50 protein-coding genes and 1 tRNA gene (1 of these 51 running past the window's edge) are annotated in these 57,461 nt (G+C 66.4%); 31 read left to right on the top strand and 20 right to left on the bottom strand.

Annotated elements, in window-relative coordinates; genetic code table 11:
• Positions 1-691, bottom strand: the 5' portion of a protein-coding gene (locus DY468_RS10155) for an NAD(P)/FAD-dependent oxidoreductase (RefSeq protein ID WP_164604695.1). It extends 704 nt beyond the left edge of the window; 691 of the gene's 1,395 nt are visible here — the first part of the coding sequence; the start codon lies at positions 689-691; its stop codon lies beyond the left edge, outside the window.
• Positions 688-1,095 carry a nuclear transport factor 2 family protein gene (locus tag DY468_RS10150; protein ID WP_164604694.1) on the bottom strand — a complete coding sequence of 136 codons (408 nt, stop codon included), beginning with the start codon at positions 1,093-1,095 and terminating at the stop codon, positions 688-690. Before DY468_RS10150 ends, DY468_RS10155 begins: the two co-directional genes overlap by 4 nt.
• Before the next feature lie 209 nt (positions 1,096-1,304).
• On the opposite strand from DY468_RS10150, the gene DY468_RS10145 reads away from it, so the two are divergent.
• Both DY468_RS10145 and DY468_RS10140 read left to right on the top strand, forming a co-directional pair.
• Complete coding sequence (locus DY468_RS10145; protein WP_164604693.1) at positions 1,305-2,816, top strand: aldehyde dehydrogenase family protein; 1,512 nt, start codon at positions 1,305-1,307, stop codon at positions 2,814-2,816.
• Between the two features lie 8 nt (positions 2,817-2,824).
• On the top strand, positions 2,825-3,613 hold the full coding sequence (locus DY468_RS10140) for a sulfite exporter TauE/SafE family protein (RefSeq protein WP_164604708.1): 789 nt from the start codon (positions 2,825-2,827) through the stop codon (positions 3,611-3,613).
• Between the two features lie 120 nt (positions 3,614-3,733).
• Here the strand turns inward: DY468_RS10140 and pdxR are convergent, their stop codons facing one another.
• A complete protein-coding gene (gene pdxR, locus DY468_RS10135; protein WP_164604692.1) occupies positions 3,734-5,275 on the bottom strand; it encodes a MocR-like pyridoxine biosynthesis transcription factor PdxR in 1,542 nt (513 codons plus the stop codon).
• A gap of 239 nt (positions 5,276-5,514) precedes the next feature.
• Between pdxR and DY468_RS10130 the strand changes: the two genes are divergently transcribed.
• From DY468_RS10130 to DY468_RS10100, 7 genes are all read left to right on the top strand, one after another.
• Positions 5,515-7,158 carry an amidohydrolase gene (locus DY468_RS10130; RefSeq protein WP_164604691.1) on the top strand — a complete coding sequence of 548 codons (1,644 nt, stop codon included), beginning with the start codon at positions 5,515-5,517 and terminating at the stop codon, positions 7,156-7,158.
• Positions 7,155-8,111, top strand: a complete 957-nt coding sequence (locus DY468_RS10125; RefSeq protein ID WP_164604690.1) for a CobW family GTP-binding protein — start codon at positions 7,155-7,157, stop codon at positions 8,109-8,111. The genes DY468_RS10130 and DY468_RS10125 overlap by 4 nt, the downstream gene beginning before the upstream one ends.
• A gap of 91 nt (positions 8,112-8,202) precedes the next feature.
• On the top strand, positions 8,203-9,810 hold the full coding sequence (locus DY468_RS10120) for an ABC transporter substrate-binding protein (protein WP_164604689.1): 1,608 nt from the start codon (positions 8,203-8,205) through the stop codon (positions 9,808-9,810).
• A 28-nt stretch (positions 9,811-9,838) separates the two neighbouring features.
• Positions 9,839-10,819, top strand: a complete 981-nt coding sequence (locus DY468_RS10115; protein WP_164604688.1) for an ABC transporter permease — start codon at positions 9,839-9,841, stop codon at positions 10,817-10,819.
• Positions 10,816-11,724 carry an ABC transporter permease gene (locus tag DY468_RS10110; RefSeq protein ID WP_164604687.1) on the top strand — a complete coding sequence of 303 codons (909 nt, stop codon included), beginning with the start codon at positions 10,816-10,818 and terminating at the stop codon, positions 11,722-11,724. Before DY468_RS10115 ends, DY468_RS10110 begins: the two co-directional genes overlap by 4 nt.
• A 2-nt stretch (positions 11,725-11,726) precedes the next feature.
• Positions 11,727-12,725, top strand: coding sequence for an ABC transporter ATP-binding protein (locus tag DY468_RS10105; RefSeq protein WP_164604686.1), 999 nt, complete (start codon positions 11,727-11,729; stop codon positions 12,723-12,725).
• Positions 12,722-13,780 carry an ABC transporter ATP-binding protein gene (locus DY468_RS10100; RefSeq protein WP_164604685.1) on the top strand — a complete coding sequence of 353 codons (1,059 nt, stop codon included), beginning with the start codon at positions 12,722-12,724 and terminating at the stop codon, positions 13,778-13,780. The genes DY468_RS10105 and DY468_RS10100 overlap by 4 nt, the downstream gene beginning before the upstream one ends.
• Positions 13,781-13,816: 36 nt before the next feature.
• Here the strand turns inward: DY468_RS10100 and DY468_RS10095 are convergent, their stop codons facing one another.
• The gene (locus tag DY468_RS10095) at positions 13,817-14,227 is read right to left on the bottom strand and encodes a flagellar basal body rod protein FlgC (RefSeq protein ID WP_164604684.1); all 411 of its coding nucleotides are present in this window, start codon (positions 14,225-14,227) and stop codon (positions 13,817-13,819) included.
• Positions 14,228-14,348: 121 nt separating this feature from the next.
• Complete coding sequence (locus DY468_RS10090; RefSeq protein WP_164604683.1) at positions 14,349-15,245, bottom strand: PepSY domain-containing protein; 897 nt, start codon at positions 15,243-15,245, stop codon at positions 14,349-14,351.
• 733 nt (positions 15,246-15,978) lie between these two features.
• Here DY468_RS10090 and DY468_RS10085 point away from each other — a divergent pair.
• The 4 genes from DY468_RS10085 (at position 15,979) to DY468_RS10070 (ending at position 17,737) form a co-directional block, all read left to right on the top strand.
• A complete protein-coding gene (locus DY468_RS10085) occupies positions 15,979-16,320 on the top strand; it encodes a hypothetical protein (RefSeq protein ID WP_164604682.1) in 342 nt (113 codons plus the stop codon).
• Positions 16,321-16,398: 78 nt separating this feature from the next.
• Positions 16,399-16,803 (top strand): hypothetical protein, encoded by a 405-nt coding sequence (locus DY468_RS10080; protein WP_164604681.1) that lies wholly within the window; start codon positions 16,399-16,401, stop codon positions 16,801-16,803.
• Positions 16,804-17,040: 237 nt separating this feature from the next.
• A complete protein-coding gene (locus tag DY468_RS10075; protein ID WP_164604680.1) occupies positions 17,041-17,382 on the top strand; it encodes a phasin family protein in 342 nt (113 codons plus the stop codon).
• A 133-nt stretch (positions 17,383-17,515) separates the two neighbouring features.
• Entirely contained in the window at positions 17,516-17,737 is a 222-nt protein-coding gene (locus DY468_RS10070) for a hypothetical protein (RefSeq protein WP_164604679.1), read from the top strand.
• 62 nt (positions 17,738-17,799) lie between these two features.
• On the opposite strand, the gene DY468_RS10065 is transcribed toward DY468_RS10070, so the two are convergent.
• Complete coding sequence (locus DY468_RS10065) at positions 17,800-19,488, bottom strand: MFS transporter (RefSeq protein ID WP_164604678.1); 1,689 nt, start codon at positions 19,486-19,488, stop codon at positions 17,800-17,802.
• Between the two features lie 123 nt (positions 19,489-19,611).
• Complete coding sequence (locus tag DY468_RS10060) at positions 19,612-20,412, bottom strand: HesA/MoeB/ThiF family protein (RefSeq protein ID WP_164604677.1); 801 nt, start codon at positions 20,410-20,412, stop codon at positions 19,612-19,614.
• A 204-nt stretch (positions 20,413-20,616) separates the two neighbouring features.
• Between DY468_RS10060 and DY468_RS10055 the strand changes: the two genes are divergently transcribed.
• Complete coding sequence (locus tag DY468_RS10055) at positions 20,617-21,957, top strand: peptidoglycan-binding protein (protein ID WP_164604676.1); 1,341 nt, start codon at positions 20,617-20,619, stop codon at positions 21,955-21,957.
• A gap of 101 nt (positions 21,958-22,058) precedes the next feature.
• A complete protein-coding gene (locus tag DY468_RS10050) occupies positions 22,059-22,583 on the top strand; it encodes a YjaZ family protein (RefSeq protein WP_164604675.1) in 525 nt (174 codons plus the stop codon).
• Between the two features lie 261 nt (positions 22,584-22,844).
• On the opposite strand, the gene mutM is transcribed toward DY468_RS10050, so the two are convergent.
• A complete protein-coding gene (mutM, locus tag DY468_RS10045) occupies positions 22,845-23,720 on the bottom strand; it encodes a bifunctional DNA-formamidopyrimidine glycosylase/DNA-(apurinic or apyrimidinic site) lyase (protein ID WP_164604674.1) in 876 nt (291 codons plus the stop codon).
• A gap of 182 nt (positions 23,721-23,902) precedes the next feature.
• On the opposite strand from mutM, the gene ubiE reads away from it, so the two are divergent.
• The 11 genes from ubiE (at position 23,903) to trxA (ending at position 40,868) form a co-directional block, all read left to right on the top strand.
• Entirely contained in the window at positions 23,903-24,664 is a 762-nt protein-coding gene (gene ubiE, locus DY468_RS10040) for a bifunctional demethylmenaquinone methyltransferase/2-methoxy-6-polyprenyl-1,4-benzoquinol methylase UbiE (RefSeq protein ID WP_164604673.1), read from the top strand.
• Positions 24,661-26,238, top strand: a complete 1,578-nt coding sequence (gene ubiB, locus DY468_RS10035; protein ID WP_164604672.1) for a 2-polyprenylphenol 6-hydroxylase — start codon at positions 24,661-24,663, stop codon at positions 26,236-26,238. The genes ubiE and ubiB overlap by 4 nt, the downstream gene beginning before the upstream one ends.
• A 53-nt stretch (positions 26,239-26,291) precedes the next feature.
• Complete coding sequence (gene coaBC / locus DY468_RS10030; protein ID WP_164604671.1) at positions 26,292-27,737, top strand: bifunctional phosphopantothenoylcysteine decarboxylase/phosphopantothenate--cysteine ligase CoaBC; 1,446 nt, start codon at positions 26,292-26,294, stop codon at positions 27,735-27,737.
• Complete coding sequence (dut, locus tag DY468_RS10025; protein WP_164604670.1) at positions 27,734-28,192, top strand: dUTP diphosphatase; 459 nt, start codon at positions 27,734-27,736, stop codon at positions 28,190-28,192. Before coaBC ends, dut begins: the two co-directional genes overlap by 4 nt.
• A 219-nt stretch (positions 28,193-28,411) precedes the next feature.
• Positions 28,412-30,925, top strand: a complete 2,514-nt coding sequence (locus DY468_RS10020; protein ID WP_164604669.1) for a sensor histidine kinase — start codon at positions 28,412-28,414, stop codon at positions 30,923-30,925.
• A complete protein-coding gene (tsaE, locus tag DY468_RS10015; RefSeq protein ID WP_164604668.1) occupies positions 30,922-32,442 on the top strand; it encodes a tRNA (adenosine(37)-N6)-threonylcarbamoyltransferase complex ATPase subunit type 1 TsaE in 1,521 nt (506 codons plus the stop codon). Before DY468_RS10020 ends, tsaE begins: the two co-directional genes overlap by 4 nt.
• 108 nt (positions 32,443-32,550) lie before the next feature.
• The gene (locus tag DY468_RS10010; protein WP_164604667.1) at positions 32,551-32,862 is read left to right on the top strand and encodes a PilZ domain-containing protein; all 312 of its coding nucleotides are present in this window, start codon (positions 32,551-32,553) and stop codon (positions 32,860-32,862) included.
• A gap of 159 nt (positions 32,863-33,021) precedes the next feature.
• Positions 33,022-33,744, top strand: coding sequence for a nucleotidyltransferase family protein (locus DY468_RS10005; protein ID WP_164604666.1), 723 nt, complete (start codon positions 33,022-33,024; stop codon positions 33,742-33,744).
• A 75-nt stretch (positions 33,745-33,819) separates the two neighbouring features.
• Positions 33,820-36,969 carry a double-strand break repair protein AddB gene (gene addB, locus DY468_RS10000; RefSeq protein WP_164604665.1) on the top strand — a complete coding sequence of 1,050 codons (3,150 nt, stop codon included), beginning with the start codon at positions 33,820-33,822 and terminating at the stop codon, positions 36,967-36,969.
• Positions 36,966-40,451: a double-strand break repair helicase AddA gene (addA, locus tag DY468_RS09995; protein ID WP_164604664.1), complete on the top strand. Its 3,486-nt coding sequence runs from the start codon at positions 36,966-36,968 to the stop codon at positions 40,449-40,451. The genes addB and addA overlap by 4 nt, the downstream gene beginning before the upstream one ends.
• A gap of 96 nt (positions 40,452-40,547) precedes the next feature.
• Positions 40,548-40,868 (top strand): thioredoxin, encoded by a 321-nt coding sequence (gene trxA, locus DY468_RS09990; protein ID WP_011155644.1) that lies wholly within the window; start codon positions 40,548-40,550, stop codon positions 40,866-40,868.
• A gap of 66 nt (positions 40,869-40,934) precedes the next feature.
• Here trxA and DY468_RS09985 read toward each other — a convergent pair whose 3' ends face one another.
• From DY468_RS09985 to cmk, 11 genes are all read right to left on the bottom strand, one after another.
• The gene (locus tag DY468_RS09985) at positions 40,935-41,681 is read right to left on the bottom strand and encodes a metallophosphoesterase family protein (RefSeq protein WP_164604663.1); all 747 of its coding nucleotides are present in this window, start codon (positions 41,679-41,681) and stop codon (positions 40,935-40,937) included.
• Between the two features lie 16 nt (positions 41,682-41,697).
• Positions 41,698-43,032, bottom strand: coding sequence for a bifunctional folylpolyglutamate synthase/dihydrofolate synthase (locus DY468_RS09980; RefSeq protein WP_164604662.1), 1,335 nt, complete (start codon positions 43,030-43,032; stop codon positions 41,698-41,700).
• Complete coding sequence (accD, locus tag DY468_RS09975; RefSeq protein WP_164604661.1) at positions 43,029-44,009, bottom strand: acetyl-CoA carboxylase, carboxyltransferase subunit beta; 981 nt, start codon at positions 44,007-44,009, stop codon at positions 43,029-43,031. Before accD ends, DY468_RS09980 begins: the two co-directional genes overlap by 4 nt.
• Before the next feature lie 109 nt (positions 44,010-44,118).
• Positions 44,119-44,955 carry a tryptophan synthase subunit alpha gene (trpA, locus tag DY468_RS09970; RefSeq protein ID WP_164604660.1) on the bottom strand — a complete coding sequence of 279 codons (837 nt, stop codon included), beginning with the start codon at positions 44,953-44,955 and terminating at the stop codon, positions 44,119-44,121.
• On the bottom strand, positions 44,955-46,169 hold the full coding sequence (trpB, locus tag DY468_RS09965; RefSeq protein ID WP_164604659.1) for a tryptophan synthase subunit beta: 1,215 nt from the start codon (positions 46,167-46,169) through the stop codon (positions 44,955-44,957). The genes trpA and trpB overlap by 1 nt, the downstream gene beginning before the upstream one ends.
• 13 nt (positions 46,170-46,182) lie before the next feature.
• The gene (locus DY468_RS09960; RefSeq protein WP_164604658.1) at positions 46,183-46,824 is read right to left on the bottom strand and encodes a phosphoribosylanthranilate isomerase; all 642 of its coding nucleotides are present in this window, start codon (positions 46,822-46,824) and stop codon (positions 46,183-46,185) included.
• A gap of 58 nt (positions 46,825-46,882) precedes the next feature.
• Positions 46,883-47,269, bottom strand: coding sequence for a lipopolysaccharide assembly protein LapA domain-containing protein (locus tag DY468_RS09955; RefSeq protein ID WP_164604657.1), 387 nt, complete (start codon positions 47,267-47,269; stop codon positions 46,883-46,885).
• A 37-nt stretch (positions 47,270-47,306) separates the two neighbouring features.
• Complete coding sequence (locus tag DY468_RS09950) at positions 47,307-47,621, bottom strand: integration host factor subunit beta (protein ID WP_164604656.1); 315 nt, start codon at positions 47,619-47,621, stop codon at positions 47,307-47,309.
• Positions 47,622-47,790: 169 nt separating this feature from the next.
• The gene (sppA, locus tag DY468_RS09945; protein WP_164604655.1) at positions 47,791-48,771 is read right to left on the bottom strand and encodes a signal peptide peptidase SppA; all 981 of its coding nucleotides are present in this window, start codon (positions 48,769-48,771) and stop codon (positions 47,791-47,793) included.
• A gap of 259 nt (positions 48,772-49,030) precedes the next feature.
• Positions 49,031-50,728, bottom strand: coding sequence for a 30S ribosomal protein S1 (rpsA, locus tag DY468_RS09940; protein ID WP_164604654.1), 1,698 nt, complete (start codon positions 50,726-50,728; stop codon positions 49,031-49,033).
• A gap of 299 nt (positions 50,729-51,027) precedes the next feature.
• Positions 51,028-51,666: a (d)CMP kinase gene (gene cmk / locus DY468_RS09935; RefSeq protein WP_164604653.1), complete on the bottom strand. Its 639-nt coding sequence runs from the start codon at positions 51,664-51,666 to the stop codon at positions 51,028-51,030.
• Between the two features lie 165 nt (positions 51,667-51,831).
• Here cmk and DY468_RS09930 point away from each other — a divergent pair, with 165 nt between their 5' ends.
• A complete protein-coding gene (locus DY468_RS09930) occupies positions 51,832-52,506 on the top strand; it encodes a lysophospholipid acyltransferase family protein (RefSeq protein WP_164604652.1) in 675 nt (224 codons plus the stop codon).
• 3 nt (positions 52,507-52,509) lie between these two features.
• On the opposite strand, the gene aroA is transcribed toward DY468_RS09930, so the two are convergent.
• Positions 52,510-53,847: a 3-phosphoshikimate 1-carboxyvinyltransferase gene (gene aroA, locus DY468_RS09925; RefSeq protein WP_164604651.1), complete on the bottom strand. Its 1,338-nt coding sequence runs from the start codon at positions 53,845-53,847 to the stop codon at positions 52,510-52,512.
• A gap of 142 nt (positions 53,848-53,989) precedes the next feature.
• On the opposite strand from aroA, the gene DY468_RS09920 reads away from it, so the two are divergent.
• From DY468_RS09920 to ugpB, 4 genes are all read left to right on the top strand, one after another.
• Complete coding sequence (locus DY468_RS09920) at positions 53,990-54,394, top strand: TIGR02300 family protein (RefSeq protein ID WP_164604650.1); 405 nt, start codon at positions 53,990-53,992, stop codon at positions 54,392-54,394.
• A 70-nt stretch (positions 54,395-54,464) separates the two neighbouring features.
• Positions 54,465-54,540 (top strand) — tRNA-Ala (locus DY468_RS09915).
• A gap of 177 nt (positions 54,541-54,717) precedes the next feature.
• Positions 54,718-55,923 carry a CaiB/BaiF CoA transferase family protein gene (locus tag DY468_RS09910; protein ID WP_164604649.1) on the top strand — a complete coding sequence of 402 codons (1,206 nt, stop codon included), beginning with the start codon at positions 54,718-54,720 and terminating at the stop codon, positions 55,921-55,923.
• Positions 55,924-56,119: 196 nt separating this feature from the next.
• Entirely contained in the window at positions 56,120-57,448 is a 1,329-nt protein-coding gene (gene ugpB, locus DY468_RS09905; protein ID WP_164604648.1) for a sn-glycerol-3-phosphate ABC transporter substrate-binding protein UgpB, read from the top strand.
• Positions 57,449-57,461 lie beyond the last annotated feature (13 nt).

Raw genomic sequence — 57,461 nt, 5'->3', positions numbered from 1 at the left:
CACCGAGGTCGCGCGCCATCTGCTGATAGCCGAAGGCGAGCTTGGCGGGATGCACGCCGGTGCCGCGCGGCTCCAGCGTGGCGCCGACCGCCTCGGCCTCGTTGAGATAATCACTTCGGAGCTGATCGGCCGAGATCACCTTGGTGGGCTCGCCGAACACCTCGCTCAGTACCTTGGCCTCGGCGGAGATCTTCTCGAAATTGCGCTGCCGATGCGCGATGTAGAGATGACCGCCGCGCTGCGGTTCGCAGTCGATCGGGCTTTGCCGGATCAGTTCCTCGAAGGTCTCGAAGCCGTCGCTGATTTCGGCGTGCAGCTTCAGCGCGACATCGCGGCCCCAGCGCGCGATCCATTGCGAGCGCGTCAACCGGCCGGCGGCGTTCTGGCCCTGGCCGCCATTGCGTGTGCTGCAGCCCCACGCGACACGGTTGGCTTCGAGCACCGCAGCCTTGATGCCGTGCTCGCGGGCCAGGAACACCGCAGACGCGAGCCCCGTGAAACCGGAGCCGACGATCGCGACATCGACGTCGGTGTCACGGCTGATCGGACCGTCGTCTTCGGGGAACGGACCGCAATTCGCGGTCCAGTAGGTCGGCGCGTAGTCGCGGTTGCGGCCGGGACCATCGCTGACGAGAGGGTCGTAGTGCGGATCGTAGGCGGCGAGCGGCGGGGTCTTGATGGGCTTGTTCATGCCGATGCCCCCGTCGCCGGCAGCACCGGGCGATCCTTGCGGAACGCGCTCTTGGTGCAGATCTTATCGCCGCGGAAGCCGAACAGATCGACGCCTTCGGCCTCGATCCTGCCGCCGTCCTTGGTGGTGGCGCGGAAGATCCATTCGGAGATGCCGCGGTCGCCGAACACGGCGTGGCGGGTACACTCCCAGCTCACATCCGGGAACGTGGCGAACGTTGTCTCGAACGCAGCGCGGACGTCGGCCGTGCCGGCGATGCGGCGACCGCAAGCCTCGGGGCCGGCCGCGGCATCGAACACGATGTCGTCGGTCATCGCGGCCATCACCGCAGCGCCGTCGTGGCGGTTGAACGCATCGAAGAGCTGATGCAGCGTCTGCAATCGCTGAGTATCGAGATCGGACATGTCGATTCCATCATGGTGGGCCCGCGAGCGTGTCCGCGATTGACGGGAACGCCGGCAGCTTCATGCGAAGCGTGTCACGAGCTGCCGCCGGTGCCTTAGAACCAGATGGCGCGGTCTCGGCGGACCAGACGCGAAGCACTAGCGTCTGGCCCAATGGCTTGGGCCGCGCTGGACCTTCGCGTTGGAAGCCGGATCGCCAAGGTGGCGTGATGATCAACATCGCCACCCGCATCGATCCCGCCATCGCCCCCGCCGTGTCGGAGGTGATCTCGCAACTTCAGGCCCGTCACCTGATCGGCAACGCCTTGGTGCCGTCCGTCGCCGGCGCCACGCTTGACGTCGTCGACCCCGCGACCGGGCAAGTGATCGGCAAGGCGCCGGCCGCGACCGGCGACGATGTCGCCCGTGCGGTTGCGGCTGCGTCGGCCGCGTTCCCCGGCTGGGCCGCGATGCCGGCGCGGCAGCGCGGCAAGCTGATCGCGGCTGCGGCACGCGCCATCGCCGAGCAGAGCGACGTCATCGCCACCGTGCTGGCGCTCGAAACCGGCAAGGCGATCCGGACCGAATGCCGCGGCGAAGTTGCGACCGCGGTCGATATCACCACGATGTATGCCGGCCTCGCTTCGGAGCTGAAGGGCGAGACGCTGCCGTTCGATCCGCAGATTCTCACCTACACCAGCCGTGAGCCGCTCGGCGTCGTCGCCGCGATCCTGCCGTGGAACGTGCCGCTGGTGCTGATGATGCTGAAGATCGCCCCGGCGCTGGTGGCGGGCAACACGGTGGTAGTGAAAGCCTCCGAAGAGGCGCCGTATGCGACCATCGAAATGGCGCGGCTGATGGCGAGGCTTCTGCCGGACGGCGTGCTCAACGTGATCTGCGGCACCGGCCGCGACTGCGGCGCAGCGCTGGTCGAGCATCCCGCGGTCGCCAAGGTGACGTTCACCGGCTCGCAGGCGGTCGGCGAGCTGATCTATCAGATGGCGGCCAAGAAGATCATTCCGGTCAGCCTCGAGCTCGGCGGCAAGAGCCCGATGATCGTCTATCCCGACGCCGATCTGCCGCGCACCGTAGCCGGCGCGATCGCCGGCATGCGGTTCACTCGTCAGGGCCAGAGCTGCACCGCGGCGAGCCGGATCTACGTTCACACCAAGCTTATCGACGCTTTCGTGGCGGCGCTGCGCGAAGCGGTGAGCAAGCTGAAGATCGGCGATCCGCTGGACGAGGCGACCGATATCGGCACGGTGATCTCGCAGCGGCAGAAGGCCAAGGTCGAATCCTACATCGATCTCGGCGCGCGCACCGCCGGCGCCAAAGTGGATCGCTGCGGCGAACTGCCGGCCGCGAGCCATCTCAAGGACGGTCTGTTCCTGCAGCCCACCATCATCACCGGCGTGCCGGAGGATTCGCCGCTGATGCGCGAAGAGATTTTCGGCCCGGTGGTCTGCGTGCAGCCGTGGGACGACGAGGACGACGTCATCGCGCGCGCCAACGAGAGCGACTTCGGCCTGGCCGCGACGGTGTGGACCAACGATCTGCGCAGCGCGCTGCGCACCGTGCAGCGGCTCGACGCCGGCTACGTCCAGGTCAATCAGAACCTCACCATCCAGCCGAATCTGAGCTATGGCGGCTTCCGCAAGTCGGGCCTCGGTAAGGAAGCGTCGCTGGAGGCGATGCTCGAGCACTTCACCAAGAAGAAGACCGTCGTCATCGATATGCGGTGACGACGGCGATGCACGAGCTGATCGCCGAAGCGTCTGCGAGTTTCCTGTCGACGCTGCCGTCGCCGATGGCGATCGTGGGCGTGCTGAGCGCGGTCCTGGCGGCAGCGCTGCTGCGCGGTTTCACCGGGTTCGGCTTCGCGCTCGCCGCCGTGCCGCTGATGGGGATATTCATGCCGCCCGCGAAGGCGGTGCCGGTTGCCGTACTGCTGCAACTGCTCGGCGGGCTCAATGATCTCCGCCGCAATCATCGCGACTGTCACTGGGCGTCGCTGCGCTGGCTGATCGTCGGCGCGGTGATCGGCTCGCCGATCGGGGCGTTGGCGCTCAGCGTTGCGCCGGCGCCGGTGGCGCGGATCGTTATCGCGACCATCACGGCGGCGGCGGTGGTGGTACTCGGTCGTGGCTTTGCGATCGAGAAGATTCCGTCGCCGCCCGTGACCACCGGCGTCGGGATGCTGTGCGGTCTGTTCAACGGCCTCGCCGCGATGCCGAGCCCCCCGGCGATCGTTTACTACATGTCGGGGCCGTTCCGCGCGGTCGCGGTGCGCGCCTCGCTGCTGGTGTTCTTCCTTGCGACCTCGATCGCCGGTTTCACCAGCATTGCGCTGGTCGGCCTCGCTACCGTGAACGTGCTGTGGCTGGCCGCGATGGCGCTGCCGGTGATGGTGTTCGGCACCTGGATCGGCGAGCAAGGCTTTCGCCGCGGCAGCGAGCGGCTGCATCGCCGGGTCTCGATCGCCAGCCTCGGCGCCGTCGCACTGCTCAGTGCCGCGAAGGGACTGTCCGAGCTGATGTGAGGCAGACGCCTCTCCCCGTCATTGCGAGCGAAGCGAAGCAATCCAATGCCGAGCATGGAGCTTCTGGATTGCTTCGTCGCTACGCTCCTCGCAATGACGCGGAGAGGCTGCGACGTCTGATTAGCCCTCGAGTTGCGTCGCCAGAACCTTGCCCAGCCGTTCGATGCCGACCTCGATGCGGTCGGTGCGGATCGAGGAGAAGCCGAGCCGGAAGCAGTGCCGGCTCGCGGTTTCGTCCATCGAGAATACCGCTCCGGGCTCGATAACGACGCCCTGTTCGAGCGCGGCTTCGGCCAGCGCGGTGGCATCGATCGAGGTCGGGCAGGTCACCCAGAAGTTGGTCGAGCCCGGCCCTCGTGAGAAACTGCAGCCGGGCAGGTACTTCGGCAGCAGATGGTCGAGCAGCTTGGCGCGTTCGAGCAGGACCCGTCCGACCTGGGCGAGATGCGCCCGATAATGCCCGAGGCCGATGAAAAGCGCCGCGACGCGCTGATTGTTGAGCGGCGGATGCCGCAGCATCAGCCGGCGCAGCGCGCGGAGCTCGCGGATCACCGGAGCGGGCGCGACCACGTAGCCGAGCCGCAGACCGGGGGCGAGCGCCTTCGACAGGCTGCCGACATAGAGCACGTTGCTGGCGCGATCGAGGCTCTTCAGCGGCGGCAGTGTCGCCGTCTCCGGCATCAGCTCGCCCTCGTAATCGTCCTCGACCACCACGACGTCGCCGGCCGCGGCGGCTTTCAACAACTCGACGCGGCGCGGCAGCGGCATGGTCACGGCGGTCGGGCACTGATGACTGGCGGTGACGTAGGCCAGCGCACAGCTCTGGAACGTGGCGTCCGGCACCAGCCCTTCGGCGTCGACGGAAAGCGGCACCACGTTGGGCGTGAGCATCCGGAAGATGTTGCGAGCGTCCGGATAGCCAGGCTCTTCGATACCGACCTTGGTCTGGCCGTTGATGAACAACGTCGCGATCAGATACAGCGCGTGCTGGGCGCCGATCGTCATCATGATCTCGTCGGCGCGGGCGTGGATGCCGCGGCGCGGCAGCACCTGTAGCTGCAACTGCTCGATCAGCGCCGGATCGTCGCCGTCGATCAGGTCGCGCGCCCAATTGTTGATTTCGGGAACACTGAGCGCGGCGCGCGCGCTTTCGCGCCAATCGTTGGTGGGAAACAGGCTCGGATCGAACTGGCCGAAGATGAACGGATACGGATGGGTCTGCCAGTCGAGCGGCTTGACGATGTTGCGATGCGCCGACGGCTTGACCGCAAACCGCTCGGTCCAGTGGTCGTCGCCGCGGCTCGTGACCTCGGTGAGACCGGGCGAATTGGTGGCGAATTTCTTCGGAAGGCCGGCGACGAAATAACCGCTGCGTTGCCGCGAGACCAGAAAGTTCTGATCGACGAGTTGCTCATAAGCGATCACCACGGTGTTCCGTGACACCTTGAGGACGGTCGCAAGGTCGCGGCTGGACGGCATCTTCATGCCGAGCGGCAACCGTCCGTCTTCGATCGCAGTGACGATGATCTGGCGAATCTGCAATTGCAGAAAGGAGCCGCCGCGATTGAGGCCACGGAACAGTGCGCCCCAGAATAGTTCGTCTTTGCCTAATGCGGCGGCATCCGAGGAGGCAATTGCATCGCCGTTAGGCGCGCGTGTCACAGTCGACTCCCGGTATGTGAGCTGTGCTAGCTTTCCCAAGACGCGATACCCTTACTGACGCGACGACGCGAAGCCGCTGCAATTCCGAAGCATGAAGCCTTTACAAGGTGGTTGCAAGAACCGAGCCATCGGGGGTGGCGGCTGGTGCATGGCCCTGGCTCCATTCGTGCTCGGCATCTGGCGCTAGTGCCGGCGGGTCGATCGCTTCACGCTCGCAATCGCAAGCTTGGAGACTAAGCGTGACGCCTGAAACCGTCGTTTATTCCGCCCGCAAGATTATCACCATGAACCCGTCGCGGCCGCGCGCGACGCATGTTGCGGTGCGAGACGGGCGGATCGTTGCCACCGGTAGCGCCGACGAACTGATGGTGAGCGGTGCCCGGCTCGATACACGCTTTGCCGACAAGGTGCTGATGCCGGGCTTCGTCGAGGGCCATAGCCACATCATGGAAGGACTGATGTGGAAGCAGCCCTATGTCGGCGCGTTCGATCGGCGGTCGCCCGAGGGTAAGGTGGTGTCCGGGGTGCCGGACATCGAAGCGATCGTCGCGCGGCTGCAGCAGGCCGAGGCCGAAATGCCGGACGACGGCTCGCCGCTTTATGCTTGGGGCTTCGATCCGCTGCATATCGGCGGCAAAATGCTCACCCGGCAGGATCTCGACAAGGTATCGACTAAGCGTCCGGTGCTGGTGGTCCACGCCTCGTTCCACATCAACAACGTCAACACGCTGACGCTCGAGCGTGCCGAGCTGCTCCACGCCACCAACATCTCCGGCGTGGTCGCGGGAGCAGACGGACTGGCCAGCGGCGAGCTGCAGGGCATTCCGGCTCGGATGCGGCTGTTCCGCGCGCTCGGCCACAACCCGCTCGCCGGCACCATCACCGAGGCCGACGTCCGGCGCTACGCGGCGTCGTCCTGCGTGCAGGGCGTCACCACCATCACCGATCTGCACAACGACCTCGCCGATCCGACCATCGAGGTGTATCGCAGCGCGACCCGCGCCGCCGACTTCGGCGTTCGGCTGGTGCCGGCGCTGGCCGCGGTGTCGCATACGCCGGAGCAGGCCATCGCCAAGCTCGAGACCTTGCGCAGCCATGCCGGCGACAAGCTGCATTACGGCATCGTCAAGCTGGTGGTCGATGGTTCGATCCAGGGCTTCACCGCGCGGCTGCGCTGGCCCGGTTATCACAACGGCGCTCCCAACGGGTTGTGGTACATCGCGCCCGAAGAGCTGCCGCGGCTGGTCGAGGCGTATCACCGTGCCGGTGTCCAGCTTCACATTCACACTAATGGTGACGAAGCGACCGAGGTTGCGCTCGATGCGATCGAAGCGGCGCAGATCGCTGCGCCGCGTCCCGATCATCGTCACACCCTGCAGCACTGCCAGATGGCCAGCGCCGCGCAGTTCCGGCGGATGAAGAGCCTCGGCGTCTGCGCCAATCTGTTCGCCAATCATCTGTACTATTGGGGCGACGCTCACTACGAGCTGACGATGGGGCCGGAGCGGGCGGCGCGGCTCGATGCCACCGGCACCGCGCAGCGGATCGGAGTGCCGTTTGCGATTCACTCCGACGCGCCGGTCACGCCGCTGGCGCCGCTGTTCACCGCATGGTGTGCGGTCAATCGCGTCTCGTCGAGCGGGCGTGTGCTGGGCCGGGATACCGAAGCGCTGACCGTCGAGCAGGCGCTTGCTGCAATCACGATCGGCGCGGCCTATACTTTGAAGATGGATCATCTGGTCGGCAGCATCGAAACCGGCAAGTTCGCCGACTTCGTCGTGCTCGAGGACGATCCGCTCGCCGTGCCGGCCGAGCAGCTGAAGGATGTCGCGGTTTGGGGCACGGTGGTCGGCGGCCTGATCCAGGAGGCGCCCCGCGCATGACGGCAGCATCCGCGACCATTTCAGTCACGGTGATCGGCGGCTTTCTCGGTGCGGGCAAAACCACCTTCGTCAATCATCTGCTGCGCAGCGGCGGCCCGCGGACCGCGGTGCTGGTCAATGATTTCGGCGAGATCAATATCGACGCGACGCTGATCGCGAGCCACGACGGCACCACGATGACGCTGACCAATGGCTGTATCTGTTGCAGCATCGGGACGAGTTTCATCGATACGATGTGCAAGGTGCTCGACGCCGCCGTGCCGTTCGAGCGGATCGTGATCGAAGCTTCCGGTGTCGGCGATCCGTGGAAGATCGCCGAGATCGCGCTGATCGAACCGTCGCTGCGGCTCGATCAGGTGATCGTGCTCGCAGATGCCGGCCGGATTGCGCAACTGATCGATGACGCGCGGGTCGGTGATACCGTGCGCGGCCAGTTCGAACGCTGCGACGTGGTGCTGCTCAACAAGACTGATCTGGTGGACGCCGAGGCTCTGACGGTTGCGCGCGCCGCAGTGCGGAGCCTGCGCCCCGACGTTCGGATCGTCGACACCGCGCAAGGTGCGATGCCGACGCTGGCAGCGCTGCAAACGTCCGCGGCGGAAAACGGGTTTCGGGCCGAGGCCGTCGGGGAGCCAGTGGTCGATCACGGCGCCACTTTCAAGAGCTGGGCCTATCGCCGTCCCGGTCGGTTCGACCGCAACCGGCTGGCCTGCGCGGTCGACAAGCTGCCGCCGCAACTGTTGCGGCTGAAGGGCTCCTGCCGCCTCGCCGGAGAGGACGACGCCAAGGTGTTTCAGATGGTCGAGAGCGTCTGGACTCTGTCGCCCGTTGATGCCGAGCCCGCCGAGCCCGGAATCGTTTTGGTAGGCGTCGGCACCGCCGACCTGCCGCCGCCGGCCGAACTCGATGCGATTCTCGATCGCGCGCTCGCACCTGCCGGGGTGACGTCGTGATGGCGGCAGCCTTGTCCTTCGCATCTGACCGCGGCCGCTTTGCCCCGGTTTCCAAGCACCTTTCATGCCTCTCGACAGCGGAGTCCCGACCATGAAGTTGACCAAGCGATCCTTCCTCGCCGGAGCCATCGGCGGTGCCGCCCTGATCGGTCTGCCATTCGAATTCACCGCGCGGGCTGCGGAAGGCGGCGCCGGCGGCACGCTGGTGATCGGCTCGACCCAGGTGCCGCGGCATTTCAACGGCGCGGTCCAGTCCGGCATCGCCACCGCGCTGCCGAGCACCCAGATCTTCGCGAGCCCGCTGCGCTACGACGACAATTGGAATCCGCAGCCGTATCTGGCCGAGTCGTGGGATGTGTCGAAAGACGGCCTCACGGTGACGCTGAAGCTGGTCAAGAATGCCACCTTCCACGACGGCAAGCCGGTGACCTCCGAGGACGTCGCGTTCTCGATCATGACCATCAAGGCGAACCATCCGTTCAAGACGATGTTGGCCGCGGTCGAGAGCGTCGATACGCCGGACCCGCACACCGCGGTGATCAAGCTGGCGCATCCGCATCCGGCGCTGCTGCTGGCGATGTCGCCGGCCTTGATGCCGATTCTGCCGAAGCACATCTACGGCGACGGCCAGGACGTCAAATCGCACCCCGCGAACCTGAAGCCGATCGGCTCCGGCCCCTACAGGCTCACCGAATACAAGCAGGGCGACTACTACACGTTGGAGAAGTTCGACAAGTTCTTCATCCCGGGCCGGCCGAAGCTCGACAAGATCGTGGTGCGGCTGATTTCGGATCCGAACGCCCTGATGGTGTCGGCCGAGCGCGGCGACGTTCATATGGTGCCCTACTTCACCGGCGTGCGTGACATCGAGCGGCTCGAGAAGGCGCCGAACGTCGTCGTCACCGACAAGGGATTTGCCGGCATCGGCGCGCTGAACTGGCTCGCCTTCAACACCAAGAAGAAGCCGCTCGACGACGCCCGCGTCCGTCAGGCGATCGGCTATGCGGCCAACCGCGACTTCATCGTCAAGAAGCTGATGGGCGGAAAGGCGATGCCGGCGACCGGACCGATCGCGCCGGGCTCGCCGCTGGAAGAGAAGAATGTCGAGCAGTACAAATTCGACATCGCCAAGGCCAACAAGCTGCTCGACGAGGCCGGGCTGAAGCCGGACGGCAACGGCGTCCGCACCTCGCTGACGATCGACTACATCCCCGGCAATGACGAGCAGCAGCGCAACGTCGCCGAATATCTGCGTTCGGCGCTGAAGCGGGTCGGGATCAATCTCGAAGTCCGCGCCGCGCCGGACTTCCCGACCTGGGCCCAGCGTGTCGCCAGTTTCGACTTCGATATGACGATGGACACGGTTTTCAACTGGGGCGATCCGGTGATCGGCGTCGACCGGACCTATCTCAGCTCCAACATTCGCAAGGGCATCATCTGGTCGAACACCCAGCAGTACGCCAATCCGAAGGTCGACGAGATCCTCGGCAAGGCCGCCCAGGAGAGCTCGCCGGACAAGCGCAAGGCGCTGTATTCGGAGTTCCAGAAGATCGTCGTCGAAGACGCGCCGATCTTCTACATCAACGCCACGCCGTACCACACCTCGTTCGCCAAGGGGCTCGGCAACCTGCCGACCACGGTGTGGGGTGTCGCCTCGCCGCTCGATGAGCTGTACTGGGTGACTCCGCCGAAGAACTGATCCGCCACTCTCGAGCGACGAAGCATCAATGGCCCTCCTCACCCATCTGTTCGGAAAATTCGCCAACGCCGTCGTGCTGCTGCTGGCGGTGCTGGTGATGAATTTCTGCCTGATCCATCTCGCACCGGGCGATCCGGTGCAGGTGATCGCCGGCGAGATGGGTGGGGCGTCGCCCGAGGTAATCGCGGCGCTGCGGGCCAAGTACGGCCTCGACCATAGTCTGCTCGAGCAGTTGTTCACCTATCTCGGCAAGGTGGTGCACGGCGACTTCGGCTATTCCTACTACTTCAACCAGCCGGTGCTCGGCCTGATCCTGCAGCGTCTGCCCGCCACGCTGTATCTGGCGGCGGCGTCGCTGGTGATCGCCGTGCTGATCGGCACGGTGCTGGGCGTGATCAGCGCGCGGCGGCCGAACGGCCTGCTCAGCCACGGCGTCACCGTGCTGGCGCTCGCCGGCCACGCGGCGCCGATCTTCTGGACCGGCCTGCTGCTGCTGCTTCTGTTCGGTTCGGTGTGGCCGATCCTGCCGGTCAGCGGCATGACCGACGTGGTCGATCCGAAAACCGGCCTGGCCTATGCGGCCGATGTCGCCAAGCATCTGGTGCTGCCGTCGATCACGCTCGGGCTGGTGTTCGTCGCCCAATATTCGCGGCTCGCCCGCGTCAACATGATCGACGTGCTGTCGGCCGATTACATCCGCACCGCCCACGCCAAGGGCCTCCCGGAGCGGGTCGTTCTGGTCAAGCACGCGCTGCGCAACACGCTGATCCCGATCGTCACCGTGGTCGGTCTGCAGTTCGGCAATCTGTTCGCCGGCGCGGTGCTGGTGGAGACGGTGTATTCCTGGCCGGGCATGGGCCGGCTGGTGTTCGACTCGATCCTGCGCCGCGACTACCCGACGTTGATGGGCGTGCTGTTCTTCTCCGCCGTGATGGTGATCGCGGCCAACATTCTCACCGACCTGGTCTACCGTTTGATCGATCCCCGTATTCGCGCAGGTGCCCGATGAGCACGATGGAGTCCAGGCTCGCCATGGCACAGAAGCCGGTTCCTGCCGTCACCAAGGTCCCGAAGGCGGTGTCGCCGGCACGGGCTGCGCTGCGGCAGTTCATGAAAAGCCCGTCCGGCGTCGCCGGCGCGGTTCTGCTGCTGGTGCTGATCGCCGGCACCATCTTCGGACCGTGGCTGCATCCGGTCGATCCGCTCGACATCGTCGGAATGCCGTTCGCGCCGCCGGACGCCGATGCGCTGTTCGGGACCGATTATCTCGGCCGCGACGTGCTGGCCGGCCTGATCTATGGCGGCCGGGCGACGCTGACGGTGGGCGCGGTGGCGGCGCTGATCACCATCGTGATCGGTGTCACCGTCGGGGCGCTCGCCGGCTTCTTCGGCGGCTGGGTCGATGCCCTCCTGGTCAAGATCTCCGAGTTCTTCCAGGTGCTGCCGCCGCTGCTGTTCGCGATGGTGCTGGTGACGCTGTTCGGCCCGAAACTGTCGACCATCACGGTGGCGATCGGCGCGGTGAGCTGGACCTCGGCGGCGCGGCTGACGCGCGCCGAATTCATGCGGCTGCGCGACCTCGACTTCATCAAGGCCTCGCGCGCCGCCGGCGCCGGCAATCTGCATTTGATCCTGCGCGTGGTGCTGCCCAATGCGCTGCCCCCGATTATTGTGTCGGCGACCCTGGCGATCGGCACCGCGATCCTGTTCGAGGGCGGCCTCAGCTTCCTCGGCCTCGGCGATCCCAACACCATGAGCTGGGGCCTGATGATCGGCCAGAACCGCAACTACGTGCTCGACGCCTGGTGGGCCGTGACGTTCCCGGGCGCCGCCATCTTCCTGGCGGTGCTCGCGGTCAGTCTGGTGGGCGACGGCGTCAACGATGCGGTCAATCCGCGGCTGCGACGGAGGTAACGATGACGCCGGTACTTTCTGTCGAAAATCTCAGCGTCAGCATGACCAATCGCGACGGCGATCTGGTGCCGGTGCTGGAGAATCTGTCATTCAACATCGACAAGGGTCGCACCATCGCGCTGGTCGGCGAATCCGGCTGCGGCAAGAGCATGACCGCGCTGGCGATCATGCGGCTGCTGCCGGAAGGTTTCGTGATCACCGGCGGCCGCATCGTGCTCGACGGCGAGGATCTGCTCGCCGCGCGGCCGAAGCGGATGCGGGCGCTGCGGGGCGATGCGATGTCGATGGTGTTCCAGGAGCCGATGACGGCGCTGAACCCGCTCTACACTGTCGGCGATCAGATCGCCGAAGTGCTGTATTATCACCGCCGGCTCAGCCGCAAGGACGCCGCCGAGCAGGCGGTGCAGTTTCTCAAGGCGGTGCAGATCCCGGCCGCCGAGCAGCGCGCCAAGGCGTATCCGCATCAGATGTCCGGCGGCATGCGGCAGCGGGTGATGATCGCGATGGCGCTGGCTTGCCGGCCGAAGCTGTTGATCGCCGACGAGCCGACCACCGCGCTGGACGTCACCGTGCAGGCGCAGATTTTCGATCTGCTCGCGCAGCTTCAGGACGAGACCGAGACCGCGATCGTGCTGATCACCCACGACCTCGGCGCCGTCGCAGAGCTCGCCGACGAGATCGCTGTGCTGTATGCCGGCCGCTGCATCGAAACCGGGCCTGCGCATGAGATCGCAGCGCGGCCGCGCCATCCCTACACGCGCGGCCTGCTCGGCTGCGTGCCGCATCTTGCGGTCGGCGTCGCCAAGCCCGAGGTCTGGACCGACCTCGGCGAGATTCCCGGCATGGTGCCGGGGCTCGGCAATCGCGGGCCGGACTGCGCCTTCCTGGCACGCTGCGCCAACGCCTCCGAACTGTGCCGTTCGAAGCCGCAACCGCCGCTCGGACATGTCGAAGCCGGGCATGCGGTGTCGTGCTGGCGCGCCGAGGAGATCGCCGCATGATGATCCATGAAGACCTGCGTCCGGCCGACGGCGATCCTTATCTGCTCGACGTCAACGATCTGGTGGTGCACTTCCGCGCCGGCCGTAAGCGTCTGTGGGACAAGCCGTCGTTCGTGCACGCGGTCGACGGCGTCAGCTTCCGCGTCAAGCGCGGCACGACGTTCGGCATCGTCGGCGAAAGCGGCTCGGGCAAGTCCACCACCGCGCAGGCGATCATGCGGCTGGTGCAGGCGACCTCGGGGCAGGTGGTGTTCCGCGGCGAAGACATCATGCCGCTCACCGGCGAGCCGCTGCGCAAGGCGCGCAAGCATCTGCAGATCGTGTTTCAGGACCCGTTCTCGGCGCTCGACCCGCGCCGCCGCGCCGGCGACCAGATCCGCGAACCGCTCGATCTGCTCGAGATAGGTAACCGCAGCGAACGCGATGCCCGCGTCCGCAAGCTGCTGGCCGAAGTCGGCCTGCCGCCGGAAGCCGCCGATCTGTTTCCGCATCAGTTCTCCGGCGGTCAGCGTCAGCGGCTGTGTATCGCCCGCGCGTTGGCGCCGGAGCCCGAGCTGATCGTCTGCGACGAGGCGGTGTCGGCGCTCGACGTCGCGATCCAGGCGCAGATCCTCAATCTCCTGAAGAAACTGCAGCGCGAGCGCGGCCTCACCTACATCTTCATCTCGCACGATCTCGGCGTCATCCAGCAGTTCTGCGACGAGATCGCCGTGATGTATCTCGGCAAGATCGCCGAGCAGGCGCCGGCCTCGGCGCTGTTCACTGCGCCGCGCCATCCCTACACGTGGTCGCTGGTGTCGGCCGCGGTGCCGCCCGGTCCGCTCCGCGACGAGCTGAAGGCCAAGTATCTGGTCAAGGGCGAGCCGCCGTCGCCGGTCGATCCGCCGCCCGGCTGCCGGTTCGCCCAGCGCTGCCCGTTCGCCGAGGCGCGCTGTCGCGAAGAGTTGCCCTTCCTCGACGCCACCGGGCACGAGCACTATGTCGCCTGCCACCGCAAGGACGAGATCGGCGTGCCCGATTTCACCCCGCGCCCGGTGAGCGGGCCGATCGGTTAGTTGCTCGGCTGCGCCGCCTCGCAATGATGAAAGAAGTTACGCCGTGGCGTCGAGCAGAGCCTTGCTCATCTCGCGGTCGGTCTTCAGCGAGGCGAGGTTCGCCGTGTAGCTGTATTTGGCGACCATCTGGCCGATGAACTCCTGCGCCAGGTCGACGTTCGGGGCCGCCACCATGCCGTCCGCATTGGCGAACGGCGCCTGCGGGTCGGACACCGGGACGGTGGCGGGCGAGGTCGTACTGAGGCTCGTCTGTGTGCCGCCGGTCGATGTGTCGGTCTGATTGACCTGCAGCGGCTTGTAAGCCTGCGGTGCGCCGGCCGGCACCGTGCCGTTGGCGCCGGGCAGCGCGCCGGTCGATTGCTGATTGGCGATGTTGCTGGCCGACACTTCCAGCCGCCGGGTCGCTGCTTTCAGGCCGGAGACTGCGATCGACGAAATGCTGGACATGGATGCGCTCGTTGCGGCGGACAGGTGCGGGCAGAAGACGCCCGCACCTCCCAACGATCCGTGCACCGCTTGGGTGCAATTTGAGCGATCCAGCCAATCCTTTCTCAATCCTGCCGCGGCGTCAGACTGATTGCGTCGCCGGCCGCTGTGGACGCCGCCGCAGCTTGCGCCGGGTCCACAGCCAGACGCCGGTGATCAGCAGGCCGAGCAGCACCACCGAGGTGACGACGTTGAGCGTGCCGGACAGCCACGTCGACCAATTGCCCTCGTGCAGCAGCCGCGGCCAGTTGCGCGGCAGCGGCGTGACGCCGTCCGGCGTAAAGGTGTAGGCGCGCAGTTCGCCGTCTTCATAAATCCGCGCCATCATCCGCCCGCCGCGGTTGGCGATCATCGCCAGATGCGAGACGTCGTGCGATTGGCTGATCTGCTGCACCGCGTCGGTCAGCCCGATGGTCATGCGGGCCGGCGGCGGGCCGCTGGAGAACGTCAGGCCGAACGCCATGCACAGCGCGGTGAGGGGGCTGAGCAGCAACAGCGGCAGCGTGAACCACGCCGCGCCCTTGTGCCAGCCGGAGAGGCTGTTGCGGAGCCGCGGCAGCCCCATCAGCACGCCGATCGTCATCAGCACCGTCATGGCGATGGTCGAGGCGATCACCAGCCATTCGTAGCCGAGCAGGCGCTCATGGGTGCGCCGCGCCCACAGCAGCAGGTCGCCGGTGGAATCGCTGGCGGCGGCAGCTTCGCCTGTCGCCAGATCGATCGGCGGCGCCTTGATGCCGAGCAGTCGCATCTGCTGGCCGGTGGCGTTGATTGCGAGCCCGCGCGCCTGGCCTTGCGGATCGTAGCGTTCGATCAAGCTTGCGAGGCGGGCGGCATCGAGCGTTCCGGCCGGCAGGCCGCGGCCTTGGAGCATCGGCTCGACCGAGAGGATCAGTCCGGTGACGATGACGGCGAGCAGCGGAAGCGCGAACACGAGGCTGGTCCAGCGATGCAGTTTGAGCAGAAGTACATTGTTCATGGTGGGACTTCGGGTTGCGATCAGCGGCGAGACGAATGCCGATCCCGTCGTTGATCAGGGCCTGAACGTCGACGGCGTCTTGCGTCGGCGCTCCTGGGGTCGTCCGGCATGCCGCATGACTGTCGGTCAGTCTCGTTGCCACAGCGAGCACTTGCAGCTCCTCATTTCGCGAGCCGGACATGCTGCGTTGTAGACCGCCGAACCTATCGTTTCGCTGACAGGTGCCGCAAAGCGCCGGACCGTTCGGATGATCGATGTTCGCGAAGCTGAGCGGGGCGTGGCGTCTTGTCCGGGAAATCCCGAATCACAGGGTGGTGTCGTCTGCACTGCGGCCCCGATCACCTCGGCTCGTCATCCGTGACTGGTTTTTCGCGCGCGCGCCCCGCATGCGTCGCGTTGCCGCGCCATCGTCTCCGATGCCGAATTCGGAGACGCCCGGCGTATCGAGCGAGGCTGGCTTGTCCGGCAAATCACCAACTCGCGCAGTCCGATGCGCGAAGGTAAATTACAGAGGTGGTTTGTCGTCGCGGTCCGCGATCGCTGCCTGCGGTCGCGATTGGCTCGTCGGCGAGATGCGCCCGCAGCGTGGGCGGTTTCACGGAACCTCGCCCTTAGTAGTAGTTGCGCGGCCTTTAAGCGTGCTGAAACTTGCGCCTGTTGAAATTCCGGGGTGTTGATAACATGCTGCAGTTGCAAACGGTCTGGTGACAATTCCAACAGGTATGGAGGTAGTATGCGCTCCTCATCGATGATCTTCTTCGGTGCTATCGCGTTCGTCGCCGCGCTGTCGGTGGTGAATCAGGTCGGTGTGCCGCATCCTGCATTGATCGAACCCGCTGTCGCCGCCACGCCGGTTGCGCCGCCGGTCAGCGCCTTCCGCACGGTGACGTCGTCGACCTGTTCGTCCAACGGCTGTCCGACTGCGTGCGAGGCTGATGAAGCGCTGATTTCCGCGATCTGCATCGGCCCCAGCAGCGCCAAGTTCAGCGACAACCTCACTCTGGAGAACGGGCAGATGACCGCGAGCTGCGGCCCGAGCTCCTCCTCGATCGTGGTGTCCTGCGCCCGCAAGTAACGCAGGCAGTTCGCGTCTGGGAGCCGGCGGTTGATCCAACCACCCGCGGGCTCCCGTCAGTCTCAAAGGTTCTCTCCGATGCAAAACTGGTTCATCGCACTCGCGGTCGCAGTGCTTCTGCTCATCGGCTTCGCCGCCGGACCGATGTCCGTCGTCGTCGCCTTCCTGGCGTTTTGGGTCACGCTGTATCTGGTGTGGGCGCGCGACCTCGGTTTCAAGGATACCTGGTCGCGCTACGGCCTGCAGCGCGTCAAACCGCCGTTCTGGGCGGCGGAAAACAAGGTCTGGTTCTATCCGATTTTCGACGACCGGACCAAGGTGGTGAAAGCAGCCGCGGTGCCGCTGCTGATCGTCGCGCTCAGCCTGATGCTGCCGACCTCGGTGGTGCGCATCGGGACGCTGATCGTGCTGGCGTGGTACTGCCTGGAGATCTACCGGTCGCAGAAGGGCATGGATCAGCTCGACCGCGCGCGCTTCAACTAATTCGGCGCAGCGCCGTTCGATCGGCGTGTGCGATGACGATGCTGGAAACGGCGGGTGAGGGCAGGGCCCACGCCCGCCGTTCGCGCTTCGGCGGTTAGGCATCTTTAAGAGCTGATCAGTTAGTACTGGACGGCGCTGCAGATTTTGCGATCATGGCTGCGTGCAGGCGCCGTGCATGGGGCTCCGGCCTTGCGGTCGTCTGTGCTTAAGTAGCCGGGGAGCCTCGAGGAGATCGCGATGGTAGAGAAGAAATCGTCCGACGTCATCCTGAACATGATGACCAAGAACCTCGATCAGGCGCGCGGCGCGATGACCAACTATCTCGAGTTCATCAGCAAGAGCATGTCGGTGGCGCCGATGGGGCAGAGCTCTCAGGCCACCGCGCTGAAGGACTATGTCGATCGCAACGTTCAGGCGACTTTCGATTTCTCGCAGGCGCTGCTGCACGCCAAGGATTTTCAGGACGTCGTCCGGATCCAGACCGAATTCCTGCAGACGCAATTCCGCGTGCTCACCGACCAGGCCAAGGACGTGGTCGAGATGACCCGTCCCACCGTGATCATTCCGCACGACGGTTAGGTCGGTTCGAGGCGACCCGGATTCTTCGCCACCGGTGCGTGCGGCGCAGCAGAGTGTGATTGCCGGGAACGGCGATGTCCGATCGGCATTGACCAGGGACCCGACGCGACCCGTTCAGACTTGGATGAGAGGCATGCTGAAGTTCATTGTCCCGATGATGTCACTGGTACTGATCGCCGGTCCGGCACAGGCGCAGGAGCAGCGCCGCCCGGACCCCGGCTGCGGCCGCGATGTGTCGCGGTTTTGCCGCGCGGTGATGAATGAATCCGACGGCGCGATCCTCAACTGCCTGCAACAGCATCGCGCCAAACTCAGCGCCAAATGCGCCAAGGTGCTGACTGACAACGGTCAGTGAAGATCCGGCGGGCCGACGCCACGCAGCAATCACGACGCGTGGGATGCACGCGCGGGATGCGATCAGGTCGATCCGCCGCTGACGCCGGCGACCGGGAGCACTTCGGTCGCCGTGGTCCGATCGGGCGATTCTTCTTTCCAGCGCACCGAACCGAACGGCCGCTCCAGCATTCGTCGAACCCGTAACGGTTCCGGGCCGCGATGGAACGCGATGGCGCGCCGGTGCAGCGCGCGGTCGTCCTGGGTCGAGCGGCTGCGCTGGCGCAGATAATCGAGCCAGGTCGGGCATTGATAGCGCTCGGTCCACAGTTCCGGGTCGGCGACGTCGCGCGCAATCGACCAGCCATAGGCTCCGTTGCGCTGCCGGCTGAGCTGAACCTCCTGCATCACGTTGTGAAACGCACGCGCCTCGTCGGCGTGGACGCGGTAGTCGATCTCGATCACCACCGGACCGCTGCGCGAGGTCAGGGCCAGCTTGACCTCCGGGTCGTCCAGCAGCTCGGCGTCCTCGGTGCGGGTCCCGACCGGCGGCATCGGCAGCAGAAAAGCGAGCAGCGGCGAGGCCAACATCGCCAGCCCCGACAGCAGCATCGACGGCGCGACGCCGGACAGGTCGGCGACGTGGCCCCACCCCCAGCTTCCCATCGCGATGCCGCCGGAGATCGAGGCTTGGAACGCGGCGAGCGAGCGGCCCGCCACCCACCGTGGGGCCGAAAGCTGCACGCCGATGTTGAACAGGGCGATCGCCAGCATCCACACCGCGCCGGCGATCACCAGAGCGGCGGCGGTGAGCAGCGGCGAGCGGCTGATTGCGATCACCGCCATGGCGATGCCCATGATCATCGCGCACAGCCGGATCGCCGCTTCGCTGCTCAGGCGCTGCCGCGCGATCCCGACATTGAGCGCGCCGATCACCGCGCCGATACCGAAGGCGCCGAGCAGCAGGCCGTAGGTCTCGGCGCCGCTGTGCAGCAGGTCGCGCGCCACCAGCGGCATCAGGGCCAGCACCGAGGAGCCGGCGATGCCGGTCACCAGGGTGCGGGTCAGCACGATGCGGATCGCCGGCGAGTTGGTGATGTAGCGCACGCCGGAGACGATCGCGCGGCTCAGCCGCTCCGGCGGCAGCCGCGGCGGTTCGCTCTCTCGGCGCCACAGCAGCAGCACGATCAGCAGCGGCAGATACAGCACCGCATTGGCGGCGAACGCCGCCACAGCGCCGGCAGCCGCCACCACGATGCCGCCGACCGCCGGGCCGAAGCTGCGTGCAATGTTGTAGCTGATGCCGTTCAGTGCGACCGCGGCCGGCAGCGTTTCGGGCGGCACCTGCTCGGATACCGAGGCCTGCCAGGACGGGCCGAACAGCGCCATGCCGGTGCCGATCACGAAGCAGAACATCAGCAGGATGTTGGGCGTCACCAGCCCCATATGTGCCAGCGCCGCCAGCGTGGTGGCCCCGCTGAGGCCGATGCCGAGCGCGGCCAGCGCCACCAGGCGGCGGTCGTACATGTCGGCGATGGCACCGGCCGGCATCGCCACCAGCATGATCGGCAGCATCAGGGCGGTCTGCACCAGCGCCACCTTGTCGGCGGACGCGGTCATCTGCGTCATCGCCCAGGCGGCGCCGACGCCGTTGATCATCAGGCCGAGATTGGACAGCAGGCTCGCCAGCCAGATCCGCCGGAACAGCGCGTGCCGCAGCGGCGCCGCGATCCCGTCGCCGGAAAACAGCCCGCGCTTCGCCGTGCCCGCCATCTGGGTCTGACCCTCCGCCGTCCTCACCGCATCGCCGATTCATCGGCGCTCGAACAGTGATGCCTGCGAAGCGCTCGCGCTGTCCAGAGCCAACGTGGCGCAGCTCTCAGGCCAGGGTGCGGCTCACAGGTGCGCGCTGAGATCGGTGATGGTCGGCGCGTCGCCGTTCAGCGGATTTTGCGGGTCGCGGCCGTAGCGCAGCGTCTCGAACCGCATGGCGCGGGCGTCGATCATCACCAGCCGGCCGACCAGGCCTTCGCCGAATCCGACGATCTCGCGGATCGCCTCCAGCGCCATCATCGAGCCGAGCACGCCGGCCAGCGCCCCCATGACCCCGGCTTCTTCGCAGCTCGGCACCGTTCCGGCCGGCGGCGGTTCCGGAAACAGGCAGCGATAGGTCGGGTTCGGCTCGCCGGCGGCGTTTCGTTCATGGGCGCGGATCGTGGTCAGGGATCCGTCGAACTGGCCGAGCGCGGCGGTGACCAGCGGTTTCTTGGCCAGATAGCAGGCGTCCGAGACCAAATAGCGCGTGGCGAAATTATCCGAGCCATCGAGCACCAGGTCGCAGCCGCCGATCAGCGCCAGCGCGTTGGAGCCGTCGAGCCGTACCCGATGCGGCACCACGCGGACATTGGGATTGAGCGCGAGGATCCGGCTCGCTGCGCTGTCGGCCTTGCGGGCGCCGATGTCCGGCGTGGCATGGATCACCTGCCGCTGCAGGTTCGACAGCGTGACGATGTCGTCGTCGACGATGTCGAGCATGCCGATGCCGGCGGCGGCCAGATACATCAGCACCGGCGCGCCGAGCCCGCCGGCGCCGACCACCAGCACCCGCGCGTTCTTCAGCGCCGCCTGCCCGGGGCCGCCGACATCGCGCAGCACGATGTGGCGGGCATAGCGTTCCAGTTCCTCGGCACTCAGCATGATCGGATGGTATCCTTCACTTCCACGGCCGGGCCGGCACCGTCATTTGGAAGACGCGCATCCGGTTCATCCTTTCCTGTCGCCGCAATGGGGATGAGGCAGGCGAGCTGTCACGCTGCGGGGCGCGTCGAACCGGCGCAGCATTGGCGCCGACCAAGCGGGTGTGGTTATTTGCGCATGGCGCAACGTTGTTCGGGAATTGTCATGAGATCGATGCTGGCTGCAACCCTGATCGTCGCCAGTGCCGCCACGCTGGTGGTGCATGGCGTTCACGCCGCACCGAAGCAGGCTGCCGCCGCGCCTCCGGCGGCACAGACACCGGCCGAGACGGCGAAGACCCTGACCCTTGCCGAGCGTCAGGCGATTCAGTCCGATCTCGCCTGGACCGGCGATTACAACGGTCTGATCAACGGCGATGTGTCCGACCGGATGATCGCCGCCATCAAGCAATTCCAGACCAATCAGGGCCACAAGCCGACCGGTGTGCTCAATCCGCAGGAGCGCGGACAGCTCGCCCAGGCTTCGCGCAAGCTGCAGGCCAGCGTCGGATGGAAACTGGTGTCCGATCCGGTCACCGGCGCGCGGCTCGGCGTGCCGACCCGGCTGGTCCCGCAGCAGGCTTCCGACGCCAACGGGACGCGCTGGAGCTCTTCTACCGGCACGATCCAAGTCTCGCTTGCACGGCGTAAGGAGGCGAACCTTTCGACTGCCAAGCTCGCCGATCAGGAGAAGAAGGAGCCCGGCCGCAAGGTGGAATACAGCGCGGTCAAACCGGACTTCTTCGTGCTGTCGGGCACGCAGAACCAGAAGAAGTTCTACATCCGCGGCAGCTTCAAGGACGCCGAAGTCCGCATCCTCACCGTGCTGTACGACCAGGCCACCGAAGGCACCATGCAGCCGGTCGTAGTGGCGATGTCGAGCGCCTACAATCCGTTTCCGGGTGGCGTCCAGGCCGGCCCACCGCCGCGTAAGAAGGTCGAATATTCGACCGGCACGATCGTGGGCGCCGACGGCGCGATCCTCGCCGATCGCGAGGCAGTCGACGGCTGTCTGTCGATCGTGGTGGCGGGCTACGGTCCTGCCGATCTTGCAGATCGCAGCAAGGAGCACGAACTGGCGCTGTTGCGGATCTACGGCGCGTCCGAGCTGAAGCCGTTGCCGATCGGCGGCGGCGCCGCCAAGCCCGGCCCGGTCGAGGTCACCGGCGTCGCCGATCCGCAGAGCCAGGGCGGCGGCGCGGCCATCACCACCGTCAAGGCGCAGCTCACACCGGCCGGCAGCACCGGCGGCCTCGCCGTGACGCCGCCACCAAGCCTCGGCTTTTCCGGGGCACCGGCACGCGATGCGGAGGGACGTTTCGCCGGGCTGACAACGCTGCGTCTGCCGTTGGTCGCAGGGGCGGCGGATGGCGCCGCGGTGCAAGCGTCGCTGATTCCAGCCGACGCCGTCCGCAGCTATCTCACCGGGCTCGGCGTCAAGTCGGCCGATGGCAGTGTCAAGGATGTCAAAGCGAGCGTCGTCCGGGTGATTTGTGTGCGGAAGTAAACGCCGTGCAGCTCGGCTTGCCCAGCAAATTAGGGTTGGTCGGATCGACGTGTATCATGATGTTCGGCTGATATTTATGAGATTGCCGAAAGCTGAATTTCGTGAAGCCGATCGTCTATTGCGGCGAGGAGATGCCGATCGGTCATCTCGCGCCAATGAGAATCGCGTGCCCCTGCGCGCCGATGAATCGAGAATTGCTGATCGACGTTGGATTCGCCAATCATTGCTACACCGAGAAATTCATCAAGGGCATCCATTCGCCCGACCAGATTGTCGTGACTGAAGCAAGAGATCGGCACAGAGTGTTCTGTCCGGTCCGGTACAAGCTTTCCTTCCGGCTCCCAAAGCTGATTGAAGCTCTGCCACGCAGCAAGGTCCACCAGACCTCGCAACGGCGCAATTACGTTTACGTCGTTCGGCTCGAACTGGAGAAGCGTCCTTATGAGATCTATTTCATGCTCCAAAGGGCCGCGAACAATGCCGAGGCCGATTTGCGCCTGATGGTCGAAAGCGCGTACCTTGCTGAAGCAGGCTCGAACGTCAGTCGACGTCCAAACAGCATTCGTTTCATGATCCTGGCGTATAAGATCTTGGCCAACCAGCCGGTCAGGTTCGCGCCACGTTGAAACGAAAAAGACCTCCCCGAAGGGAGGTCTCGTTTCGGTTTCCACTTCGGCCGTTCGGCCTATCTCGCTCACGCGTGGACCAAGCGAACTTGGCGGGGAAGCGCTTTTCCAACCGATCTATCGCTTCATGTACACATGATACCGTACAAGGTACTTAGTTTCAACGGCTGGAGTTTCAAGTTTCGAATCGGTTTGATCTCTGCCAACGCCTTGATCTGACGAGATTGTTTTGCTGGTTTGTGCTTGTTCCGCTGGGGGCGCCTACTTCTGACAGTTCGGGCACCAGAACGTCGACCGGCCGTTCTGCACGAAGCGCTGCACCGTGCCGCCGCAGGTCGGGCACGGCTCGCCTTCGCGGTCGTAGACTTTGAACGAATGCTGGAAGTAACCGAGTTCGCCGCTGGTCTGGCGATGGTCGCGCAGTGACGAGCCGCCGGCCTTGATCGCTTCGCCAAGCACCTCGCGGATCGCCTCGGTCAGCCGCACCGCGCGGTCGGTCGGCTCCTCCTTGCGATTGGCCAGGGTCGAGGCTTTGCGCTTCGGCGACAGATGCGAGCGAAACAGCGCCTCGCAGACATAGATGTTGCCGAGCCCGGCAACCACGCGCTGATCGAGCAGCGCCGCCTTCAGGCTGGTCTGCTTGCCGGCGCAGGCTTTCGCCAGCAGGCTGGCGTCGAATGCGTTGCCGAGCGGCTCCGGGCCGAGGCCCTTCAGGTGGGGCTCGGTGTCGATCTCGCTGCGCGGAAACACCTTCATGAACCCGAACCGGCGCGGGTCGTTGAACACGATGCGGGCGCCGGACGCCATGTCGAACACGACGTGATCGTGGGTACGGTTCTCGCTGCGTGGATAGTGGAACTCGCCCGGCGTGGTCTCGCCGTCGGCCTCGACCACCCGGAACGAGCCGGACATCCCGAGATGCATCAGCAGCACGTCGCCGCTCGACAGGTCCGCCAAGAGATATTTGGCGCGCCGGCCCAGGCCCGTCACGGTCTGGCCGGTGAGGCGGGCGACGAAATCCTTCTGCAGCGGGAACCGCAAATTCTCCCGGTGCGCTACCGCGCGGTCGATCCGGAATCCCTCCATCGCCGGCTGCAGCCCGCGGCGGACGGTCTCGACTTCGGGGAGTTCAGGCATGATTGGCTCGTCAGGATGACGGGGAGGGCTTGATTCGTCGCGAAAATCGGTGCCCCAAAGCTAGGGCATTCAGGCAATAGCGCCTCCGCATCAAGCGCGCTATATGGTCGGCCGCGGACCGCGTTTTCGTGTTTCGGGCGGCATTCGGCCCGAAAAGCCGTCCGCGCGCAGGAGTTGAAGGCATGACTGAGCCGGGCGAGACCACGCATTTCGGCTATCGCGACGTTCCGCTGGACGAGAAGCAGACGCTGGTCAACGACGTGTTTCACAGCGTCGCCGGCCGCTACGACCTGATGAACGATCTGATGTCGGGCGGCATGCACCGGTTGTGGAAGGACGTGATGATCACGACCCTCAACCCGCCGCGCGACGACACGCCGTTCCGGCTGCTCGACGTTGCCGGCGGCACCGGCGACATCTCGTTCCGTGCCGCCAAGGCCTCGGGCGCCGGCTTTCACTCCACCGTCTGCGACATCAACACCGATATGCTCGAAGTCGGCCGCCAGCGCGCGGTCGAGCGCAATCTCGACGACAAGGTCGACTTCGTCGAGGGCAATGCCGAGAGCCTGCAGTTCGACGACCGCAGCTTCGACGCCTACACCATCGCGTTCGGCATCCGGAACGTGCCGCGGATCGATCTGGCGCTGAAGGAGGCGTATCGGGTGCTCAAGCCGGGCAGCCGCTTCCTGTGCCTGGAGTTCTCCAGCGTCGATGTGCCCGGGCTGGACAAGATCTACGACCTGTTCTCGTTCAAGGTGATCCCGCAGATCGGCCGCGTCGTCACCGGCGATGCCGACAGCTATCAGTATCTGGTCGAATCGATCCGCAAATTCCCCAAGCCGTATGACTTCGCCGAGATGATGCGTGACGCCGGTTTTGCGCGCGCCAACTGGCAGGTGATGAGCGGCGGCATCGTCGCGCTGCATTCGGGCTGGCGTTTGTGATCGCAGCACTCACTCATGTGGCGCGGCTCGGCCGCGCCGCCTTCGTGTTCGCGCGCGAGGGCGTGTTCGGCGTGGTCGATCCGGCGCTGATTCCGCCGGCCGGTCAGGTGCCGGTGCGGCTGGCGCGGCTGATCGAGCGCCGCGGCGCCAAGTCGGGCGCGCGGCTGACGCGGGCGCTGACCCGGCTCGGTCCGGCCTATCTCAAGCTCGGCCAATTCCTCGCCACCCGCCCCGACGTTGTTGGCGTCGCGATGGCGCGCGATCTCGAAAGCCTGCAGGACCGGCTGCCGCCCTTCTCACAGGACGAAGCCGAGCAGGTGATCGCGACTTCGCTGGAGCGGCCGGTCCGCGAGCTGTTCATCAGTCTCAGCCCGCCGGTGGCGGCGGCCTCGATCGCCCAGGTGCATCGCGGCGAGATCGAAGTCGACGGGGTGCGCAAGCAGGTCGCCGTCAAGGTGCTGCGGCCGAACGTGTCGTCGCGGTTCAGGCGCGACCTGTCCGACTTCTTTTATGTGGCCGAGAAGGCCGAGCTGTACTCCGCCGAGGCGCGGCGATTGCGGCTGGTTGAGGTCATCAACACGATGTCGCGCTCGGTCGCGATGGAGATGGACCTGCGGCTGGAGGCAGCCGCGGCGTCCGAGATGGCCGAGAACACCAAGGACGATCCGGACTTCCGCGTCCCGACCGTCGACTGGGATCGCACCAGCCACAACGTCCTCACGATGGAGTGGATCGACGGCATCCCGCTGAACGATCACGCCCGTCTGAAGGACGCCGACGTCGACACCGTCGAGCTCGGCCGCAAGGTGATCCAGAGCTTTCTGCGCCATGCGCTGCGCGACGGCTTTTTCCACGCCGACATGCATCCGGGCAATCTGTTCCTGGATCGCGACGGCAAGCTGGTGGCGGTTGATTTCGGCATCATGGGGCGGCTGCTGCCGAAGGAGCGGCGCTTCCTCGCCGAGATCCTGCTCGGCTTCATCACCCGCAATTATCGCCGCGTCGCCGAGGTGCATTTCGAGGCCGGTTATGTGCCGCCGCATCATTCGGTCGAGAATTTCGCGCAGGCGATCCGTGCGATCGGCGAGCCGATCCACAATCGCACCGCCGAAGAAATCTCGATGGCCAAGCTGCTGACGCTGCTGCTCGAGGTCACCGGCCTGTTCGACATGCGGACCCGGCCGGAGCTGATCCTGCTGCAGAAGACCATGGTGGTGGTCGAAGGCGTGGCCCGATCGTTCGATCCCAAGCTCGACATCTGGAAGGTTGCCGATCCGGTGGTGCGCGAATGGATCCAGCGCAATCTGGGCCCGATCGGCAAGGTCGAGGGCGCGCTCGCCGGCGCTGGTGAGCTTGGTCACACCCTGAGCGGCCTGCCGACCATCGTGTCGCGCGCCGTCACGGTGCTGAACCAGCTCGAGGTCATGACCAAGGACGGCCTGGTGCTGGCGCCGGAGACCATCGCCGCGATCGGTCGCAATGAGCGTGGCCGTACCCGCGGCCGGACGGTGGCGCTGTGGGTGATCGCCGCAACCTTCATCGGCGTGCTGATCGCGCTGTCGCGGATGATCTGATCGCATTGCATTCATCTCTTGAATGCAATGCGGGCGTCGATTAGCCTTTCCGCATGGCCAATCTGACGATCCGCAAGCTCGACGACGTCCTCAAAGCCGAACTGCGCCAGCGCGCGGCCGCCAATGGCCGCTCGATGGAGGACGAGGTCCGGGTGATCCTGCGCGATGCCTGCCACAAGCGGCTCGGCTTCGCGGAACCCTTGTCGGCCGAACCTTCCGTTCCGTCAGTCCCCATGCCCGAGGATCCGCCGGAGGGCGCGCGCTCCCAACCGCAGCCGGGCGGCGCGCGGGTGACGCTGATCGTCGGCGGCGGCATCGCGGCCTACAAGGCGATGGACCTGATCCGCCGGCTGAAGGAGCGCGGTGCCGATGTCCGCGTGGTGCTGACCAAGGCGGCCCAGCAGTTCGTCACGCCGCTGACCGCCAGCGCGCTGTCGCATCAGCGCTGCTACACCGATCTGTTCGACCCCTCCAGCGAGTTCGATGCCGGGCACATCCGCCTGGCCCGCGATTGCGACCTGATCGTCGTCGCGCCGGCGACTGCCGACCTGATGGCCAAGATCGCCGGCGGTCATGCCGATGACCTTGCGACCGCGATCCTGCTCGCCACCAATCGCCAGATCCTGCTGGCGCCGGCGATGAACCCGCTGATGTGGAACAACGCCGCGACCCGGCGCAATGTCGCCCAGCTCAAGCAGGACGGCGTCGTGATGGTCGGCCCCAATGCCGGCGAGATGGCCGAGCGCGGCGAGGCCGGTGTCGGCCGGATGGCGGAGCCGATCGAGATTGCCGCCGCCGCCGAGGCGCTGTGGCGGCCGCAGCCGCCGAAGCCGCTGCTCGGCAAGCGCGTGCTGATCACCGCTGGTCCCACCCACGAGCCGATCGATCCGGTGCGCTACATCGCCAACCGCTCGTCCGGCAAACAGGGCTACGCCATTGCGGCTGCTGCGGCTGCCGCCGGCGCCGAGGTGACGCTGATTTCGGGTCCGGTCGAGCTGCGCGCGCCGGCGGGTGTCGATCTCACCCGTGTGGAGTCGGCCCGCGAGATGCTTGCTGCCGTCCAATCGTCGCTGCCGGCCGATGTGGCGATCTTCGCCGCTGCGGTGGCGGACTGGCGCGTCGCCAGCGAAGGCGAGCAAAAGCTCAAGAAGGGGGCCGGCGGGCCGCCGCCGTTGCGGCTCACCGAGAATCCCGACATCCTCGCCACGATTGCGAAGTTGACCGAAGGCCGGCCGCCGCTGGTGATCGGCTTTGCGGCCGAAACCGAAAACCTGATCGACAACGCCACCGCCAAGCTCGCCCGCAAGGGCTGCGACTGGATCGTGGCCAACGACGTGTCGCCGGCCACCGGCGTGATGGGCGGCGATCGCAACACCGTGCATCTGTTGATGCGCCATGGCGCCGCCACCGATCTCGAATCGTGGCCGCTGATGACCAAGGACGAAGTGGCGACCGCGCTGGTGGCGCGGATCGCCCAAGCAATGGCAGTTCTAGCATGAGCCAAGTGATCACCGTTTCGATTCGCCATCTGCCGCACGGCGAAGGCCTGCCGCTTCCGGACTATCAGACAGCGAATGCCGCCGGGCTCGACCTGATCGCGGCGGTTCCGCAGGGCGCGCCGCTGACGCTGCAGCCCGGCCGCTATGTGCTGGTCCCGACCGGGCTCACGATCGCACTTCCGGAAAACTACGAGGCTCAGGTACGGCCGCGTTCGGGGCTCGCCGCCAAGCACGGCGTCACGGTGCTGAACGCGCCGGGCACAATCGACGCCGATTATCGCGGCGAGATCGGCGTGCTGCTGATCAATCACGGCACCGAGCCCTTCCCCATCTGCCGCGGCGAACGCATCGCCCAGATGGTGATCGCGCCGGTCAGCCGCGCTCGGTTCGTTGCGGTCGACGCACTGCCGGAAACCGGCCGCGGCGCCGGTGGTTTCGGCTCGACCGGCCGCTGAGTAGCGGCACCGCATTGAGGTGATACTTCCGCGACTCCACTACATTTAGTGTCAAGCACGGCCGGAATCGGCGCCGGAAAATATAAACCGTCCGTTTGCGAACGGTCGCGCCTCCGTTCACGGTCTGGACTCTTACCCCCCGAGTCGCGATGGCGATAATGTCCATTGATTCGGCTATGGCGCGGCTTGTGAGTTGCGCCGTGCGGTTTGGGGCAATCGATGTCAGGCGTATTGGGGTCCATACGTCGGACCAGTCTGTCGTGCACGGCGTTGGTGCATGGTCTGGCTGGGACGGCCGTGATGGTCGTGTCGTCGCCGGCGCGCGCCGCAGACGATCGCCTGGCCGCCGTCACCTCGTCGCTGCTGATCGATCTCAACCGCCACGAGATGATGACGCTGATCGTCTCGCTCGCGGCGTTGGGCTTTTCGGTGATGGCGGCGATCATGCTGGTCCGGACGCGGCAGCGTGCGGTCGAGCGCGAGGCTGCGCTGCGCGCCGATCTCAACGGCCTGCAGGCGGAATCCGATCGTTTCCAGGCGTTGCTGTTCGCAGAGCCGCAGGTGCTGGTGTCCTGGACCGCGGGTGAGAGCCAGCCGCAGATCAGCGGCGACACCGCCTTGTTCATGCCTCCGGACGCCCAGAACCGCCAGTCGCAGCGCATCCTGGCGTTCGGCACCTGGCTGCCACCCGAGCCGGCGCTGCAGATGGATCACGCGGTCGATGCGCTGCTCGACAAGGGCGAGGGGTTCCTGCTGCAGCTCGTCACCTCCGGCGGCCGAGCGATCGAGGCGATGGGGCGGGCCGTCGGCGGACAGGCGGTGGTGCGGATTCGCGAACTCAGCGGCGTGCGCCGCGAACTCGCCGACATGACCCGGCGCTTCAAGGCGCTGCAGGAAGAAACCGAAATGCTGCGCGGCTTCGCCATCGCCGCGCCGTGGCCGATCTGGACCCGACGCACCGACGGCACGCTCAGCTTCGCCAACGCAGCCTATGCGCGCGCGACCGATGCCAGCGACGCGGCGGATGCGATCAGCCGCAATCTCGAATTGCTCGATACCGGCGACCGCGCCGCTCTGGCCCGCTCGCTCGGCGACAATGCCGAATTCACCGGCCGGCTGCCGATCGTGGTCGGTGGCGAGCGCCGCTATTTCGACGTGCGGGCGCTCAAGGTGCCCGGCGGCAGCGCCGGCATCGCGGTCGACGCTACCGAAACCGCCGCGCTCGGCGCCGCGCTGGAGCGAATGGCGGATGCGCATCGCCGGACGCTCGATCAGCTTTCGTCCGGCGTCGCGGTGTTCGACGCGCAGCGGCGGCTGAAGTTCTACAACGACTCCTATCGCAAGCTGTGGGACTTCGACCGCATCTTCCTCGACAGCCGTCCCGACGATTCCACAGTGCTCGACCGCCTGCGCGCCGAGCGCAAGCTGCCGGAAGAGCGCGACTTCAAGGCCTGGAAGAACAAGCTGCACGAAGCCTATCGGGCGGTCGAAGCCGAAAAGGACGTCTGGTATCTGCCGGACGGCCGCGCCGTCAGCATCGTCACTACGCCGAATCCCGAGGGCGGCGTCACCTATCTGTTCGACGACGTCACCGAAAGCCTCGACCTCAAGCGTCGCTATGGCGGCCTGATCGACGTCCAGCGCGAGACGCTCGACAACCTCTCCGAAGCCGTCGCGGTGTTCGGCTCCAACGGCTGCGCGCAGTTGTTCAATCCGCCGTTCGCGCGGATGTGGCATCTGACCGCGGAGGCGATGCAGAGCCAGCCGCACATCGAGGCGATCGAGGAGTGGTGCCGGCCGCTGTTCGACGACGACGTGTTCTGGCAGGCGCTGCGCGGTGCCATTACCGGCATCGACGATCGCCGTCACGTCCTGCTCAAGCTGGAGCGGAAGGACGGCAGCGTGCTGGCGTGCAAGACCATGCCGTTGCCGGACGGCGCCACGATGCTGACGTTCCAGGACATCACCGACACCGAGAACGTCGAGCGGGCGCTGCGCGAGCGCAACGAGGCGCTGGAGACGGCCGACCGCATTAAGATCGACTTCGTCCACCACGTTTCCTACGAGCTGCGTTCGCCCCTGACCACGATCATCGGCTTTGCGCATTTCCTCAGCGATTCCTCGACCGGACCGCTGACCGACAAGCAGGCCGAGTACGTGAACTACATCACGACCTCGACCAACGCGCTGATGGCGATCATCAACAACATCCTCGATCTCGCCAGCATCGATGCCGGGGCGATGACGCTCAATCTCGGGCCGATCGACATCCGCAAAGCGATCGACGCCGCCGCCGAGGGCATTCAGGACCGGCTGGCGCGCGACCAGATCGCCCTGCAGATCGACATCGATCCGACGATCGACCGCTTCATCGGCGACGAGCGGCGAGTCGTGCAGGTGCTGTACAATCTGCTCGCCAATGCGATCGATTTCTCGCCGCCGCAGGGGACGGTTCGGCTGGCCGTGCGCAAGGGCGAGCAGCGCGTGGCGTTCACCGTCGCCGACGCCGGGCCGGGAATCGCGCCGGCGTTCAAAGAGAAGATGTTCGATCTGTTCGAAAGCGACCCGCAGGGGTCGCGGCATCGCGGCGCCGGGCTCGGGCTGTCGCTGGTGCGCTCGTTCGTCGAACTGCACGGCGGCAAAGTCCAGGTCGAGTCGGCGATCGGCCGCGGCACCTCGGTGACCTGCGAGTTTCCGATCGAGCCGGCCGCCCAACGTCACGCCGCCGAATGAGCGCGGCGGCGACATTCTCGGTCGCGCTCGCGAACGAGGTCGCGACCACGCGGCTGATGGCCGAAGTGGCGCTGCTGATCGGCCCGGGCGATGTCGTGACCCTGTCGGGCGATCTCGGCGCCGGCAAGACCGCCGCGGCGCGGGCGATGATCCGTTATCTGGCCGCGGACGACACGCTGGAAGTGCCGAGCCCGACCTTCACGCTGGTGCAGACTTACGATCTGCCGCCGTATCCGCTGCTGCATGCGGATCTCTACCGCGTCGAGGATCCGTCGGAGCTGGAAGAGATCGGGCTGTCGCCGCTGCCGGACGGGACCGTCGCGCTGATCGAATGGCCCGAGCGCGCCGCCTCGGAGCTGCCGGAAGACCGCATCGATATCGCGCTGAGCCATCGCCCGGCGCTGGGCCCGTCGGCGCGCGCTGCGGAGATCACCGGTCACGGCAAGGCTGTGAAGCAGGTCGAGCGCCTCGCCGCGCTGCGCAGCTTCATCGAAACCGCCGGCTATGCGGACGCCGAGCGTCGCCACATGCCGGGCGATGCCTCGACGCGTTCCTACGCGCGGCTGCAGCGCGGCGGCGAGAGCGTGATTCTGATGAACGCACCGCGTCGTCCGGATGGTCCGGCGCTGTATGCCGGCAAGAGCTACAGCGCCGCGGTGCATTTGGCCGAGGATGTCCGGCCGTTCGTTGCCATCGCCCAGGGGCTGCGCGAACGCGGCTTCTCGGCGCCTGCGATTCATCATGCCGATCTCGACGCGGGCTTTCTGATCACCGAGGATCTCGGCGGCGTCGGCTTCGTCGAAGGCTCCCCTGCGGCGCCCGTCGTGGAACGCTATCAGGCCGCCGCCGACATGCTGGCGGCGCTGCATGCCAGGCCGCTGCCGGATCATCTGCCGCTGTCGGCGCGCGAGAGCTACGCGGTGCCGAGTTTCGACGAAGACGCGATGATGATCGAGGTCGGGCTGATGCCGGAATGGTATCTGCCGGATCGCGGCGCACCGCCGACCGAGGTGCTGCGCGCCGAATTCGCCGCGCTCTGGCGCAAGCTGCTGGCCGGCATCGGGGCCGAGCCGCGGACCTGGGTGCTACGCGATTATCATTCGCCGAATCTGATCTGGCTGGAGGACCGTCCCGGTATCGAGCGCGTCGGAATCATCGACTTCCAGGACACCGTGCTGGGCCCTGCCGCCTACGACGTGGTGTCGCTGCTGCAGGATGCCCGGATCGACGTGCCCGAGGCCGTCGAGCTGTCGCTGCTCGGCCGCTACGTCAAAGCCCGGCTCGCCGCCGATCCGGAGTTCGACGCCGCCGGCTTCGCGCGGCTCTATGCGGTGATGTCGGCGCAGCGAAATACACGGCTATTGGGAACTTTCGCCCGACTCAACCGGCGGGACGGCAAGTCGCAGTACTTGAAACATCAGCCGCGGGTGTGGGCGTATCTGGCCCGTTCGCTGGCACATCCGGCGCTCGCCGAGGTCCGGGCTTGGTACCGGGACCATGTGCCGCCACCGCTCTGATTCGGCCGATTTCTTTTACCCATCTTTAGCGCAGCGACCCGTAGTCTTGCGGGGCGTGGCGCCGCGGCATGGCCGGGCGGCACGAAAATCGAACTGCAGGACGACGAGATGGTTGCCGAACGCAATAAGGACGGCCGCGTTGTATTCGACCGCGGGTTGCGCGCTCAGATGATGGCGATCGACGGCACCTGGCGCCGTCCCTGTCTGCTCGAGGACGTCTCCGAACTCGGCGCCAAACTGACGATCGAAGGCTCGGTCGAAGGGCTCAACCTCAAGGAGTTCTTCCTGCTGCTATCGTCTACCGGTCTGGCCTATCGGCGCTGCGAGCTGAGCTGGATCAACGGCGACCAGATCGGCGTGAGCTTCCTGCGCCTCGACAAGAAAAAGAAGCGCCCTGCGGCCCAGGCCGAGAACGCCTGACCTGGTTCTGAAGCGCGTTCTTGCGTGTCCCGCCGAGCTGCCCCCGGCGTCGTATCTCCGTCATGATCCCCGACTACCCAGAGGTCGCCTCCGATAGACCGTTCGGAGCCGCGTGATACAATCGATTCGCGCCGCCTGGTGCGTTCCGAGTCGGAGAACATGACCGTTCGTCCCCACAAAGCCATGGTACTTGCCGCCGGCCTCGGCCTGCGGATGCGACCGCTCACCGATCATATGCCGAAGCCGCTGGTGTCCGTCGCCGGCCGTCCGCTGCTCGACCACGTTCTCGACCGTCTGGCCGAGGTCGGCGTCGCCGAGGCGGTCGTCAATGTCCACTATTTGCCGGACCAGATCATCGACCATGTCGCCGGGCGGACGAGCCCCCGGGTGATCATTTCCGACGAGCGCGATCAGGTGCTCGGCACCGGCGGCGCTGTGGTGAAGGCGCTGCCGCTGCTCGGCGACGCGCCGTTCTATCACCTCAATGCCGATACGATGTGGATCGACGGCGTGCGGCCCAATCTGGCCCGGCTCGCCGAAGCGTTCGATCCGGCCCGCATGGACATCCTGCTGCTGATGGCGCCGACCGCGAACAGCATCGGCTATACGGGCAAGGGTGACTTCGCGATGAGCCCCAACGGCGGCTTGCAGCGGCGCAAGGAAACCGAGGTGGTGCCGTTTGTCTATGCGGGCGCCGCGATCATGTCGCCGGCGATCTTCAAGGACGCGCCGGAGGGCGAATTTTCGCTGACCAAGATGTTCGACCGGGCCGGCCAGCAACATCGGCTGCACGGGCTGCGGCTCGAAGGCGTTTGGATGCATGTCGGCACGCCGGACGCGGTGACTGCGGCTGAACGAGCCTACCTCGCCAGCGTCGCCTGAGAGGGCGGCCGGCGCCGGCCACCTCCTTTCGCCGGATTTGCCGTGCCATGATGGCGAAGGCGAATCAGGACATCGATGCACCTTTTCAGCGTTCCATCTTCGGCGCCGTTTCTGCGCACGATCATCGCGGCCCTGGTCGACGGCCGGCTGGTCGAGGGCTTCGAGGCGCGCACCGCGCCGGAGCGGCTCGCCGACGCCACGCTTTACTTGCCGACCCGGCGCGCCGGGCGGATGGCGCGCGAGATCTTCCTCGATGTGCTCGGCACCGATGCGGTGCTGCTGCCGCGGATCGTCGCGCTCGGCGATATCGACGAGGACGAGCTGGCCTTCGCGCAGGCTGCGTCAGGCCTTGCCGATCTGGAGATTCCGCCCGCGCTCGACGGGCTGCCGCGCCGGCTGTTGCTGGCGCAGCTGATCGCGAGCTGGGCGGCGCGGCTGAAGCCGGACGATCCGGCGCAGGCGCCGCTGGTGGTCGGCGGACCGGCCTCGGCGCTGGCGCTTGCCGACGATCTGGCGCGGCTGATCGACGACATGTCGACCCGCGGCGTCGATTGGTCGGCGCTCGGCACGCTGGTGCCCGATGCGTTCGATCGCTACTGGAGCCTGACGCTCGAATTCCTCAAGATCGCCGGCCACGCCTGGCCGCAATATCTGAAAGAGACCGACCGGATCGAACCGGCGGCACGCCGTGACCGGCTGATCGATGCCGAGGCGCAGCGGCTGGCGACCCAGCGCAGCGGGCCGGTGATCGCCGCCGGCTCGACCGGCTCGATGCCGGCAACCGCCAAACTGCTCACCGCCATCGCGCGATTGCCGCATGGCGCGGTGGTGCTGCCCGGGCTCGATGTCGATCTCGATGATGCGGCGTGGGGCTTGATCGGCGGCAGCCGCGACAAGCAGGGCAAGCTGGTGACGCTGCCGTCGCCCAACCATCCGCAATACGCCATGCACGGTCTGCTCGAACGGATGGGTGTAACGCGCCGCGACGTGCAGCAGCTCGGCGCGGCGGCTCGGCACGGCCGCGAACTGCTCGCCTCCGAGGCGCTGCGGCCATCGTCGGCGACGGCGGTGTGGCACGACCGGCTGAAGGATGCCGAGGTCGATCGTCTGATCGGCGAAGGCACTGATGGACTGACGCTGATCGAAGCGCCGAATTCGGAAGCCGAGGCGCTGGCGATCGCGGTGGTGCTGCGCGAGGCGCGTGAGCAGGGCAAGACCGCGGCGCTGGTCACGCCGGATCGCGCGTTGGCGCGCCGCGTCGTCGCCGCGCTCGGCCGATGGCATCTGCCGGTCGACGATTCCGGCGGCGACTTGCTGATGGAGACGCAGCCCGGCATTTTCGCGCGGCTCGCGGCTGAGACTGCGCTCGAAGGCTGCGAACCGGCGACGCTGCTGGCGCTGCTCAAGCATCCGCTGTTGCGGCTCGGCCGCACCGATCATGGCTGGCGTAGCGCGATCGAGATCTTGGAGCTGGCACTGCTGCGCGGCCCGCGGCCACCCGCCGGCTGTGATGGGCTCACCAAGGAATTTGCGATCTTCCGGGACGAGCTTGCCAAGCTGAAGCGCGGCGAGGCCAGCGCGCTGCATCCGTCCGAGCCGCGCACGCGATTGTCCGAACCTAGCCTCGATGAAGCGCAGCACCTCATCGCCGAGCTCAAAGCCGCGCTCGCGCCGCTGGAGACGTTCGGACCGAGCCCGCTCGATCTGTGCGAGATCGGCGCGCGGCATCGCGACGTCTTGAAGGCGCTGACGGCCGATCACGACGGCATCGTCGAAGTGTTCGAAGGTCCGCAAGGTTCGGCACTGCTGCGGGCGTTCGACGATCTCGCCGCGGTCGGACCGGCGAGTGGCGTGCTGGTCGCCGCGCGTGACTATGGCGAAGTGTTCGAGACTGCGTTCGGCGATCGCGTGGTCCGTCGTCCCGAACGCGCCGAGGCGCCGATCCGCATTTACGGCCCGCTCGAAGCGCGCCTGACCCAGCAGGACCGCATCGTGCTCGGCGGCCTAGTCGAGGGCATCTGGCCGCCGGCGCCGCGGATCGATCCGTGGCTGAGCCGGCCGATGCGGCACGACCTCGGGCTCGATCTGCCGGAACGCCGCATCGGCCTGTCGGCACACGACTTCGCGCAGGCGCTCGGCGCCGACGAGGTGTTCATCACCCACGCTGCGAAAGTCGGCGGCGCGCCGGCGGTAGCGTCGCGCTTCCTGCACCGGCTCGAAGCGGTCGCCGGCGAGGATCGCTGGAATGCGATGAAAGCGCGCGGTCAGATCTATCTGGACTACACGCACGAACTCGACCGCCCCGAGAGCGTGACGCCGATCGCACAGCCTGCACCGAAGCCGCCGCGGATCGCGCGGCCGCTGAAACTGCCGGTCACTGCGATCGAGGATTGGCTGCGCGATCCGTACACGATCTACGCCAAGTACATCCTGCGGCTGTCGCCGCTCGATCCGGTCGACATGCCGTTGTCGGGCGCCGATCGCGGCTCGGCGATCCATGCGGCGCTCGGCGAATTCACCGAGCGCTACCAGGACGCGCTACCGGACGATCCGGTGACGGCGCTGCGCCAGATCGGCCAGAAACACTTCGCGCCGCTGATGGACCATGCCGAGGCGCGTGCATTGTGGTGGCCGCGCTTCCTGCGGATCGCGACCTGGTTTGCCGGGTGGGAGCAGCAGCGTCGCACCGGCGTCGTGCAGGTGCAGGCGGAGCGGCGCGGCACGCTGACGATCCCGCTCGGTGGCGAGCGCAATTTCGAGCTGTCGGCGCGCGCCGATCGCATCGAACGGCGCGACGACGGCAGCTACGCGATCCTCGACTACAAGACCGGTCATCCGCCGACCGGCAAGCAGGTGCGGATGGGGCTGTCGCCGCAGCTCACATTGGAAGCGGCGATTCTGCGCGACGGTGGCTTTGAGGATATTCCGGCGGCCGCCTCGGTGAGCGAACTCACTTACGTCAAGCTCAGCGGCAACGCGCCGCCGGGCGATGAGCGCGTGCTCGAACTGAAGATCGAGCGCAAGGACGAGCCGCAGTACCCCGACGATGCCGCGGATGAGGCGCGTGCCAAGCTGGAAGGATTGGTGCGCCGCTTCGAGGACGAGAAGCAGTCCTATCGTTCGCTGGTGCTGTCGATGTGGTCGCAGCGCTACGGTACCTATGATGATCTGGCGCGGATCAAGGAATGGTCGGCGGCCGGCGGTCGCGGAGACGCGACGTCATGAGCCGCGTCATTCCCAACGAAGCCCGCGCGCGGCAGGAGATCGCCTCCGATCCGTCGGCATCGGTGTTCGTTTCCGCCAATGCCGGCTCGGGTAAGACCCATGTGCTGGTTCAGCGCGTGATCCGGCTGCTGCTCGACGGCGTCTCGCCGGAGCGCATCCTGTGTATCACCTTCACCAAGGCGGCCGCCGCCAACATGGCGGAGCGGGTGTTCACCACGCTCGGCCATTGGGTGAAGCTCGACGACGACGCGCTGACAACCGCGATCGGGGCTACCGGGGTCAAAACGGTCGGTCCTTCGCTGCTGGCGCAGGCGCGAAAACTGTTCGCCTGCGCGCTGGAGACGCCCGGTGGGCTGAAGGTGCAGACCATCCACGCGCTGTGTACGCGGCTGCTGCAGCAGTTTCCGTTCGAGGCCAACGTTCCGGCGCGGTTCAGCGTGCTCGACGATCGCGATCAGGCCGAGCTGATGCAACGCGCCAGCCTCGACGTGCTGCTGCGCGCCGCCGCGGCGCCGGACAGCGATGCCGGGCGCGCGCTGGCATTTGCGATGACCAGCGCCGCCGATGTCACCTTCCGCGACGTGGTCCAGGAAGCCTGCATGAGCCGCGATCGCTTCATGGCGTGGGTGGCGCAGGCCGGCAGTGTCGAGCGTGCGATGGCGCAATTGTCCGCCACGCTCGGCGTTGCGCCGGACGATAGCTGCGAGGTGGCCGATCGCGACATCGTCGATGGCCCGAACTTGCCGCGGTCGGAATGGGCTGCGGTCGCCGCCACGTTCGAAGGCGGCAGCGCCAACGATCAGGCGCAGGCTCGGCGCTTGCGCGAGGCGCTGGCGCTCACTGACGCGGCGCAGATCGACGCCTATCTCCAGGTGTTCTTCACCAAGGACAGCGGCCTGCGCAAAAACCTGATCACCAAGAAGCTCGGCGACGGCGCGCCCGGTCTCGCCGAGAGGCTGCAGCGGGAAGGCGCGCGGCTTGCCGGGCTGCTCGAACGCCGCCGCGCGCTGGCGTTGCGCGAGCGCACGCGGGCGCTGCTGGTGATCGCCGCGCAGGTTGCCGGCAACATCGCGCGCGAGAAGCGCGAGCGTGGGCTGCTCGATTACGACGACCTGATCGACAAGACGCTGGCGATGCTCGACAGCGGCGCGGCCGGATGGGTGCATTTCAAGCTCGACCGCGGTGTCGATCACGTGCTGATCGACGAAGCGCAGGATACGTCGCCGAAGCAGTGGAAGATCGTCGCCCGGTTGATCGACGAATTCACCGCGGGTGAAGGCGCCCGCGACGGCGTCCGGCGCACCATCTTCGCGGTCGGCGACGAGAAACAGTCGATCTTCTCGTTTCAGGGCGCGGTGCCGAAGGAGTTTGCCGAGTGGCGCGATCTGCTGCAGCGGCGGTTCACCGGCGCCGGGCTGACCTTCGAGAAGGTGGCGTTCAACTACTCGTTCAGGTCCGGTGCCGCGATCCTGCAGTCGGTCGATCACGTGTTTCGCGATCCGGCGATCTATCGCAGCATCCACGCCGATACGACTTATCCGGTGCATGCCTCTCTCGCCGACGCGGGACCGAGCCTGATCGATCTGTGGCCACTGGAAGTTCCGGACGATCGTCAGCAGATCGAAGGCTGGCAGGCGCCGTTCGATGCGGTCTCCGAAACCAGTCCCGAGGTCCGGCTTGCCGACAAGGTGCGGGGCGAAATCAGCGAACTGATCAGCCGCGGCACCCGGACCGGGCCGGTCGGCCAGCGCCGTCCGCTGAGCTACGGCGACGTGCTGATCCTGGTGCGGCGGCGCGGCTCGGCGTTCGACGCGGTGATCCAGGCATTGAAGCGCGGCGGCATTCCAGTGGCGGGCGCCGACCGGCTGAAGCTGACCGAGCACATCGCGATCATCGACCTGATGAATCTCGCCGATGCGCTGCTGTTGCCGCAGGACGATCTGGCGCTCGCAGTGGCGCTGAAGAGTCCGCTGTTCGGGCTCGACGACGACGACCTGTTCAAGCTGGCCTGGCAGCGCAAGGGCCCGCTCCGTGCCGCGCTCGCCGATCATGCCGCGGGCGATCAGAGGTTTGCGGCCGTGCAGCGCCGGCTGGAGAGCTACGCGGCCCGGGCACAGGCTGAAACGCCGTTCGGGTTCTTCGCCTGGCTGCTCGGCGGCGACGGCAGCGACAGCGGCCGCGCCCGCATCCTGCGCCGGCTCGGGCCGGAGGCCAACGATGCGCTCGACGAATTTCTCGAACTGGCGCTGAGCTTCGAGCAGAAGCGCGCGCCGTCGCTGCAAGGCTTCATGGCGTGGCTGCGCGAGGCCGACACCGAGATCAAACGCGATATGGAAATCTCGCGTGATGAGGTCCGGGTGATGACCGTGCACGGCGCCAAGGGTCTGGAAGCGCCGGTGGTGTTCCTGATCGACACCACTTCGTCGCCGGCCGACACCCAGCGGCTCAACCTGATCCGGCTGCCGGGCGGCAACGCCGCGCCGGGTTCTGTCGCCGCGATGGTATGGGCGGGCCGCAAGGCCGACGATCCGGAGGTCGTTGCCAACGCGCGCGGCGCGATGATCGAGGAGACCGAGGACGAGTATCGCCGGCTGCTCTATGTCGCGATGACCCGCGCGGCCGACCGGCTGATCGTCGGCGGCTGCATGCCGGGCAACCGCAACGAGGTGCGGCCGCACTCCTGGTACGACCTGATCAGCAAGGGGCTGGAGTCGTCCGGGCTGATGATGCAGCCGGTCCCGCCGGACGGCGTGATCAAGCGCTACTGCCGTCCGGAGGATGTGATCGACGAAACCGGCGCGGCGACGCCGAGCCGCGAGGCGACGGTCACGTCGCTGCCCGATTGGCTGCGCCGGCCCGCGCCCGGCCTGCCGTCCGCCGAACAGGTGTTGCGGCCCTCGGATGCCGAGGACGACGATCGCCGGCGATTGCGGCCAGGGGAGACCGATGCGAGCCGCAGCCGCGCGCTGCAGCGCGGCACGCTGGTACACCGCCTGCTGCAATCGCTGCCGGACATTGCTGCACTGGATCGCCTCGGCGCTGCCGGGCGGTTTCTCGCTCGCAATGCGCCGGACTGGAGCGAGGAGGATCGGGGGACGCTCGTCGCCCAGGTGCTCGGGCTGATCGCCGATGCGAGATTCGCGGCGGTGTTCGGCCCCGGCAGCCGCGCCGAAGTGCCGATCGTCGGACGGCTGCAGCGCCGGGGTGGCCCGGTGCTGGTCTCCGGCCAGATCGACCGCCTGGTGGTGACCGAATCCGAGGTCCTGATCGTCGATTACAAGACCAACCACGCCCCGCCGCGGGTCGAGGCCGAGGCGCCGCGCGCTTACGTCCGCCAGCTCGCCCGCTACCGGGCGGTGCTCGGCGCGATCTATCCACAGCGCACCGTCCGGGCCGCCCTGCTCTGGACCGAAGCGGCTGAAATCATGGAGATTTCGTCCTCTGCGCTGGACGCGGAGCAGGCCGATCTGACGGTGGCGTGAGCCGTGCTTGACCGCACCGCGGTGCGTTCATACGTTCACCCGTCATCACGGCGCGATTCCCGCCGCCGCTCTTCATCCGGTTTCACGAGGTATCCTATGGCCGTTGGTAAGGTGTCAGACGCCGATTTCGAAAACGAGGTTCTCAACGCCCAGGGGCCTGTGGTGGTGGACTTCTGGGCCGAGTGGTGTGGCCCGTGCCGCATGATCGCGCCGGCGCTCGACGAAATCGCCGGGGCGATGGGCGACAAGGTCAAGATCGTGAAGCTCAACGTCGACGAGAGCCCGGTCACCGCCTCGAAGTATGGCGTGATGTCGATCCCGACCCTGATGATTTTCAAGGGCGGCGAAATGGCCTCGCGTCAGGTCGGCGCGGCGCCGAAGGCCAAGCTGCAGCAGTGGATCAGCGCGGCGGTCTGATCGCCGAACCAGGATCGGTTTTCTGAACGGCCGGCGAAAGCCGGCCGTTTGTACGAGGGTTCCCGCTCAGGCCGGAACGATCCAGCCGGTCGCGGCCGCGCGGGCCAAATCCGGCATGAAGTTGCGTTCCGCCAGTGCGGCCATCTCGGCCGAGTCGTAGGGCACGAGGCGCAGCGAGACGTGCCACGCGCCGCGCACCCGGTCGATGATCGCGTAGCTCGCATCCGGTGTCCCGGTCTGCATCACGTGCGGATAAGGGTGGCGGTCGCGATAGCCCGGGCAGCCTGCGCTGCCCGGATTGACGATCAGCCGGCCGTCACGCAGCCGCACGGCGCGTGGAATATGCGTGTGCGCGCACAGAATCAGTGACTGCGGCACGCCCTCCGCCTGCGCCTCGATGGCCGCCTGATCCGACATCCGGATCGCCCCCTCCGGCGTCACGGTTTCGAGCCAATAGGTCTCGTCGCTGCGCGGCGTCGCGTGACAGAGGAAGACGCCGTCGGCGAGCACTTGCGTGGCCGGAATGCCGCGCAGCCAGTCGAGATGATGCGCGTCGAGCTGATCGAAGGCGATCGTGTCCCACGACCCCATGCGGTCGCGTGGGCGATCGATCAGATAGCGGTCGTGATTGCCGAGCACTACGCTCATCTCGAGCGTCATCAGCAGATCAAGCGTGAGCCGCGGATCGAACGGTCCGCTCGCCATGTCGCCCAGGCAGACGATCGTATCGACGCCCTGCGTGCGGATATCGGCGAGCACCGCTTCCAGCGCCGCGATGTTGCCGTGCATGTCGGCGATGGCGGCGATCCGCATCCGTGGGTCTCTTCCGTCAGGTAGGCGGCGTGCCGTTGAGGTTCAGCACATGGCCGGCCAGATACAGCGATCCGGTGATCAGGATACGCGGCGGGAGCTCGTAGGCAAGCGAGGCGATCCGCCGGAGCGCCGCAGGGACGTCATCGGCGAGTTCGACGCGTAGGCCGAGCGCGCGGCCGGCATCGGCGAGATGCTCGGGCCGCATCGCGCCGTCGCGATGCGGGATCGGCACCGCGATCAGGTGCCGGGTCAGGCCGGTGAAGTTGGCGAGGAACGCGGATGCGTCCTTGTTCGCCATCATCCCGGCGATCAGCACCAGAGGCCGCGATACCCGTTCTTCCAGATCGCCGAGCGCGGCGGCGGCGACGCGTCCGCCATCGGCATTGTGGCCGCCGTCGAGCCAGAGTTCGCAGCCTGACGGTGCATCGTTGAGCAGTTTGCCGGACGTCATTCGCTGCATCCGCGCCGGCCACTCGGCCGCCTGCAATCCGGCCTGATAGGCGCTTTGCGGAATCGCAAAGTGCGATTGCGCGCGCAGCGTTGCGATCGCCAGGCCGGCATTGTCGATCTGATGCCGCCCGAACAATTTCGGCGCGTCGAGATCGAGTAGTCCGCGCTCGTCCTGATAGACGAGCCGGCCGTGTTCGAGCTGGACGTGCCATTGCTGGCCGCAGGCGAACAGCGGCGCACGCAGCCGCTTGGCCTCGCGCTCGATCACCTCCATTGCGGCGTCGCGCTGCTCGGCGACGATCACCGGCACGCCGCGCCGCAGGATGCCGGCCTTCTCGGCCGCGATGTCGGCGATGGTCGGGCCCAAGAATTCGGTGTGGTCGATGCCGATCGGCGTCAGCACGCAGGCCAGCGGTTGCTCGATGACGTTGGTGGCGTCGAGCCGGCCGCCGAGCCCGACTTCGAGCAGCGTGACGTCGGCGGGATGCTGCGCGAACAGCCACAGCGCAGCGGCGGTCTCGATCTCGAACAGCGTGATCGGCGCGCCGGCATTGGCGCGCTCGCAATCCGCCAGCGCCGTCGCCAGCGCGTCGTCGCCGACCAGCTGGCCGGCGATCCGGATGGTCTCGTTGACGTGGACCAGATGCGGCGAGGTGTAGGCGTGGACATTGAGGCCTGCGGCCTCGAGGATCGCGCGCAGGAACGCGACGGTCGAGCCCTTGCCGTTGGTGCCGGCGACATGGATCACCGGCGGTAGCTTGCGCTCGGGATGGCCGAGCGCGGCGAGCAGGCGTTCGATCCGGCCGAGATCGAGGTCAATGCGCTCGGGATGCAGCTGCGCCAGCCGCGCGCGCAACTCGGCTACGGACGGCGATGATGGTGGCGTGCTGCCTTCGCTCACGCCTGCGGCGCGGCCGGCGCAGCCGGCGGTTCGGTCGGGTTCGACACCGCCTCGTCGGTGGTCTCGATCGCCTCGATCTCCGGCTTGGCATCGTCGACGGGCGTGGTGGCCACGGTCTCGACCACGGCGGCCGGCGCCTTGGTCAGAATCCGGCACAGCCGCGCCAAAGTCGGGCGGAGGTCGTGGCGGTGGACCACCATGTCGACCATGCCGTGGTCTTTGAGGTATTCGGCGCGCTGGAAGCCGTCCGGCAGCTTCTCGCGGATGGTCTGTTCGATCACGCGGGCGCCGGCGAAGCCGATCAGCGCGCCGGGTTCGGCGATGTGGATGTCGCCGAGCATCGCATAGGAGGCGGTGACGCCGCCGGTGGTCGGGTTGGTCAGCACCACGATGTAGGGCAGCTTGGCTTCGCGCAGCATCTGCACCGCGACGGTGGTGCGCGGCATCTGCATCAGCGACAAGATGCCTTCCTGCATCCGCGCGCCGCCGGAGGCCGCGAACATGATGAAGGGCGCGTGCTTCTCCACCGCGAGTTCCATGCCGCGGATGATGGCTTCGCCCGCCGCCATGCCGAGCGAACCGCCCATGAAGTCGAAGTCCTGCACCGCGACCACGACCGGGAAGGTTTCGAGCTTGCCGAAGCCGACGCGGACCGCGTCATGGGCGCCGGTCTTGGTGCGGGCGTCCTTGATGCGGTCGGCGTATTTGCGCTCGTCGCGAAATTTGAGCGGGTCGGCCACCACTTCGGGCAGCGCGACGTCGTACCAGGTCTCGTGGTCGAACACCGACTTCAGGCGCGCCAGCGCGCCCATCCGCATGTGGTAGTTGGAGCCGGGAATGACGAACTGGTTCTGCTCGACGTCCTTGTAGAACACGAGCTGTCCGGTATCCGGACATTTGATCCAGAGGTTCTCCGGCGTATCGCGCCGCAGAATGTTGCGGATCTTCGGACGGACGACGTTGGTCAACCAGTTCATAACGTGCTCCGCGCGTCGCCGGACAAGGCGCCGCCTGGGTTCATGGCGTTGTCAGGATATGGCGGCGGGGCTCGGCCCCGTCCAGACCATCGTCCTGCTTCGATTGCTGCTATTCGGCAGCCTGTTTCGCACCGCGAACGCCGGCCGCCAGCGAGGCGACCAGATCCGCCACCGCGCCGACCGTCGCCTTGGTGGCGCGACCCTCGGCGTCGAGGCTGGCCTTGACCGCATCGATCAGAGCCGAGCCCACCACCGCGCCGTTCGCCTGCGCGGCGATCGCCTGCGCCGCTTCCGGCGTGCGAATGCCGAAGCCGACGCAGACCGGCAGGCTGGTGTGACGCTTGATCCGCTGCACCGCGGCGCCGACCGCCGAGGCGTCCGCCGAGGCCGATCCGGTGATGCCGGTGATCGAGACGTAATAGACGAAGCCCGAAGTGTTGGCGAGCACCGCCGGCAACCGCTTTTCGTCGGTGGTCGGGGTGGCGAGGCGGATGAAGTTGAGCCCGGCCTTCATGGCCGGCAGGCACAGCTCTTCGTCCTCTTCGGGCGGCAGATCGACGATGATCAGGCCGTCGACACCGGCCTGCTTGGCGTCGGCCAGGAACGCATCGACGCCGTAGATGTAGATCGGGTTGTAATACCCCATCAGCACGATCGGCGTGACGTTGTCGGTGGTGCGGAAGTCGCGGACCAGTGCTAGCGTCTTCTTCAGCGTGGTGCCGGCCTTCAGGGCGCGCAGGCCGGCGGCCTGGATCGCCGGGCCGTCCGCCATCGGGTCGGTGAACGGCATGCCGATTTCGATCACATCGGCGCCGGCGGCCGGCAGAGCCTTGAGGATCTGCAGCGAGGTGTCGAGATCGGGATCGCCCGCCATCACGAAGGTAACGAAGGCAGGGCGGCCCTCGTGTGCGAGATCGGCGAAGCGGGTGTCGATACGGGTGGTCATCAGAACTGCCCCCCGAGATGTTCGGCAACGGACGCGAGGTCCTTGTCGCCGCGGCCGGACATGTTGACGACCATCAGATGATCCTTCGGCAGCTTGGGCGCGAGGTCGGCGACCTTGGCGAGGGCGTGGCTCGGCTCCAGCGCCGGGATGATGCCTTCGAGCCGGCAGCACAGTTTGAACGCGTCGAGCGCTTCGGTGTCGGTCGCGGACAGGAATTTGACGCGGCCGACATCGTGCAGCCAGGAGTGCTCCGGGCCGACGCCCGGATAGTCGAGGCCGGCGGAGATCGAATGCGCTTCCTCGATCTGGCCGTCCGGGTCCATCAACAGATAGGTGCGGTTGCCGTGCAGCACGCCGGGCTTGCCGCCGGCGATCGAGGCGGCGTGCAGCTTGTCGAGGCCGTGGCCCGCGGCTTCGACGCCGTAGATCGCAACGCCTGGGTCGTCGAGGAACGGATGGAACAGGCCCATCGCGTTGGAGCCGCCGCCGATGCAGGCGACCAGCGAGTCGGGCAGGCGGCCTTCGGCCTGCATGATCTGCTCGCGGACTTCCTGACCGATCACCGCCTGAAAGTCGCGCACCATCATCGGATAGGGATGCGGGCCCGCCACGGTGCCGATGCAATAGAAGGTGTCGTGGACGTTGGTGACCCAGTCACGCAGCGCCTCGTTCATCGCGTCCTTCAGCGTGTGGGCGCCGGAGCTCACGGGGCGGACTTCGGCGCCGAGCGCCTTCATCCGCAGCACGTTGGGCTGCTGGCGTTCGACGTCGACCGCGCCCATGAACACCACGCATTCGAGGCCGAACTTGGCGCACATCGTCGCGGTGGCGACGCCGTGCATGCCGGCGCCGGTCTCGGCGATCACCCGCGGCTTGCCCATGCGCTTGGCCAGCATGATCTGGCCGAGCACGTTGTTCACCTTGTGGGCGCCGGTGTGATTGAGGTCTTCGCGCTTGAAGTAGATCTTGGCGCCGCCGAAATGCTCGGTCAGCCGCTCGGCGAAATACAGCGCCGACGGCCGGCCGACATAGTGCTTGAGATGGCCGTCCATCTCGGCACGGAACGCCGGGTCGACCTTGGCTTGCGCATAGGCCTTCTCCAGATCGAGGATCAGCGGCATCAGCGTCTCGGCGACGAAGCGGCCGCCATAGATGCCGAAATGCCCGCGTTCGTCGGGGCCCGACCTGAAGGAGTTCGGCAAAGCTTGGTTCATGTCAGCTCTTGGGTTAGGCCGCGCGGGCGGCGCGGATGAAGTCGCGGATCAGGTCCGGGTCTTTTTCGCCCGGCGAGGTTTCCACCCCCGACGAGACGTCGACGCCATGCGCGCGCGTCACCCGCAGCGCTTCGGCGACATTGCCGGCGTTGATCCCGCCGGAGACCAGGAAAGGCAGTTTGACATCGACGCCGTCGAGCAGCTTCCAGTCGAACGCGGTGCCGAGCCCGCCGGGCCGGGTGGCGTCCTTCGGCGGCCTTGCGTCGAACAGGATGCGGTCGGCGACTGCGGCATAGTCCGGCAGCACCGCCAGATCGTCCGGGCCGGCCACCGCAATCGCCTTCATCACCGGCAGGCCGTAGATCCGCTTGATCGAACGCACCCGCTCCGGGCTCTCGCTGCCGTGGAATTGCAGCCAGTTCGGCCGAAGCTGCTCGACGATGGCGTCGAGCAGGTCGTCGTCGGCATCGACGGTGAGCGCGACTTTGGCGGCGCGGCTGCGGACTTGACGGCCGAGCGCATCGGCGAAGTCGATGTCGAGGTGACGCGGTGAAGCGGGGAAGAACACGAAGCCGACCATATCGGCGCCGGCTTCGACCGCTGCTTCCAGCGTGTCGGCGGTCGTCAGACCGCAGATTTTCACAATGGTGGACATGGCTATGCGCTGAATCTGGGTTGCCGGCGCTCCAGGGCGCCGCAGAGAACGCGCAGTCTTACAACGTCGCGCGGGACTTGTCGCGTCCGGCGCCGGTGGAACCGTTCTCGAGCAGCAGCCGGCGCGGTTCGCTCTGTGCCGGCGTCGCCATGCTGGCACGCAGGCTCGCGAGCTGGTTCTGCGCTTCGATGGCTTCGGCCTGATGCCGGCGGGCGGCGCGTCGCCAATGACGCTGTCTGAACCAGGTGGCGATACCGCCGAGGATCACGCCGATGATGGCGGTGGCGATGATCACGACGAACAGCGGCAACCGGATATTACCGAGCGGGCTGGTGGGGTCGAGCGGGTCGAACGACACATCGACCATGTGGCGGTTGGCGACCGCGAACACCACGAGGATCAAACCGAGCGGGATCAGCACCAGGGCCGTCAGGAATTTCTGCATGTCATTCGCTCGCCTGGCTCGGCAATGGAGCGTCGCGCTACGCTGTATCGCTGGTTGGGGCGTCGTCGCCGCTGTCGCGGTTCAGCCGCTCACGCATTTCCTTGCCGGTCTTGAAAAACGGCACGGTCTTCTGCTCGACCGGCACATGAGCCCCGGTGCGCGGATTGCGGCCGGCCCGTGCCGGACGATGCTTCACCGAGAATGCGCCAAAGCCGCGAAGCTCGACCCGATCCCCACGCGCTAATGCATCGACGATTTCGTCGAGGATCGCGTTGACGATGTTCTCGACGTCCCGCTGGTACAGGTGCGGGTTGTGCTCGGCGATACGCTGAACGAGTTCGGATTTGATCATCGAAGATGTGGTCCGTGCGTGCGGACCGCCATTTCCGTGAAAATGCCGTGAACTGTCAAGACGCTAAATCGGATGGACGTCCGCGGAAACAGCGGCTTGGCGGCAGTTTCGGCACCGTCTTCCGGCGAAACGCCGCCAGCGCCTGCACGCCCAGCGGGCACAGATCAGATCAATGCGAGGCGGCCGGTGCCCACAGCGCCAACATGCCGTCCATACTGAGCCGCTCGACCGACTGCATCGCGCCGGTCTGTTCGACGCGGCGCGCCATCGCACTGAGGCCGACCGCGTCGAATGCGATCGACGCCGCAGCGCGCAAGAAAGTCAGATCGCCGAATTGCGGGGCCAGCTTGTAGTCGCGCACCGGCAGACCGGATTTGACGTTCTTGGCCTTCTCGAGCCAGGCGATTGCGGTCTTTTCGTTGCCGAGTTCGTCGATCAACTTCAGACCGATCGCCTGCCGCCCGGTGAACACGCGTCCGTCGGCGACGACGTTGAGTTGATCGTCGGTCATCTTGCGGCTCTGCTGCACCATGCCGCGGAACCAGGCGTAGGAATCCTTCACCAGCGATTCCAATGCGGCGCGCGCCTCCGGGCTGGTCGGTTCGAAGCCGTTCGGCGCGGCCTTCAGCGGCGACGATTTCACTTCCTCGACTTTGACGCCGACGGTCTTCAGCAGTTCCGACACGTTCGGATACTGGAACAGAACACCGATCGAACCGACCAGCGAGGTCTGCTGGGCAACGATATGGTCGGACGCGAGAGCCGCGATGTAGCCGCCCGAGGCGGCGAGCCCTTCGACCACCACGACCATCGGCTTCTTCGCCTTCAGCCGGACCAGCGCGTCGTGCAATTCCTCGGAGCCTGCGGTGGTGCCGCCCGGCGAATTGATGTGAACGACCACGGCCGAATAGGACGACTTGCCGAGCCGGTCGAGCGCTTCGATGCGTTCGTCGTTGCTGCGGATCAGGCCTTCGATCTTGATGCGGGCGATCGATCCGGTCGAGGTCAGCGCACCGCGTCCGGCCGGCGACACCATCGCGCCGATCGCCACCACGGCAACGATCGCCACCAACACGGCGGCCACCCGCCAGAACGTCAGCTTCCTTCGCATCCGGCGGCGATCGACGATCACATCGGAATCAAGCGACATCAGCGGTTCTCCGGTCGGCGGCCATCATGCGGTTGTCGGGCGGGATCGTTGACGACCCATGATCGGATTACATCAATTGCAATCCAATATGAAGAAAACATGGTTCGTGCCGCAGCGTACTCGGCTCGCCGCGGTTGCGTGGTACTGGCCGTCACATGGCTGACCGCGTGCAACGACATCGCGTGCAATGACATGCGTGCAACGAAAAAGGGCCCCGGCGATGCCGGAGCCCTTCGATTTCGTCAGGTAAGCGCGAGGCTTACTTGTCGCGCTGCTTGAGCGCGGTGCCGAGAATGTCGCCCAGCGTCGCGCCCGAATCGGACGAGCCGTACTGCGCGATGGCTTCCTTCTCCTCGGCCACTTCCAGCGCCTTGATCGACACCTGGACCTTGCGGGCCTTCTTGTCGAACTGGATGACGCGGGCGTCGACCTTTTCGCCAACCGCGAAGCGGTCGCTGCGCTGGTCGTTGCGGTCGCGCGCCAGCTCCGAGCGCTTGATGAAGGTGTTGAAGTCGGTGCCGACGATCTGCACGTCGATACCGCTTTCCTTCACGTCGAGCACTTCGCAGGTCACGACCGCACCCTTCTTGACGTCGCCCGGCTCGGCGAAGGGATCGCCTTCGAGCTGTTTGACGCCGAGCGAGATGCGCTCCTTTTCGACATCCACGTCGAGCACCACGGCCTTGACCATGTCGCCCTTCTTGAAGTTGTCGATCACCTGTTCGCCCGGCTGCTTCCAGTCGAGGTCCGAGAGGTGGACCATGCCGTCGACGTCGCCGTCGAGACCCAGGAACAGGCCGAACTCGGTCTTGTTCTTGACCTCGCCTTCGACGGTCGAGCCGACCGGATGCTTCTCGACGAACACTTCCCACGGATTGCGCATGGTCTGCTTGAGACCGAGCGAGATGCGGCGCTTGACCGAATCCACCTCGAGCACCTGCACTTCGACTTCCTGAGAGGTCGAAACGATCTTGCCGGGGTGCATGTTCTTCTTGGTCCACGACATCTCGGAGACGTGGATCAGGCCTTCGATGCCCGGCTCGAGCTCGACGAACGCACCGTAGTCGGTGATGTTGGTGACGCGGCCGGTGAAGCGCGCGTTCAGCGGGTACTTGGCCTCGATGCCCTGCCACGGATCGTCCAGCAGCTGCTTCATGCCGAGCGAGATGCGGTGAGTCTCGTGGTTGATCTTGATGATCTTGACCTTGACGGTCTGGCCGATGGTCAGCACCTCGGTCGGGTGATTGACCCGGCGCCAGGCGATATCGGTCACATGTAGCAGGCCGTCGATGCCGCCGAGGTCGACGAACGCACCGTAATCGGTGATGTTCTTGACGACGCCGTCGATCACCTGACCCTCTTCGAGGTTCTGCACCAGCTCCTGGCGCTGCTCGGCGCGGGTCTCTTCCAGCACGGTCCGGCGCGACACCACGATGTTGCCGCGGCGGCGATCCATCTTGAGAATCTGGAACGGCTGCGAGTTGTTCATCAGCGGCGCGACGTCGCGGATCGGACGGATGTCGACCTGGGAGCGCGGCAGGAACGCCACGGCGCCGTCGAGGTCGACCGTGAAGCCGCCCTTGACCTGATTGAAGATGACGCCGAACACCTTCTCGTTGGCGTTGAACGCCTTCTCGAGCTTGCCCCAGCTCTCTTCGCGGCGCGCCTTGTCGCGCGACAGCACGGCTTCGCCGAGCGCATTCTCGATCCGGTCGAGGAACACCTCGACGGTATCGCCGACCTTGATCTCGTTGTCGCGGCCCGGACCGGCGAATTCGCGCAGCGGCACGCGGCCTTCGGTCTTCAGGCCGACGTCGATGACGGCCATGTCCTTCTCGATCGCGACCACCTTGCCCTTGATAACCGAGCTTTCCTGCAGGTTACCGCCGGCGAAGGACTCGTCGAGCATCGCAGCGAAATCGTCACGGGTCGGATTGTAAGTGTCAGTCGAAGCCATTTGTTCTCCAGATGCGGATGTCGCCGGCAGTTCGGTTGAGGGCCGTCTCGCGCGCGCAGTGTCAGGGGTCCGCGAACCTGACGACCGCCCAGCACATCGGTGCGGAGCGGGCCGGCAGCATGCCTGCACGGTCGAGACGTTGATCCGCGGTGAGGCGGATCGCAGATAGGGGCATTCCAGCAGAACGTCCGGCGGCAAAAGAAGCGACGAATCCGAAACGGATCGCGCGGTCTTTATCCGGCCATCGCGGCGGTGGCGGCGGAGCGGGCGAACCTCCAATGACGGCGTCAGTTTGGTCCTTAGACCCGACGCCGGCCCGCTCGAACGGCCTCGACAATGTCGATGGCGGCCCGGACGCCGCCTTCTATATCCAAATAGGAATTATCGAGCAAGACTGCATCCGGTGCTTGCTTCAGCGGTGCCGCGGAGCGGTTCTGGTCGCGTTCGTCGCGCTTGAGGATGTCGGCCAGGATGACCGCCTCGTCGGCGGGCTCGCCGCGGGACTGCGCTTCCAGGAAGCGGCGGTGGGCACGGACCTCGGCGGAGGCGACCACGAAGATCTTCACCTCGGCATCCGGGCAGATCACCGTGCCGATGTCGCGGCCGTCGAGCACGGCGCCCGGCGGCGTGGCCGCGAAGCTCTGCTGGAATTCGACCAGCGCGGCGCGAACCCGCGGATGCGCCGACACCACCGAGGCGGCCTCGCCGGCGGCTTGACTCTTCAGCGCCGGGTCGTCGAACCGGGCCGGGTCGAGCGTGCGGGCGACCTCGGCGGCACGCGCCTCGTCGGTCAGGTCGGCACCGGCGTCCAGCATCGCCTTGCCGACCGCGCGGTAAATTACCCCGGTATCAAGGTGCCTGAGTCCGTAATGCGCGGCCAGCCGCTTGGCGAGCGTGCCCTTGCCCGATGCGGCAGGTCCGTCGATTGCGATGATCATTCTCTGTTGCATTCCAATTGCTTGGTGCGCCTGTGCGGTCAGCGTGGCACTCCGACGCGGACAGGCGATCGTTTGCAGCCGTGAACGACTGGGTATAAACCCGCGATCCGCCGAAGCCAGCCTCGTTGGCGATTTCCTATCAATCTCTGCCCGGACCCTTCCTGGATGGCCACGCCCGCTTTCGTCAAACGCATTACGCGATCGGATGCGGTCCTGTCGCTCGGCGTCAACTTTTCCAAGATCTATTTTAAGTTCGTGATGTGGACCGGCCGGTACGACCGGCAGGCCGTTCCGATCCCCGAGCCTTACATCCTGGCGATGTGGCACGGGCGGCTGATCATGGCGCCGATGCTGCAGACCAAGAGCAAGCCGCTGGTCGCGCTGATCAGCGGACATCGCGACGGCAAGATCATCTCCAGGGTCGGGGCCGCGTTCGGGATTCAGACCGCGGTCGGCTCGTCCTCGCGCGGCGGCATGCGGGCGGCGCGCGAAATGATGCGGCTTGGAAAGTCCGGCCACAGCCTGTTCGTCACGCCCGACGGCCCGCGCGGTCCGCGGATGCGCATCAACAGCGAGGGCGTTCTCGATCTGGCGCGGCTGACCGGCATGCCGATCCTTCCGGTCTCGGTCAGCCTGTCACGTCACAAGCTGCTTCGGAGCTGGGATCGGCTGATGCTGCCGGGATTGTTCGCAAAGGTTGCGATCCGGTTCGGCGAGCCGATCACCGTCGAGGCAGGCTCGCCGACCGCAGAGATCGCCGAGCGGCTGCAGGCGGCTCTGACCGCCGCGCAGAACGAAACCGACCGGCTTGTCGGCGTTCAGCCGGTCGAAGCGGCCTGAAGCTCAGCCGAATTCGGCGCCGAGCCGCCGCATCATCGGGACGAAGTCCGGGAAGCTGGTGGCGATGAAGGCGGTGTCGTCGACCGTCACCGGCTTGTCCGAGGCGAGGCCCATGGCGAGAGCCGACATCGCGATGCGATGATCCATATGGGTGGCGACCACGCCGCCGCCCGGCACATGGCCCTTGCCCTCGACGATCAGGTCGTCGCCGGCGATCTCGACCGCGACGCCGTTGACCCGCAGCATTGCCGCCGTCGCTTCCAACCGGTCGCTTTCCTTGACCCGCAATTCGTGCAGGCCGCGCATCACGGTGGTGCCTTCGGCGAACGCCGCGGCAACTGCCAGCACCAGATATTCGTCGATCATCGACGGCGCGCGCTCCGGCGGCACCTCGACGCCCTTCAGCTTCGAGCCCCGCACCCGGAAGCGGGCCATCGGCTCTCCGGCATCGCCCCGGACATCGTGTTCCTCGATCGAGGCGCCCATTTCGCGCAGCGTCGTGATCAGCCCGGTGCGCAGCGGGTTGGTCATCACGTCGGTCAGTTCGATGTCGGAGCCGGGCACCACCAGCGCCGCCACCATCGGGAAGGCGGCCGACGACGGATCGGCCGGCACCACCACAGGAGCGCCGCGCAATTCCGGTTGGCCGGTTAACGAAATCTTACGGCCGTGAGCGCCTTCGGCCTCGGTGACGATGGTGGCGCCGAAATGCTGCAGCATCAGTTCGGTGTGGTCGCGGCTGGCTTCGGCCTCGATCACGGTGGTGACGCCGGGCGCCGACAGGCCGGCGAGCAGCACGGCGGATTTGATCTGCGCCGACGGCACCGGGGTGCGGTACAGAATCGGCAGCGGATCGCGGGCGCCCTGCAGGGTCAGCGGCAGCCGGCCGCCCTCGTGGCTCGACATCACCTTGGCGCCCATCAGCTCGAGCGGATCGACGATTCGCCGCATCGGCCGGCTGCGCAGCGACGCATCCCCGTCGAACGTCGCCACGATCGGCGATCCCGCCACCGCGCCCATCGCCAGCCGGCAGCCGGTGCCCGAATTGCCGAAATCCAACGGGCCTTCCGGCGTCGCAAAGCCTGCGACGCCGACGCCGTGCACGCGCCATTCGCAATCGCCGGTGCGCTCGACCTTTGCGCCCAGCGCGCGCATCGCCTTGGCGGTGTTGAGAACGTCCTCGCCCTCGAGCAGGCCAGAGATTCGGGTCTCGCCGACTGCCAGCGCGCCGAGAATCAGCGCCCGATGCGAAATCGACTTGTCGCCCGGGACGCGCGCGGTGCCGTGCAGCGCGCCGCTCTTGCGCGCCTGCAGCGGCGTAGGCTGGTTCGAATCGGTCAAGATGGTGGTCCCTTGCGGCTGCGGGTGATTCGGCTCGGCGCCACGGCCCGCCTCGCGGCCTTCGGCATAAACCGCTATTGACAGCGGCGTGCCAACTAGCCAAGTGAAGCACCGTTTTTCAAGAAATCCCAAGGTTGCACAAGTGGCGAAATCCGATCTCGGAACCAAACGTATTTGCCCGACGACGGGCAAAAAGTTCTACGATCTGAACAAGAACCCCGTGATTTCGCCCTATACCGGCGAAGTGGTGCCGATTGCACCGGTCGCGGCGCCGCGCACCCGTGCGGAACAGCGCGCGCCCACTGGCGCGGATACCGAAGCGCCCGAGGCGATGGAGTCCGAAGAGCTGGTGTCGCTCGAGGAAGCCGATGCCGAAGAGAACACCGGCAAGGTCAAGGCCGCGGTGCCGGAATCCGAGGACGATATCGAAATCGACGAGTCGATCGACGACGATGACGACGATTCGACCTTCATCGCCGATGAAGAAGAAGAGGATGAAGACGTCACGGACATCATTGGTGACGTTTCTGGCGATGAGGAGACTTGAGATCGTCGCCGATATGTGATCAACGATTGCCGCGCGGCCAATTTTGATTTGCGCCGCGCACCCAGGGTAAGGGGCCATAGCTCAGCTGGGAGAGCGCTTGCATGGCATGCAAGAGGTCGGCGGTTCGATCCCGCCTGGCTCCACCATCCTTCCCCCTCAGGCTTTTGTTTTGCTCAGGCGCACATCCAGCGCCGCCGCTCAGGCCCGAAGCGCTGAAGCCTCCTACGCGCTGCGAACGAAGCCGAAGCCCGCCGGCATTTGCCAAGACGATGCGGAGAACGGTAAGTTCGCCGTCCCTTTGAAGCTTCGGTAAGAAAGCCCTTATGACCTCTGCATCGATGCCCGGCGCGATCGCCGGATTGCGCGTGATCGATCTGACCCGCGTGCTCGGCGGCCCCTACTGCACCCAGATCCTCGCCGACCACGGCGCCAACGTCATCAAGGTCGAACCGCCGGCCGGCGACGAAGTGCGCGACTGGGGCCCTCCCTTCCATGACGAGGACGCGGCGTATTTTCTCGGCGTGAACCGCAACAAGCGGTCGATCGGCCTCGACCTCGCCTCGCCCGGCGGGCGCGAGGTGCTGCTGAAGATGCTCGAAGGCGCCGACGTGCTGATCGAGAACTTCAAGCCCGGCACGCTCGACAAATGGGGCCTGTCGAACGAAGTGATTCGCGAGAAGTTTCCGCGGCTGGTGCATTGCCGGATTTCGGGCTTCGGCGCCGACGGCCCGCGCGGCGGCAACCCCGGCTACGACGCCATCATCCAGGCGATGACCGGCATGATCGCGGCGACCGGCTCGCCGGAGAGCGGACCGGTGCGAATCGGTGTGCCGCTGGTCGACATCACCACCGGCCTCTACGCAACGATCGGTATCCTGATGGCGCTGGCGGAGCGTGAGCGCTCCGGCAAGGGGCAGTTCGTGGAGACCACGCTGTACGAAACCGGTCTCGCGATCATGCATCCGCATACCGCTAACTACTTCCTGCACGGCAAGCCGCCGTCGCTGACCGGCAACGAGCATCCGAATCTGGTGCCGTATTCGACCTTCAACGCCCGCGACGGTCAGATCTTTACCGGTGTCGGCAATGACGGCACCTTCCGCAAGCTGTGCAAGGAGATCGGCAAGCCGGAGCTGGGCACCGATCCGCGCTTCGCGCGCAACAAGGACCGCATCGCCAACCGCGCTGCGCTCCGTGCCGAACTCGAGGCGGTGTTCAGCCAGCACGATGCGGTGCCGCTGTGCGACCGGCTGCTCAACGCCGGCCTGCCGGCCGGTCCGGTGCAGTCGATCGACAAGGCGCTGACCAGCCCGCACACCGCTTACCGCGGCGATGTGATCGAGAAGGATTGGTACAAGGGCGTGGCCTCGCCGATCCGGTTCGAGCGCACCAAGGCAAGCCTGCGCAGCCTGCCGCCGAAGTTCAGCCAGCACGCCAGCGAGGTGCTCGGCGAGTTCGGCTATTCGGCCGACGACATCTCCAAGATGGTCGCTGACGGCATCGTCAGCGGTTCGGAGCGCAAACGCTGATCGGAACGGCGCCGGCGGCAAAGCCGGCGCCGACGACTGCGATGCAGCAATTCTTGCATCGCATCATAGGCTTCTCCGGCGGCAGCGATGCCGCCGCTTCCCTACCCGGCGGCCGCTCGATACGGTCATGTGCCTGTCATTGCGTGCTGCTACGCGCGCCCACCACGACAGTGACGTGCCCAACCGGGAGGTTTTCATGGCATTTCGACCCTTTGGCCTGACTGCGGTCGCCGCGACGGCAATCGCTGCGACGTTGGCGCTGGCTGCGCCGGCGCATGCGGTCACCGAGATTCAGTGGTGGCACGCGATGACCGGCGGCAACAACGACGTCATCGTCAAGCTGGCCAACGACTTCAATGCCGCACAGAGCGACTACAAGGTGGTGCCGACCTACAAGGGTGGCTACGCCGATACCATGAACGCCGGCATCGCCGCGTTCCGCGCCGGCAATGCTCCTGCCATCCTGCAGGTGTTCGAGGTCGGCACCGCCACCATGATGGCGGCGACCGGCGCGGTGAAGCCGGTCTACAAGCTGATGCAGGAGACCGGCGAGCCGTTCGATCCGAAGGCATATCTGCCGGCGATCACCGGCTACTACTCGACCTCGAAGGGCGAGATGCTGTCGTTCCCCTTCAACTCGTCGTCGATGGTGATGTGGGTCAATCTCGACGCGCTGAAGAAGGCTGACATCGCCGAGATCCCGAAGACCTGGCCGGAGGTGTTCGACGACGCCAAGAAGCTGAAAGCGGCCGGCTACGCCACTTGCGGCTTCTCGACCGCCTGGGTCACCTGGGCCAATCTAGAACAGCTCTCGGCCTGGCACAACGTGCCGCTGGCCAGCAAGGCCAACGGTCTCGACGGTTTCGACACCAAGCTGGAATTCAACGGGCCGGTGCAGGTCAAGCATCTGCAGAAGCTGATCGAGCTGCAGAAGGACAAGACCTACGATTACTCCGGCCGCACCAACACCGGCGAGGGCCGCTTCACCTCGGGTGAATGCCCGCTGTTTCTGACCTCGTCGGGCTTCTTCGGCAACGTCAAGAACCAGGCCAAGTTCAATTGGACCAACGCGCCGATGCCCTACTATCCCGACGTGAAGGGCGCGCCGCAGAATTCGATCATCGGCGGCGCCTCGCTGTGGGTGATGGGCGGCAAGTCTCCTGAAGAATACAAGGGCGTCGCCAAATTCCTGGCGTTCCTGTCCGACACCGACCGCCAGGTCGCGATCCACAAAGCCTCGGGCTATCTGCCGATCACCAAGGCGGCCTACGAGAAGGCCAAGGCCGACGGCTTCTACAAGGATCAGCCTTACCTCGAAACGCCGATCAAGGAACTCACCAACAAGCCGCCGACCGAGAACTCCCGCGGCCTGCGGCTCGGCAACATGGTGCAGCTCCGCGACGTCTGGGCCGAGGAAATCGAGCAAGCACTGGCCGGCAAGAAGACCGCCCAGGAAGCCCTCGACGCCGCCGTCACCCGCGGCAACGTGATGCTGCGGCAGTTCGAGAAGACGGCGGTGAGGTAGCTACTTCAAACGC

Source organism: Rhodopseudomonas sp. BR0M22 (genome assembly GCF_010907035.1).
Taxonomy (GTDB): domain Bacteria; phylum Pseudomonadota; class Alphaproteobacteria; order Rhizobiales; family Xanthobacteraceae; genus Rhodopseudomonas.
This window is presented reverse-complemented; position numbering and strand designations above follow the sequence as displayed.

Bases quoted from the DNA above. Each gene is read 5' to 3' on its own strand.
- DY468_RS10150 (WP_164604694.1), bottom strand. From the start codon at position 1,095: ATGTCCGATCTCGATACTCAGCGATTGCAGACGCTGCATCAGCTCTTC.
- DY468_RS10145 (WP_164604693.1), top strand. From the start codon at position 1,305: ATGATCAACATCGCCACCCGCATCGATCCCGCCATCGCCCCCGCCGTG.
- DY468_RS10140 (WP_164604708.1), top strand. From the start codon at position 2,825: ATGCACGAGCTGATCGCCGAAGCGTCTGCGAGTTTCCTGTCGACGCTG.
- DY468_RS10125 (WP_164604690.1), top strand. From the start codon at position 7,155: ATGACGGCAGCATCCGCGACCATTTCAGTCACGGTGATCGGCGGCTTT.
- DY468_RS10120 (WP_164604689.1), top strand. From the start codon at position 8,203: ATGAAGTTGACCAAGCGATCCTTCCTCGCCGGAGCCATCGGCGGTGCC.
- DY468_RS10115 (WP_164604688.1), top strand. From the start codon at position 9,839: ATGGCCCTCCTCACCCATCTGTTCGGAAAATTCGCCAACGCCGTCGTG.
- DY468_RS10110 (WP_164604687.1), top strand. From the start codon at position 10,816: ATGAGCACGATGGAGTCCAGGCTCGCCATGGCACAGAAGCCGGTTCCT.
- DY468_RS10105 (WP_164604686.1), top strand. From the start codon at position 11,727: ATGACGCCGGTACTTTCTGTCGAAAATCTCAGCGTCAGCATGACCAAT.
- DY468_RS10100 (WP_164604685.1), top strand. From the start codon at position 12,722: ATGATGATCCATGAAGACCTGCGTCCGGCCGACGGCGATCCTTATCTG.
- DY468_RS10095 (WP_164604684.1), bottom strand. From the start codon at position 14,227: ATGTCCAGCATTTCGTCGATCGCAGTCTCCGGCCTGAAAGCAGCGACC.
- DY468_RS10090 (WP_164604683.1), bottom strand. From the start codon at position 15,245: ATGAACAATGTACTTCTGCTCAAACTGCATCGCTGGACCAGCCTCGTG.
- DY468_RS10085 (WP_164604682.1), top strand. From the start codon at position 15,979: ATGCGCTCCTCATCGATGATCTTCTTCGGTGCTATCGCGTTCGTCGCC.
- DY468_RS10080 (WP_164604681.1), top strand. From the start codon at position 16,399: ATGCAAAACTGGTTCATCGCACTCGCGGTCGCAGTGCTTCTGCTCATC.
- DY468_RS10075 (WP_164604680.1), top strand. From the start codon at position 17,041: ATGGTAGAGAAGAAATCGTCCGACGTCATCCTGAACATGATGACCAAG.
- DY468_RS10070 (WP_164604679.1), top strand. From the start codon at position 17,516: ATGCTGAAGTTCATTGTCCCGATGATGTCACTGGTACTGATCGCCGGT.
- DY468_RS10065 (WP_164604678.1), bottom strand. From the start codon at position 19,488: ATGGCGGGCACGGCGAAGCGCGGGCTGTTTTCCGGCGACGGGATCGCG.
- DY468_RS10060 (WP_164604677.1), bottom strand. From the start codon at position 20,412: ATGCTGAGTGCCGAGGAACTGGAACGCTATGCCCGCCACATCGTGCTG.
- DY468_RS10055 (WP_164604676.1), top strand. From the start codon at position 20,617: ATGAGATCGATGCTGGCTGCAACCCTGATCGTCGCCAGTGCCGCCACG.
- mutM (WP_164604674.1), bottom strand. From the start codon at position 23,720: ATGCCTGAACTCCCCGAAGTCGAGACCGTCCGCCGCGGGCTGCAGCCG.
- ubiE (WP_164604673.1), top strand. From the start codon at position 23,903: ATGACTGAGCCGGGCGAGACCACGCATTTCGGCTATCGCGACGTTCCG.
- coaBC (WP_164604671.1), top strand. From the start codon at position 26,292: ATGGCCAATCTGACGATCCGCAAGCTCGACGACGTCCTCAAAGCCGAA.
- dut (WP_164604670.1), top strand. From the start codon at position 27,734: ATGAGCCAAGTGATCACCGTTTCGATTCGCCATCTGCCGCACGGCGAA.
- DY468_RS10020 (WP_164604669.1), top strand. From the start codon at position 28,412: ATGTCAGGCGTATTGGGGTCCATACGTCGGACCAGTCTGTCGTGCACG.
- tsaE (WP_164604668.1), top strand. From the start codon at position 30,922: ATGAGCGCGGCGGCGACATTCTCGGTCGCGCTCGCGAACGAGGTCGCG.
- DY468_RS10010 (WP_164604667.1), top strand. From the start codon at position 32,551: ATGGTTGCCGAACGCAATAAGGACGGCCGCGTTGTATTCGACCGCGGG.
- DY468_RS10005 (WP_164604666.1), top strand. From the start codon at position 33,022: ATGACCGTTCGTCCCCACAAAGCCATGGTACTTGCCGCCGGCCTCGGC.
- addB (WP_164604665.1), top strand. From the start codon at position 33,820: ATGCACCTTTTCAGCGTTCCATCTTCGGCGCCGTTTCTGCGCACGATC.
- addA (WP_164604664.1), top strand. From the start codon at position 36,966: ATGAGCCGCGTCATTCCCAACGAAGCCCGCGCGCGGCAGGAGATCGCC.
- trxA (WP_011155644.1), top strand. From the start codon at position 40,548: ATGGCCGTTGGTAAGGTGTCAGACGCCGATTTCGAAAACGAGGTTCTC.
- DY468_RS09985 (WP_164604663.1), bottom strand. From the start codon at position 41,681: ATGCGGATCGCCGCCATCGCCGACATGCACGGCAACATCGCGGCGCTG.
- accD (WP_164604661.1), bottom strand. From the start codon at position 44,009: ATGAACTGGTTGACCAACGTCGTCCGTCCGAAGATCCGCAACATTCTG.
- trpA (WP_164604660.1), bottom strand. From the start codon at position 44,955: ATGACCACCCGTATCGACACCCGCTTCGCCGATCTCGCACACGAGGGC.
- trpB (WP_164604659.1), bottom strand. From the start codon at position 46,169: ATGAACCAAGCTTTGCCGAACTCCTTCAGGTCGGGCCCCGACGAACGC.
- DY468_RS09960 (WP_164604658.1), bottom strand. From the start codon at position 46,824: ATGTCCACCATTGTGAAAATCTGCGGTCTGACGACCGCCGACACGCTG.
- DY468_RS09955 (WP_164604657.1), bottom strand. From the start codon at position 47,269: ATGCAGAAATTCCTGACGGCCCTGGTGCTGATCCCGCTCGGTTTGATC.
- DY468_RS09950 (WP_164604656.1), bottom strand. From the start codon at position 47,621: ATGATCAAATCCGAACTCGTTCAGCGTATCGCCGAGCACAACCCGCAC.
- sppA (WP_164604655.1), bottom strand. From the start codon at position 48,771: ATGTCGCTTGATTCCGATGTGATCGTCGATCGCCGCCGGATGCGAAGG.
- rpsA (WP_164604654.1), bottom strand. From the start codon at position 50,728: ATGGCTTCGACTGACACTTACAATCCGACCCGTGACGATTTCGCTGCG.
- cmk (WP_164604653.1), bottom strand. From the start codon at position 51,666: ATGATCATCGCAATCGACGGACCTGCCGCATCGGGCAAGGGCACGCTC.
- DY468_RS09930 (WP_164604652.1), top strand. From the start codon at position 51,832: ATGGCCACGCCCGCTTTCGTCAAACGCATTACGCGATCGGATGCGGTC.
- DY468_RS09910 (WP_164604649.1), top strand. From the start codon at position 54,718: ATGACCTCTGCATCGATGCCCGGCGCGATCGCCGGATTGCGCGTGATC.
- ugpB (WP_164604648.1), top strand. From the start codon at position 56,120: ATGGCATTTCGACCCTTTGGCCTGACTGCGGTCGCCGCGACGGCAATC.